Origin of the sequence: Prosthecobacter algae (assembly GCF_039542385.1) — a bacterium.
Taxonomy (GTDB): domain Bacteria; phylum Verrucomicrobiota; class Verrucomicrobiia; order Verrucomicrobiales; family Verrucomicrobiaceae; genus Prosthecobacter; species Prosthecobacter algae.
This window is the reverse complement of sequence record NZ_BAABIA010000015.1, coordinates 1-48,698: the sequence shown is the minus strand read 5'-3', so window position 1 is coordinate 48,698 and position 48,698 is coordinate 1. Positions and strand designations below refer to the sequence as shown.

Here is a 48,698-nt window from a genome sequence, read left to right as displayed (position 1 = left end):
GGGGGGGGGGGGGGGGGGGGGGGGGGGGGGGGGGGGGGGGGGGGGGGCGGCCGAGGGTGTCTTGGCGGAGGCTGGGAAGGGCGTGGTCGGCCATGAGGGTTTGGAAGCGGGTGAGGCTTTCTTGGGAGCGAGGGGTGCCGGTGCGTTCGTGGGCGATGTTTTCGCGGCTGGCCATGGCGAGGAGGGCTTGCTCGGCCGGGGTGATGTCGGTGGGGGCGGGGGACTCGGCGGCGGGGAGGCCTTTTCCGAGGTGCCAGCCGCGCATGCGGCAGTAGAGGGTGGCTGCGCGCATTTGGGTGGGGCGGACTTCGCGGGTGCCGTTCATGACCTGCCAAAGCCAGACGAGCATTTCATGCCGGGTTTCGGGCATGAGCAGGAGGGATGGGCAATGGTGGTCGTGGAGTTCGGCGATGCGGGGGAGGCAGCCCCTTAGGTGAGTGATGCGGGCCTGGATGGCGGGGTTTTGGAGGAGTTTGCGGGAGCGTTGTTTGATGTTTTTGACGCTGTATCCGGCGTGGATGTAGGCGGAAGCGACGTCGTGGCCGGAGGCGCGGAGGGAAGCGAAAGTTTCGTGGCGAGGATCGGGGAGAGTGTGCATGGAAGGGTTCCAGGTTTGAATGATTTATCTATAATATAATGTTTTGCGATGGGTGGCAACTTGCGAGATTGGGGCTTGGTGGGGGGAGGGACACGTTGTGCGACGTTCGAGTGTTGAATGGCGACAGAGATGTGTGAATGTCGAAGGCCAAACGGCGTTCATCTGGACTGCCGCCTTCGCCCACGGAAGAGTCGGACGCGGCGCAGCGCGTCCCTACCCCTACTGATCGAAGAAGGCGAATGGGGCTTTGCGTTGCTGCGTGTGATCATTTTCCCGGTTTAGCGACGTTCTTTCCAACCGCTAAAGGCTTGCATTTCAGAGTTCTTAGGGCTTTCAGTAGCGCTCAATTGGCGCTGTTTCTCCGGTAACTATGTCTATACCCTTTCCCAATTCGAACAAGAACCTGCCCGAGGCCGTTGGAAAGCCCAAAGAAGCTTTTAAAACGACTCGTTGGAGCATGGTCATCAGGGCTTCCGATTTGGGAAATGAGGCGGCGATGAAGGATATGGAGCACCTGTGCCGTGCCTGCTGGTATCCGATCTACGCGTTTGTGCGGCGGCAGAATTACTCCCCTGAAGATGCCGAAGATTTGGCTCAGGGGTTCTTCGCGCATGTTCTGGAAAATAATGTCCTGTCCCATGCGGATCCTGAAAGAGGGCGTTTTCGCTCTTTCTTGCTCGGTGCGCTACGGCATTTTGTGAGCAATGAGGCGCGGAAACAGAGAACCGAAAAGAGAGGTGGGAAGGTTACTTTTGTTCCTTTTGAAATTGAGGAAGGAGAGGAACGCTTCGAACGTGAAATCGCCCATCCGGATTCCCCAGAGAAACTTTTTCAGCGCAACTGGGCCGAGAACCTCCTTCATCGTGCCGTGAAGGCCTTGGAAGAAGATTATGCTAGTTGTGGCAAGGAAAAGCTCTTCAAGGCGATGCAGCCTTACCTGGCGAGCAGTGCCAATCCCAATTCTTATGAAGAGCTGGCCCGAGAACTGGGCATGAGCACTGGCACTGTGGCAGTGTCTGTCTTTCGCATGAGGAAACGTTACGGGGAGCTCCTTCGTGCTGAGATCGCACAGACGGTGGAAGATCCCATGGACATCGAGCAAGAGATTCGTTTGCTGCTGGAGGCAGTGGCTTCTTAACTCTACTGAGTCCGGTTGGCGAAGGGGGGCGGTCAGTGCTGTTGCTCGTGAAATTCCTTCACCCAACGCAACACCTCAGCCATGGGTTCAATGAGGTTTGCGGGCACAAAGCGGTCCATGTCTACCTTTTCATACAAGGCGCGTGCTAAGGGAATGTGCTGCATGATGGGGATGCCTTCTTGCTTCGCCACCTCCACCATCCGTCGCGCCACGTCGTCCTCACCTTTGGCCAGAACTTTGGGCATTTGATTGTCCTCTTCCTGATAATAGATGGCGATGGCGAGGTGGGTGGGATTTGTCACCACGACGCTGGACTTGCGGGTGCGCTCCATGGTGTCGTTCATCACCATTTCCTGATGGAGCTGCTTGCGCTTGCCTTTGATCTCGGGGTTGCCCTCGCTCTCCTTATACTCGCGCTTCACTTCATCCTTGCTCATCTTCAGTTGTTTCGTGTGCTGAAACTTCTGGAAGAAGTAGTCTGCGGCGGCGATCACTATGTAAGCCAGGGTGATGTTCACCGCCAGCGTGCTGAGCATGGGTTTGAGAGACTGCATCACCCCTTCTTTGCCTGCATAAGGAATGCGGGTGAGGGGATCAAGGGCATCCCTTGTGACAAGGTAAATGAGGACGGCGATGATGATGACTTTGAGCGCGGACTTGCCAAATTCGACGAGGTTTTTCATCGAAAACATCTGCTTGGCCTTATCCAGAGGATTGATCTTTTTTAGCTCTGGTTTGATCGGCTCAAACACGAGCATAAAACCAACTTGGGAAAAATTCACCGCTATCCCCACAATCATGACTACTGCCAGCAAGGGGGCGGAGAGAAGGAGGATCTTAATGACAACGGCATAGAGCACTTCATCAACCACCTCTCGAAAAGGCTGGGTGTAAAATTCCGTGGGCAGCGTCATCAGCGCCTTGCATTCCTCGACATAAGGAAACCATAAAGCGGAGATGGTGACAAAGCACGCGATCGTCAAGGCGGCTGCGTTGACATCCTGACTCTTCGCGACCTGCCCTTTCTGGCGTGCGTCACGCAGCTTCTTTGGTGTGGGTTGCTCAGTCTTCTCGCTCATGACTCATTTAAAGAACCCCTGGTAAAAAAAGTTCCACTTCTCTGGCGTCATGATCTGGCCTTTGAAAAAGTTCAGCAGGAAGACGAGGTAGAAAATAATGAGCAGGGAGGCGATGCCGCTTTTCACTGGCATGGCCAAAAAGAAGACGTTCAATTGTGGGCTGAAGCGGTTCATCAAACCAAGGCCAAATTCGGCAATGAACATGGCGATGATGATGGGTGCCGAGTAGGTGACGATGAGTCCCATGATGCCGTCGAGGAGATTTAGACTGGCCATGGCAAAGGTGGGCTGGAACTGGGGGAAGTAGGAGAAGACCGGCCAAGTCAGGTAGCTGTCATAGACGATCGTGAGAAAGGCGGAGAAGCCGCCACCGAGGAAGAAGAGCACGCCGAGCACCTTGGTAAACAAGACGCCAAAGAGAGAACTGCTGCCGCCTGACATGGGATCAAACATTTCCGCCATGGAACTGCCACGCTGGTTATCGATGAAAAAGCCGGTGCCCTCAGCAATCCAAAAAACCAGGCCAGTGCCGAAACCGATCAACATGCCGATGGCGATTTCTTTGATCAGCACGCCCAGGAGGAACAAAGGCCAGAAGCTATTTTCAGGCACGGTGATTCCTGATTGGAGGGTTATGGGGATGGCCATCAGGCTCAGCGAGATGATCACGACCTGGCGCGCCATGCCTTGGATGAACTGATCGCCAAAAAAAGGAGAAATGAGCAAGGCCGACATCATGCGCGGCACTGTAAAGGCCACGATGAGAAAGATCGTTCGCACATCCTGGTCATTCATCATCGCCGGAGAGTCGGAAAGGTGTCAAAGATATGCAGCGTGAACTTGAACATCTCCGCGCCTGTCCAGCCGGCTGTGAGAAGCAATACGACGGTGACAACGATCAGTTTGACCGCGAAGCCGAGCGTCTGTTCTTGCACTTGCGTCAGGGCCTGGATCAAGCTGACCAACACGCCCACCACGGTGGCCACGATGATGGGTGGCATGGACAGAATCAGCACCAGAATGAGGGCCTGATTGGTCGTTTCGAGAAGAAAGTTTTGGTTCATTCGATGAAAAAGGCAATGGATTACCCGCCCCCGCCTGCGGCCGGGATGACATAGGTGAGAACGAGCCCGTGAATCAGGCGTGCCCAGCCATCAATGAGCACAAAGAGCAGGAGCTTGAAGGGCAGGGAAATGGTCATCGGGGACACCATCATCATGCCCATGGCCAAAAGGATGTTGGACACGATGAGATCAATCGCAATGAAGGGTAGGTAGAGAAGGAACCCGATTTGAAAAGCTGCGGTGAGCTCACTGACTGTGAACGCGGGGATGAGGACAAAGAAACTGTTGTCAGAGATCTCAATCTTCGATTGATTACCCCACACACGGCGTGCTGTATCGAGGAAAAACTTCTTCTCATGTGAGGACGTGTGCCTGTCTAAGAACTGACGAATGGGCGTGCTGCCCTTCTCTAAGACCACGCGCAGCTTGGCGGCATTGAAGTCTTTAAAATCTTCGTTTTCCACGGAGGCAAAAGTCGCCTGGCCCACCGGGGCCATGATGTAAATGGTGAGAATAACAGCGATGCCATTGAGCACCATGTTGGGTGGGATTTGCTGGATCCCCAAGGCATTGCGCACCAGGCTGAGCACAACCACCAGCTTTACATACGAGGTCGCCATGATCGCAAAGAACGGGGCCATCGAGAGCACCGCCGTCAACAAGATCAGCGTGAGAGGATCGGGGATTTGAAAAGAGGTCATGATGCAGAAAATTCCGTGACCCGCACTCCGAGGTGATCTCCCACCTCAATAAGTTCGCCTCGGCCAATTGTTTTGCCATTGGCACAGATGAGCAGCCCATCGCCTGAGGAGATGGGCAGTTCAAAGGTGAAGCCCGGAGCCAAGTGGCGCAGCTCGCCGACGGTGAGGGTGGTCTGGCCGACCACGAAGGTCAGTTCGATTTCAAGATCATTGACGGATACGGACGCGGCGTCTCCCATAGTGGTGGCGGGTTTGGAGGTCAGGTGTTTGAGGGTAAAAGTGCTGGCCTCTAAGTGGCCTTTGCCCAAGGCTCTGCGGGCGGCATTCAGAGTGCACTCGCGCTGGCTCTGGTAGCTCTTCAAGTCGGCCAGCAGCACATCGTGCAACTCCAGCGCCTGCAAGTCGGCCAAGCTCACATGCATGGTTCCTGCGATGAGATCTATCGGCACAGGAATAACTGCATCATCTGCGCTTGGGGAGACCGGTGCACGCTCCATCAAGCTGGCGAGATGGGCCAATGCGGCATCATCTCCGGCGATGCTGCCATGCATCCAGTGCGATTCATGACCGCGATGGATGCTCCATTGAATGATCTCCGCCGATGACTGGCGGAAACTGAAGGGCTCCATGCTGAGAATGCTGACATCAATCCCGGCTTTAGTGAGTGCGGTGAAGATTTCTCCGAAGGATGACTCAATAAGACCGCAGGCCAGTTCACCAGGAAGGTCATGGAGATCTATGCCGGCAAGCTCAGGGGATACCCAGGCGAGTTCTGGCAGGCGGTTGATTTCCACCTGCAAAGCATGACCGCCCATGCGGATCTGGAGGCTCCAGCTCCCACGTGGGCGCTGGAGAAGATTCGAGAAAACAAACTGCGTAGGTTGCGCGTTCCAGGTGAAGTTTAACGGGCGGTTTTTTCCCGCAATGCGATTGGCCAGCCGAATGAATTCTGAGCGTGATCTGGACATGGGCAGGGGATGGAGGGGGTGGCTCACTCTGGTATGGGGTGAGTTATTGAGGAGCATCCTGTCCGGTCATGTCCCAGGGGGTGTGGCGATTGCGGGAGCGCCCGTCTTCCGGCTGACCGCCCTGCTGCTGCACGTTGACAAGGACAGCATCCGTCAGGTTTAGCCGCTCATTGAGACGTTGTGTGAGAAGCGGAGAGGCCTCATTGAGGACACGCGCCCAATAGCCGGAGGTGGTATCAAAATCGACGCGCAGTTGCCCGCCTTGTTCACGCCAGACACGCACCTCGGTTCCGGGCATGACGGACTCTGCGAGCTGAATACGGACTTCCTGGGTCTGTCCATGGAGGGGATCCGTGACGAGTACGCGGTCTGCCATTTCTGTAATCAGCGCACTGAACTTCTCTACACGCTCGAGATGCTCAGGTTGGCTGACGGAGGTTACGGCATGGGCGGTAGATGCTGATGACTGAGTGCCAAGAGATTGCAAAATCACCTGACCCAAGTTGGGCGTTTCTTGTTCTGGCATTTCAAGGGTAGGTGGGAAATCAGCGGAATCTTCAAAAGGACTTTCTTGGACAGCACCAGCCTGGGATGGCAGGGCTTCAATAAGTGCCCGAATCTGTGCGAGGGTTTCTTGCTGATCGTTCAAGTCTCCTTTATTCTGAGCCAGTGCATCGCGCACTTGGATCAATAGAGGCAGAGAAGTAACTGGTAGTGTTTCTTCACTGAGCAAAGATTGCACGATTTCCAACACGCGTGTGGAGCCGCTGTCTTTAGCTTCAACCGGAGTAGTGATGGGTTGAAAAGCGGATGAAGCTTGAGTGGGGTGGCCTAGGAGGGCACGCAGCGCCTCAATGAGTCCGGGGTCTGGGAATGTGGAATCTGAGGAAGCGGTGGATTTTGTGGTAATGGTGACCTCTGAATCTTTCCCCGAAGAGCTGAGGGGAGCAGATGAGGGGGAATCAGTGAAAGGTGATTTTTGTGAGGAAATGAAATGAGCCGCCAGCTCATGAGTTTCGGAGATTGTCCCCGCCTCATCGCCTGAAAGCTGCAATGCATCTTTCTCCACTGATTCGTTTTGCGGCGCAGTGATCAATGAACGCAGGGCTTTTAAGGCAACTGGATTCGAGGTGCCAAAAGCGGGAGGCAAGCTGTGATCCTCAGCTATTTGGCGAGAGGAGCTGACGTGAGTGGATTCAATTGAGTTCATATCGAGTGTTCTCCGGGTGCATGCCAAGGTCGCTGTTTTGAGGGCTGATAAAGTCCTCGAGTTCGAGGTCTGCTTGGCGCTCGGCTTCGTGGTTTTGCTCCACCTGCCATGCGGCACGGTGTTCAATGAGCTTTTCGAGATCTTGGGTGGCTTTTTTGTAGGCCAGCTTGGCGTTATCAAGTTCTTCTTTGGCGCGGTCGAGCTCGCCTTGAGCCTTGTGAACTTGATCCATGAAATCCAGCTCCCGTTCACGCATGGCTGAGATCTCCAGGCGCAGGTCTGTGATGTCACCGAGTTTGACAGGCTTGCGCATGATGGACTGAATGAGCCGCTCCTCCTCGGCGATCCGCCATTGGGTAAAGTCTGCCAGGGCCTTTTGCTTGGCCTCCAAGTTTTCCTCCGCCTCCACCACGGCACGGCGCGCACGGGTGACGGCCTTGCTGGCTTTGTCCTCGCGATGCTCGCGGACAAAGACCATGTCTTGGAGTGGGTAGCGCAGCATGGGTTTATCTTGCGAGTTGGATCATGGCCTGTTGAGTCTGATCGAAGCTGCTCGGCTCGTTCATGCCTTGTTTGAGGAAGGTGTTGATGGCATCCATCTTGGTGATGGCTTCATCGGCGGCCGTGTCGCTGCCTTTCTTGTATTCACCGATGCGGACGAGCAGCTCCACTTCCTGATACTTGGCCATGAGGCTGCGGATTTTGCCTGCGGCGCGCTGATGGTCTGAAGTGTTGATGGCGGTGAAAAGTCGGCTGACGCTGGCCAGCACATCAATGGCGGGGTAATGATTGGCCGAGCCCAATTTGCGACTCAAAACGATGTGACCATCCAGGATGGAGCGTGTTTCATCGGCCACGGGCTCAGTCATGTCATCGCCTTCGACCAGGACGGTGTAGAGGGCTGTGATGCTGCCTTTGTCTGAGCAGCCTGCGCGTTCCATCATTCGGGGTAGCGTGGCAAATACGGAGGGCGGGAAACCACGGCGGGTGGGCGGTTCACCTGCTGCGAGACCGATCTCACGCAGGGCACGCGCAAAGCGGGTGACGGAGTCCATCAGCAAGAGGACTTTTTTGCCTTGATCGCGAAAGTATTCGGCGATCGCTGTGGCCACGTAAGCACATTTCAAACGCTCCATGGAAGGGCGGTCCGAGGTGGCGATGACGGTCACGGCTCTTTTCACCCCTTCTTCCCCAAGATCACGCTCCAGGAATTCACGCACCTCACGTCCGCGTTCGCCAATGAGCGCGAGCACCACGATGTCTGCTGAAGTGTTGCGGATGATCTGGCTCAGCAGCGTGCTTTTTCCGCCTCCGGCAGCGGCAAAGATGCCCATGCGCTGGCCTTCGCCACAGGTGAGCAGTCCATCGAGCGCCCGCACGCCGAGGCTGATCGGGTGGGTGATCAACTGCCGGGTCATGGCATTTGGGGGATCGGCTGTGACGGCGTAATGGGCTTCGATCTTAAAGGGACCTTTTCCATCGGAGGGATGGCCGAGACCGTCCAAAACACGGCCGAGCATTTCTTTGCCCACGGGTACTTGGTGGACCTCCCCGGTGGGGATGACCTCTGTGGTGGAGGAGATTCCCATGAGCTCCCCCAGGGGGGTGATCAGAGCGAGATTCTTGGAAAAGCCCACCACTTCTCCCAAGATGCCTTCATCTTCCCAGGGGTTTTTCAGGCGACATAGTTCACCGATTTTTGCGCCTGGTGCATAAGCTTTTAAGATCGTGCCGGTGACCTGTGTCACGCGACCGCGCAAGCTCAGGGGCTGCACGGAATCCATGCCGTGCTGCAAGCGCGCGGTGAGTGAATTGAAGTCAAAGGTCGGCAAGTTCATGAAGTCATTTCATCGAACGAATGAGGGCCTTCTCGATGGCCTTGAGCTGGGTCTCGAGCGTGGCATCCACGACTCCGATCTCGGTTTCCAAAATGCAGCCATTCTCAGCAAGGCGCTGATCCGGCTGCACATCGAGAAAGTGAATCTTCGGAAAGGTCTGCATGATGGTGCTGATGCGGTTTTTGATCCAATCGGCCTGACCGGGGGAGACCCGGATGGTGATCTGGCTCTCATTGCGGGTGCTTTCCAGGGCGCGTCGGACGAGCCGCTCCACGACATCCCGCTGATCCATTTCACCAATGACCTGACGCACAGCACGCATGACGAGATCCACCATGACGTCTTCGACCTTGGAAAAATAAACCGCACTCTGCCCCATGCATTCGACGATGTGTTCGGCGATTTTTGTTTTTCCTTCTTCCTGGCCTTTGAGGAAACCCTCCTCGCGCTTTTTTTCGGCATCGGTCTCCGCTTGCTGGCGGATGAGCGCCGCTTCATGGCGTGCGGCTTCGAGGATGCGCTGCCCCTCTAGGATGAAACTGTGCTCATCCCTTTTCAAGATCTTGGAGGCAGGTGCCACCTTGACGCCACTGTTCTCTAAGCAAAGCATTTGGATTCTCCTGCGGTTAAAACTTCACGGCTGATCTGACGGACCCGGTTCCAAGCGCGGTCACGCAATTCGGGGGGCACGCGCCAGGTCACTTTTTCTGCTATTTGGAGCGGAAATTTGAGCGCCAGTCGCTCGCATACAGCGTCGCTTTCATGGCTGCAGGAACTGGCCAGGACATTCCAGCCAATGTCCATCACATGGTCAATGAGTGAAGTTTCCGAATCGGGCAGGATCGCCTCATTTTCTGGTACGATGAGCCGGGCACGCCGCAGGGCAAACGCGTGTGCATCTTCGCCAATGGATGCCTTGATTTCCTGGATCTGCTGACGTCCGATAACGGAGGTGATGCGAGGCCAGCAAAGTGCGGCTCCGATGTAGCGGGCCAGGCGGGTCAGAGTCTCGGGGCTTAACAGAGCGATCCGTAGACGCGGTTCCTGAAAGTCCAAAAATGGATCGCAGGCATTCAAATGAAGTGCACGGGTGAGCCAGGACGCGAGGTGGTGATGACCGTGACTGCCAGTCGCGAGGACGCGGATCACGGCCGCCTCAGGGAAGCGGGCAATGACTTCAGGATGCAACCAGAATTGAGGGCGATAATTGAAGTCAAAGATGACCCGAAACAAGTCCGGGTTGGTCTTTGCCTGGCTCGCATACCAGCCGCCGTGCGTGCTCATGAAGGAAGGGTAGGGGTGGATGAAGGCTCAGGGGGTGGCTTTTTTGCGGAGCAGGCCTAACAATAGAGATGCAAACAGGAAGCCTGCGCCGGCGCTGCCTGCGGGGATGGCCCAAAATGGAAGCTTGGTTTGCCATTCCTGGAGGGGATTTGCGGCCTGCGTTTTCGGTGGCGGCGGGATAGCATCAGCGGGACTCATGATGAGCTCCACATTTTCAAAAGTGAGGCCCTCCACCGACTTGGTGACGAGGTTTTTCAAATCTGGAGTGATGCTTTCGACATCATATCCTGCGCGATATTTGATGAAGACTGAGGCTGAGGCGGGCAGGGTGCTGTCACTCAGCGGATCATTGTTGGGAAGGGCAATGTGGACTTTCGCCGCGACGACGCCATCCACCTTCATGAGGGTGTCTGAGAGCTCCTGACAAAGAGCATCAATGAAGCGGATGCGCTCCTCCGTGGGTGAGCTGACCAGACCGCTTTTTTGGAAAACGTCCCCCATCTTCATGAGCTTTTGACGTGGCAGGCCGAGGGCTTGCAGCGTTTGCATTGCCAGCGGGAAGTCCTCAGCCGGCACCTGCAGAATCCACATGCCTTCTTTGCCCGCCAGTTTCACGCAGTCGATTTTCTGCTCCAGCAGGTGCGCCATGATTTCATTGGCCTCTTCCTCTCGGAGTTCACTGAACAGCGGAACCTTGCTACAGCCTGCAAGAAGGAGGGTCAGGAGCAGGGGTAGCAGCCAACGGAGTTTAGAGAGGAGGGATCGCACGGGTAAGAAAAGAAGGGCGTTAGAATATTTAGGGACACACCGCAGCCTCAGCCGCCTTTGCTGAGTTCCTTGATGGTGTTGGTGCCGGCCTTCGAGGCATTGTCCACGCCCATGACGGACATGGTCCAGCGGGCCACCTCGACCTGGAGTGACATGAGCTCGCCGAAATTGTTGCCGAGTTGCAGAGGGTCGTTTGCGGAGATGTGCTCAAGCTTGGTGGTGATATTACTGAGCGAGTCGTTGTAGCCCGAATTGAATTTGGCGACGCCCTCCAGGATGGAGTCTCCCAGAGTGCGAAAGCCGCTTTCTTCGATCTTGCCGGGGGGAGGCGTTAGACCGACCTGGACGTTTTCACCCGTGGGCTGCACACCCGCGACGAGTGTGCGGAGACGATCCAGATCTGCTGAGGATGAAGCCGCGAGAGTGACGGGTAACGATTGGGTGAGTGCCGCTGGGGCAGAAGCAGCGGACAGGACAACAGGAGTCATAGAAGTTTTAAATGGGGTTTAAGCTGGTCTGGTGTCATGGCCAGGACGTTGCGTGCCATGAGGGCAGCATCAGCGTCCGTGGTCTGTGTGGCGACATCATGGAGAAGTGCGCGGCCCTCGTCTTCGTCCCCGTGCAAACGCAATGCCACACCGAGGTGGGCACGTGCCAAGGCACTGTCGGGATTCAGATCGAGGGCCCCCTCTCGCAGTGTCTTTACCGCGACTTCGTAATGGCCCGACAGCAAAGCTACAACAGCAGCTCCGATAACGGGTAGTTCACTCTCAGGACGCACAGCACCCACACCGTCAAAGATGGCAATGGCCTCCTGATGAAGGCCGTTCCATGCGGCAGCATAACCCGCACGCATGAGCAGACGCACCAGCTCTGAATCAATGTGAACCATGGCTTGAAGTGTTTGGCTGGACGGGGATTAGCGCAGGTTGGAGACGGCGTTTTTGGAGGGCTCCTGAATCGCCTTGACCAGGTTGGAGACAGCGGTAGCTGCATTGGTGACCTGGTTCACACGCATCTGAAGGAGCACGACTGAACCGGGATCGGAAAAGTCGGTGGTGCTGGCATCCGTGATGACCTGAGTGGTTTCGGTGTTGAGGGTATTGGCCATTCCCGTGATGGTGGTCCAGATTTGGGAATTGCTGCCAAAGAGAGGTGGATCGAAGTCGGTGACTGGCATTGAGGTAGTGTGTTGGATGTTGCGTTGGCGGTTTAGTTTTCGTGGGCCTTCTCCGGCTGGAGCTTTTGAAGCTTCACGAAAAATTCGAGGACGCGTCCAGTGGTCTGGAGGCTGTTGGAAAGTCGGCTCAGATCGTCAAACTCACCGCGTGAGAGCCCGGCATCCTGGTAGGATTTGATCTGGCCTTGCCAGGCGTCAAGATAGGTGGTGACATCCGCGTAAAAGCTGCCCTCGGAATCGGCAGAAAGGATTTCAACGAAATCGGGGGTGTCGATTCGGGCCTTCAAAGCAGGATCTGTGAGCGGATCTGAGGACATGGTTAGGGAGCGGCAAAAGAATTGGATTTCATCACCACATCCCCCTGACGGAGGGTACGTGATTCGCCTTTTTCGATGATCGTGACACTATCGGCCTCGATCTTGGCGACGGTGCCGCCGTAGGGCAGCCGGGCACCGATGAAATAGACGCCGCCCGTGCTGAGACGGACATAACTGAGCCCGCCTTCATCTGCACGAATGGCCGATATGGCAGATTCGGGTGTATCAATGGTGTCGGTGCTGATGAGGTAGTCTGTAACGGGATCTGGCAAAGGAGGTGATGTCTGTGCTGAGACGGGATTCGGGGATGGTGCGGGTGGGGACGGCTGTGGACTGGCTGCCGGAGCTGTGGGCGTGTTTGGAGCAGCGCTCGCGTAGCGGGGCGCCGAGACGTCAACGATGCGTGGCACCGCTGGTGATGGGGCCTCGATCTCAACACTGTCCTCAATTTCGCTGACGCCGGGCACTTCCGTGAGGAGGAGCTGCTTCATTCTCATCCACGGATCTGCAGATGGGAGTTTGCCGGCGATTTTCAGTTTGCCTTCGCTGAGGCTGGAAACTGTCAGTGGCAGATTTTGAGATTCGATGAGTGTGCGAGCACTTGAGGCGATCTTTTCCAGGCTGTAAATTTTAGTGCGCATGCCTGGAACCGTGGCACGAAGAGCTGCCTGGAGTTCCCGCTGCTTGCTTTCGCTGTCAACGTAACCTGTCGCGGTCAGACGTCCGGCTGCTTCGTCAATCTTGATGGAGCCAAGCAGTCCCAGCTCTTCCACGACTGATTGAGCGCGCACCAGAGGCCTGTCGGCCACATCTGAGTTGCTGTCGCCTGTGGCATCCTTGCTGGTGAAGTCATTGAAAATAATGGCCCAAACCAGCAAGACAACGATACCTGCGACAATGCCAAGCACTGGCCCGAGCTTGGAAGATCGCTGCGGAGCTGGTGGCAAGACTGTATTGCCATCGGCGACGATGGGCTTGAGTCCTGATGATGGAGGCCCGCTGTCCGTTGGTTCGGGTGTTCCTTCTGCCGCGACAGGGGGCTCAGTTTCCTTTTCCACTTCGGGAATATCCGCCGCGGAAAGTAGCGGCCAGGCACCCTCTGCAGGACCCAAGACGAGATGAGAACCGCCGATCGTCAAGAAGGCGAAGTCCGGCACCTTTTGACTGGCTTCACGCACGCGCTTGCCATTGATGAAAACCCGTCCCCCCAGGGCTGCTGCGACCATGCCGGAGGCCGATAAATCCAATTCTACGTGCTGGGGTGCAACAAGCACATCATGAAGAACGACGTCACACTCTCCATCGCTACCGATCAGGGTTTTGCCGGCTAATAGGCCGATCTCCGCGCCCTGATGCGGACCCGCGATCACCTTCAGAAGCCATTGTTGAGATGCAGCGCTCATGGCCGAGACGGGTAAAAGGGTTTCGGGCGTTTTTCGTTGCCAGAAGGGCTAGCTTCCGGCATGGGCGCTGCCTTTGGAACATCGTTAAGGGGTGGCAACAAGGCGTTAGGCCGCTTGCCGTCGTCGACGCTATCATCTTGCGAATGGGCCGTGCTTGCAGCTAGACGACGCGCCAGATCTTCGACCTTGTCGCGTGAAAGATGGTCGTCCGAGAGATGGCTTGGCAAGGCAAGTTCATTGCCCGCCGTATCGCTGTAATCGGCGGGATTGGTTGCTTCGGTACGCAAATCAACAATTCGCGGTGTGATGAAGAAAAAGCGCTGGGTTCGCTCATGATTGCGCTCGTTGCGGGAGAACAGCTTACCCAGGCCAGGCACCTTGGCGAGCAAGGGTACCTGGCGGGTGTTGCGCACGCGGCGCTCCACGGAGTAACCTCCCAAAAGGAGCGTCTTGTTTTCTGGCACCATGGCCTGGGTATTGATGGCGCTTTCGCGAGTGGAGGGGATTTCATCCACCCGGGTGTCTGAGAAACTGCCATCCGTGATATCAATCTGAAGGCGGAAATCATTGCGCGGGCCCTCCTTCACGATTGTGGGAGTCACGCGTAATTGAACGCCGGTTGTTACATCAAAGAGATCCACTTGGAGATTGCCTTCTACCCTCACATAAACCTTCTCGTCGGTGCGGATTACAGCCTGGGTGTTTTCCATGGTTAAAACTGAAGGGCTGGATACGATTTGCCCTGCGCCCACTTGCTCAACTGCGCGCAAACGCGTGAGCAGTTCATAACCACCCGCACTGATCAGGGCGGTGGCATTCAAGCCTGCACCGCGCGCCAGATTGGCATTGTCAAAGAAACTCGCCTGCTGGCCCTGCGTGTTGATGCCATCAAAAATCCCCCGGTCTGCATCGAAGCCCAGGCGACCGTTGTCATTGCCGTTTTTTCCGAGCCCAAGCAGCTCGATGCCGACATTGCGCAAGTTGTCGGAGTCTATGTCCACAATGGCCGCTGTGATCTCGATGGCTTTGGTGGAGACATCCAGCATCTTGATCAGCTCTTCATAAAGCGGCATACGAGCGGCGACATCGCGCACCAAAACCGCATTCAAGCGGACATCGGCCACGATCATCGGCGCACGCGGATCATTGCGGTCGTCCTCGGCCGTTCTTGGGCTGCGGTTGCCTGTGGCCTGTTGCTGAGAGCCCGTGGGATCGTAAGGATTAAAGGGCCTTGGCGGTGTGGCCGCATCAGGATTGCCGACCGCCGCCAAACCCTTGCCGCGAAGGCCGGGCCGCGTGACTCGGTTCATCGTTTCTTCCACGCCGGTGGAAAGCAGGCTGCCCACGGGTTGATTGGTCATTAGGTTCTGCAAACTTGTGACGACGCCGGGGATGATGCGGCTGGCGCTGCCTGTATTGACCGTCGAGTCACCCGCACTCGCATAATTCAACCGGAAGGTGCGCACGGTGATCTGCTCGTTGATCCTCTGATTCTCCTGGCTGTCGAGATCACGGGCCAAAGCCTCCGTCGCCTGAATGAACTGTGGCCCGCCGACAAGAAGCATCACACCCTGGCGATGCCCCATTTTCACCTGTACCTCACGCCCCTTGGGGCCACTGGCATAGCCGACGCTGAAGAGCACTTCATTCAGAGATTCTGGCGTCAAGTAAGGCAGGGTCAGCGGGCGTGAGAGAACCTCATCCGCACTTTCAATGATCATGCGCACACCGTCATAGAACCACACAAGTTCATTCGACTCGCAAATCAGATCAAAGAAGCGCTGAGTTTCGACCTCTTTGAATTGGCCGCTGGTCACGCCTTTGACACTGTCGCTGATGCTGATTGGCAGGTTTTGGGAGGTGGCGAGGTCCTTGAGAAGATCTCGCACGGACATCTGCTGGACGTTGAAACTGACCCGCTTGGTGCGCCATGGAATGCGGTCGTACTCTTGGGCACATAGACTGCCTGACAGCAGGAGTAGAAAGGCCAGAAAATGGCAGATGATAGGGATTAGGGAGGAGTTCATCATCTCAAGGGTGAGCCAGCCAGTTTTTCCAAAACTCAAGTTCGTTCAGCAAAGCTTCCGCCGTCTGGAAGAAGGCAGGGATGGAGACATCTGGGCCGTCTAAAGAGTGCCAGAGGATCAACTCATCCGTCGCTGGCTCGATGCTGAGGACCTCCTCGCGGCCGAGCTTTCCAAAGCGCACGGCTTGCAGAGTCAGGCAACTGGTGAGCAGGGCTTGAAGGGAAATCTGGCGTAGAGCAGCGATTTCATCGGCTCTGCCGATGACGCCGACCAAGTTCACTCGGCCATTGTTGAGAAGGCTGAAACGCAGTTCCTGCTCCTCGACTTGGATGACAAAGACGCCCTGTTCATTTGGGAACGGAGTCGCAATGCCTAGCTCCTCACAAAGTTGAGCCATGGGCTCGCGAAGGGTGTCGTATGATGGCGATGTCGTATTCATCACGAAGGCGTCAGGCGGCGATCCGGCCCAGAGGTTGGATGGTGATTTCTTCGGTGAGCTCCTGGTGGCTCAGGACCGGCAGCTCATAGAATTCCTGTTCGATGAGCTTCCGGGTGTAGCGCCGTACATCCAGCGAAGTCAGCAGGACGGGGCGTTGATTGCTTTCCATAATGTCCCCAACTTCTTTGCGCACTGAGGCGAGAAGGGCCTTCACCGTCATTGGCTCTAAAGCGAGATAAGCACCGGCAGAGGTCTGCCGGACGGCCTTGCGGATCTTTTCCTCCAGGCCTGGCTCGAGCAGATACACAGCCAAGATGTTTTGCCCCCGGCTGAATTTGTAACTGATGTAACGTTTCAAACTCGCACGGACATATTCTGTCAGCAGAACTGCCTCTTTCTCCTTTTGGCCCCATTCGATGAGGGCCTGCAGGATGGTGCGAAGGTTGCGGATGGAGACCTCTTCCTGCACGAGACGCTGAAAGACTTCGGTGATTTTTTGTACGGGCAGGACACGTTGCACTTCCCTCACCACTTCGGGGAACTGGGCATCCATTTGTTCCAGCAGGTACTTGGTCTCCTGAAGGCCGACGAAGTCCCCCGCATAACGTTTTAAAATGATGCTGAGGTGATAGGTGAGGACCTGGGTGGGTGCGAGGTAGGGGACCTTGGCTTTCTCCAGATCTTTGACACTGTCCAGCGGCACCCAGAGGGGCAAAAGGCCGCGGAGGAAAGGTTTCTCTTCTGTGAATGGGATGCCCAACATGCGCAGGGAGTCTGCCCTTTCACGGGCCAGCACACAGTTTACCTGGAACTGTCCTTCAGCGATGGGCACCTCATGCAACAAGATCTTGTATTGGCCAGCAGGGAGCGATTCATTGAAACGTAAATGGATGCCAGGGAAAGGCACTCCGAGATCGTGATACAGGGCTTTGCGGACCCGGATCAGCTCCTCGTTCATGGCGTTGGCATCGACGACCTCCTGGCTCGCTGCGGAAACATCCATGAGCAGGGGGACCGTGACGGAAAAATCATCGCCATCATCCCGCTTCTGTTTCAGTGCGGGTTTGGCTCCGCTTGCGGCAGCAGCGGGCAGGTTGCGCTTGTCATGATTGACCGCAGCGGGTGCGTGTTGGGTCTGAAAATTGGCGTAACCGATGACCCCTGCGATGAGGCCCAATATCATGAACGGGATCTTGGGAAAACCTGGGATGAGAGCGAAGGCAAAGAGAAAGCCTGCGGCGATCATCAATGCTTTGGGCTGGGACAGCAGTTGCCGCCCCACATCCCCACCGAGCGCACCACCTTCCTCTTCATTACCTACGCGGGTCACGATCATGCCGGCCGTGATGGAGATCAAGAGCGCGGGAATCTGGGATACAAGGCCGTCGCCAATGGTGAGGATGGAATAGGTGGTGACGGCCTTGCCGAGTTCCCAGCCCTTTTGCAGGGTGCCGATGGCAATGCCAGCCGTTATGTTGATCGCGGTGATGATCAGGCCGGCGATGGCATCGCCTTTCACGAACTTCATGGCACCATCCATGGAGCCATGCAACTGGCTCTCTTTCTCGATCATGCTGCGGCGCTTTTTGGCCTCTTCCTGAGTGATGTTGCCGGCCCGCAAATCGGCATCAATACTCATTTGTTTGCCTGGCATCGCATCCAGTGTGAAGCGTGCCGCCACCTCGGCGACGCGCTCGGCCCCTTTCGTGATGACCACAAATTGAACGATGGTGATGATGAGGAAGATCACCACCCCGACGATGAAATTTCCCCCCACGACGAAGTTGCCAAAGGTAAAGACAATCTCGCCCGCATGCGCCTCCAGCAAGATGAGCCGGGTGGTGGTGATGTTCAGCGAAAGCCGGAACAATGTGGTCACCAGCAGCATGGCGGGAAACGTCGAAAACTCCAAGATGTGCGGCACATACATGGACAGCATGAGCAGAAGCATGGAGATCGAAAGATTCACCGCCAGCAGCACATCCAACAGCCAAGGAGGCACCGGCATGATCATCATTGAGAGGATCAGCACCACCACGACAGCCATGATGATGTCGTAGTATTTTGTCCCTTTCGAAAGGACGTTTTGAACAGAGGAGAGCATGGAGGCCATGAGAGTTGGGCAGGTCAGTGTCTTTCGTGGTTAAGGAGGCTGGCCAGGAAATCCCGTGCCGCTTCTTCCTGGCCCTGCTGCCAGAGGGCTTTGGCAAATATCAAACCCACTGGCACCCGCAGAGGGGCTTCACATTGTTTATAAGCACGCGTCGCCACACGTGCGGCGGTGACGGGTGATCCTGCCAGTAACTCCGCAAGAGCCAAGCAGCGCTGTACCTCAGCATCGTCTGGGAACGCACGATAAACGAGGCGCAGCAGCACGCGAGCTTGATCAGGTTTTCGCTGCTCCAAGTGCAGATACGACATGGTCATCATCCAGTCGCGCTGCCGCGTGCCAAGAGCTAAAAAGACAGGCAAGGATTCCTCCTTTTCAGAGAAGTGGCTGCTGTTGATTTCGGGAGAGGTATTCATGATGTCAGCCCTTCAGCAAGGCATAGCGATACTGTTCTCCCAAATCATGAACTGCCCTGAGGTGGTCAAGCAGGTGGATAGCTTCGTGCAACTCCTGAATCACCGCTGGGTCTGTCTGCGTATCGGATTCCATGCGCAGTGCCTGCATGACTTCATCCCGCAAAGGGTGAAACACACTTGGATGCAAGACGCTCTGATCGCGCACCCGGGGCCGCAAAGCATCCAGCACGACTTTTTCAAAAGTCTCTGCCTCTAGCATGGCCTCTAACTGCTGCTCCACCGCGGCATTGATCGGCTGAAGATGCGAATCATCTGGAAGCAAAGGTGCTGGAGATTCGTCCCCGATTTCGATAGAGGTGAGACCAATGCGCGGCTGAAAGGCTTCTGGGAGGAGCTGCATCATTTGGGCCGTGTAAATGTGCTGCTTTGATCTTGCAGTCCGGTGAGCCAGTCGAGTGCCTGGTGCACGTTTGGGAGTGTGAACTGATAAGCATCCATGCGGATCGCAAAGAGCAGTTCCCCCTCCCGTGCCAGACCTGCCCGTGCGGGGAAGGGGGCTGGATTGCGATAGTGGCAGAGCTCTAGCAGACGGGCACATGCGGCTGAATCAGGAGGCTCAATGCGCCTCATCAGGCTCAGGGAAACACTCTCCCGGCTCTCACCGATCAGCTCAATGGCCAGCACTCCAAGTCGCTCCATGTCAAGAACCAGGGTGCCGTCTTCCCGCAGAACCAAATCACTCATTCCAATGGAGCGACCAAATTCTGCCACTGTGTCGGATATCAGGGTCACGAGTTCACCTCCTCGCGTGAGATTTCCGTATCCATGGCTTGCTGCAGGGCATCGAGCATTTTTTCGCGTGTGTCAGCGGCGGGATACAGCTTTAAGGGAATCTGCCGCACTTGTTCACGGAGTTGGGTGAGGAAGTAGATGCGCATCTCCGAAGATTTGATGCCGAGTTTGTTGGTGATTTGAATGAAGGCATTGGGGTCTATCCACCGTTGCGTGGTCATCTCCAGCAACTCACGCATAAGGTCATGGGCTGTGTATTCATTGGCCATGCGTGAAGGAAAATGATGAGGCGGTTGGAGAAGGGCGTACTTTGTCCACCAGCTCGGCCAGCACCCGATAGAGGTTTCCCATTTGCTGGACGTAATTGATGTTGTTCACCGCCGTTTCGAGATGGGCGGACTCAATGGAGGGGCCCATGCCATGGGCATCCAGGTCACTGCCCGCCGCCTGTATCAAAAAGTCCAAGGCCTGGGTGAAGCGGCTCTCCCCATAGCGCCCCATAATGGCTTGATACATGTCTGAAACAGTCGGGCGACCGAGCACGGCGTAGCGGTAGAGATCCCGCAATTTCTCCAGTTGTTCGAGACCTTGCTTGGAAAAGCTAAGCACATCAGAGGCGATGTTGATGCCTGCGCGGATGGCGGGTCCGGCCTCTTTGAGCAGCGTTTCCTTTACTGAACTGACCTTGCCTAGAAGTGCGTCATGCCCGCCTTCGTTCTTCAATGACTCTTCAGCAAAAGCAATGGCTGCATACTGCTCGGACACATCGCTAAACTCGCGCTTCAGCATGTCGCGGATGTCCTGCTCGCTGGCCTTTTCTCCCTTCTGCTTCAGTGCATCAAGAAACTCATGCAACTTGCGGGGCGTCTGCGAATCGCCCATCATGTTGACGTATTTGTCTGCCAGCTCGGTGGCATTCAGGCGCAGGGATTCTTTGGAGCCAGCCTTGCGTTCAGAGAGTTTTTTCTCAACCTTTTCCGAGGCAGCAAAGGTCATCTCTTCAGCAGCATTGGCCAGCGAGGTGGAGGCATCTTGCTGAGTGACCGTCTGGCCTTTGATGCTGCCTTCCTGGCGCTGCGCCTGGGCGAGGCTGTCTGCCAGTCCTTCTTTGCTTGAGTAGGAGCTGACAAGTGCGCGCACATCCGGGCCGATGGCACTCATGGTGTCACCTCCCGGCTCTTAACATACAGATGTTGCGCGGCATCCAAAAACACGATCATCACTGCCTTTCTTAACCTTTCCTGGATCGCGGATTACACGGTCAGAAAGTATTTCATGAGAGACATTAAATGTTGGCTCTCTGAAGGATTTGGTTCTGGCTGGAAAGAAAGTCTTGATAGAGCTTTAGAACCATATCGGAGAGTGACTTGGCAATGTTGGCCAGCTCCTCCGTGATGGATTCTGCCTCCTGCAAAAGTTTCTGCGTCGCCTCAAATTTCTTTTGGGTCACGCCTGCAAGATCGGCTTCGAGTTTTAACACTGCAGCATCCTCCTTCATCTTAGCGGAGGCGAGACCTGCGCCGCCGGAGACGATCTGGCCGAAAGCCTGGCCCACTCCGCTGCCTAGTTGCGCACCCATGAGGCCAGCCCCAGACTTCGCGCCGTAGGCGCCACCCCCTATGGTGCTGGCAATGGATAGCGCCCCAGAGATGATGCTGCCGATGGCCTCTGCGCGCGCAGCCTCAATTTCCTTTATGGTTGAAGCGTAGTTCTTCTCCGCCGCGATCTGCATCTGCTTTGCTTGGTCCAGCACGTTGTCGTATTGAGCCATCACCAGGTGATGTTTTGCTTCACCGGCGAGTTGACGAAGTTCCTGCGCAGCAATGAGCATCTTCCCCAGGAATTCGGCAAAATCCGGGTAGGTGCTGCTGTTGATCATGTCAAAGAGTTGCGTCTCCGCCTTCTTCGCCTGCTCTTCAATGCCTGTGAACATCTGGGTCAGCGACGCCGCATTTTCCTGAATGAAGGACTTGCCGCCCTTGATCATGCTGGCTGCGATATCTCCGACCTGCTGATTGAGCAACAACACGGCAGCCGTTGTGGTCATTCCCTTGAGCGCATTCAGATCTAGGTTTTTGAGCTGCTGTAACACTTCATTGAGCGCGATGTCTTCCGGGCCGATGAGGGGGAAATTCAGCGTGATGGCCTGGGGGGATGTGCCGTGGATATTCTCGGTGCCCGAGGTAATGCTGACCGTCAGGGTTTTGTTTGTGGAACCGGTTGGCTGGGACTGATTCGGGTCCGTGACCTGTGACGGTGTGGTGGTCGGTGTGGAAATGCTGAAGGAGACGTTCATAGGGCTGGTAGAAAATTGAGTGTTATGAAACGACAAGGAATCAGGCGGCCTGGAAGCGCATCAAGTCCTTCATCGAACTGGCAGTTTCGTCAGCCGCATTGAAGATGGAGGAGATCGTTTCCATGGAGGACTCCAGCATGTTTTGAAGGTCCTCCTGAAGTTGCTCGATGGTCTTTCGCAGCAATTCGATCATGGCCTGGATGGCTTTGGCCTGTGCTTCGGCCTCATCTGCTTTGCGCCGTGCTTCTGCAGCGTCCTCACGGATGTCCGCGACGATGACTCCAGCCACGCCCTGGGTGATTTGGTTAGAGCCTTGAATGATGGAAGCGGTAATGGCCTGCCGTGCAGCAAGATCCAGGAAGGGCCGCAGGGCCTGAAACAAGGATTCCTTCATGATAGCGCCTGCGGCTTCCAGGGCCGCTTTTTTGGCAGCTTCTTTGACTCCCGCCGAGGCACCTTCTTTGGCGGCAGCTTTAGCGGCGGCCTCTGCGAACTCCAACGCAACTTCGGACGGCAGCCTCTTGATGAGTTGCTCGGTTCCTTCTTTGAGCGCCTGCTTGCCTGCCTCTTCGATGCCTTCTTTGGTCAGTTCCAGGGCAAGTTTCTGGGTGCCTTTGCTGGCGATTTCCTGGAATAGTTCTCCACCGATTTTTGGCAACTGTTGCATGATCTCCTTGGTGGACAGTTGGATGCCTTTCTCAGCCAGCTTCCCTGCGGCCATGGTGGCACCTTGACGGATGCCACTGACCATCGCGCCGAGGCCGCCGACCATTGCCGCACCCATGGCGACATAACCCAGAATTTCGGTGGCCTTGGTCATGCCTTGAATGGCCTTGTCATTGAGAAATCCGCCACCACCGGCGGCTTTGACGACTGAATCTACCGCCATGACTAGATTGATGACGGCTGAAGCCGCGAGCGCTGCCGTCGCCGCAAATAAACCTGCTGCTGCCGCAACGTTCCCTGTGAGTGCATAACCAATGGCCGCAATGGCGGTAAAGACTGCGGAAATGATGTCAAAGATCGCTTTGAAGAAGTTGGCGATGGCTTGGAAAATATTTACTTTCTTATCAGCCTCCCGCTTCTTCTCAGCTTCCTTCTCGATATTCTTCATCTGGTCCTTCATCTTGTCGAGTTGCTCACGATTCTCGCGGTTCAGCTCGTTCAGGCGGCCTTCGATTTCGTTCTTGGAGACGGCCGTCATCAGCTCATTCAGCGCATCTTGCAGTAGGCCGATGCGGAGAGTCAAATCGGCGGCGCTCATGTTGAGCTTCGGAGCGGACAGTTGCATCACGCCGTCCTTGGGGGGCAGCATCCCTGTCGAATCAACCGTGCTAAGCAGGGTCAGAGCTTTGGTGAGGGACTCGGTGGCTGTCTTTTTGACTTCCTTCAGCGTGGTGTGGAGGGAGCCCGGGTCGAAGCCGGCGATGGTGGACGGATTGGTCGTGATGTTCATGGCTTGGCTTCGGCGTTTTCGCTTTTGGAGAGCAGTTCGAGAAGGTTCTCCGCCTGCTCCACGATCCCGGCATGCTCTGGTTTCTTCCGGGAGACAAAAATGCAGGCGTGGAGGGCCCCTTCAGCATCGGCAACCTTGCCTGCCGCTAGGAAGCATTTGGCCATCATCAGCGGTGGCAGCGGATCTTCCATGTCCAGCATGGCCAAGTAACCATAAGCCTTGATGGCCAGATCATACTTCTTCTGCAATTCTCGGCTGGCGGCGAGGCCGGTCCAGTAGCGACGCTCGAAGTGATTGAGCACGCTCAGAAGTTGGAAAATCCGCTCGGCCTCATCATACTTGCCCGCGTTGTATTGATTGTAGCCCACCATGTAGATGACCTCCATGCTCTGTGGCGTGAGGTTGGTGAAATCCTGGTAAGTGCGGCCATTGGCCCCGAACTTTTCAAAGAAGTTTTTCCAGTCTTCGGGGGAATCAAATGGCAGGCCACCTGCTGCGGACTTGGCGGTTTCGTTGGGCATGGTCATGGTAGGAAAAGGGGGGCTTTTATGTTTGAAATCAGGCCACATTGCGGATTTGGCTTTTCACGAGGCCATCCATTTTTTCTTGAATCTTGCTCAACACTTCATAGGCCTGGTTGAAGCGGTTCAGTGTAGTTTGATAGTCCAGCATCGCGTCCTGCGACTGGGTGGATTTGCGGTCAATGTAGGCCTTGAGGCTGCTGCGGCTGCTGCCCCATTCGGAGTAGTTTTGCTGGTCGTCATTGCCGTTGTTTTCGTAGAGCATGCTTCCCTTTTTCGCGTTGGTGGCTTCAAAGAAATCCATGTTCTGTGTTTCGAAGCTCAGGTCTGGATTCACTGTCTTGCCATCGGCTGATTGGGCGCGTGTTTTACCCGCCTGGGCTTCTAGATCAGCATAGGCAGAGTTGGCCTTGGCTAGGTCGTCGCGTATTTCGGAGGTGACGGCTTCTTTCATGTTGAGCTGCCCCCGCAAGATCCGGATACGCGCCTCCGTGAAGTAATAAAGATACATGCTCGGAGACAGGTTGACGGTGTTGTACTCGAAGCCGTAGGCGTTATTGACCAGAGGTTGCAGATTCTGATCAACCTCGATGTAGATTGAGTTGGTGTTTCCATTCCCTGTTGTCGACACTTTAGCGTCCACGGCCTGACCGTTGAGGGTGCCTGCAACGGTGATCTTGTTGATATCTGAAACAGGCGCACCTTTGGCGATGAGGAAGTAACGGAAAATGGGATTGCCATTCGCATCCACTTGGCCCGTCTTCTGGGTCGCCACCCGGTCATAGACAACGTTGGGGCTGTTGGCGGTTGGCAGCGTGCGCTCTGAGATGGAAGTGACAACGTTGACCGTTTCAGACGGATTGTTTTTCATCTTGTTCCCCTCGGCGAAGACGGCGTCGATCCAGGCCGAGTAGGCGTCATACACGATGTGTCCGCCCTCCCCGGCACCCGCTTTGAGCACGGCCTTGTGCTGTTCAGGTGTCGTCATATTGCTGAAGTTATTGCCATCCCAGATAGTACCCAGAGATGTTGTTTGTGGCCCGTTCCTCAGCAAGTCCTGGCCGCCTCCAGAGTAAGTGGCCTCGCTATAAAAGAAGCCTGCCGGCACCGTGATGGCTCGGTACTCAGAACGTTTGAGCATGATGGCCAGCACCTCTTCCATGAATTCGCGCTTCAGATATTCCTTGTCGTAGGGGAAGTCTTCGTTGCCGACCTTGGCTCCATCCGTGATGACGTTCTGGAAGTTGGCGATGCGTTGATCGAGCGCGAGAATCTCATTCTTGATCGCATCATTGGCGTTGTTGCGGAAGTAGTCCAGGTGCCCTTGGTTGCCATTGGTCGTCCCAGTTGCATACAGGTCGGCGAGGGTTTGTGTTTTGAAGTTGATGGCTGCCATGATTCGAAACGGTGCGGATTAAATACGGTAGCGATTACCGACGGCGCGGGTGCCCACTGCGACAGGGGATGGTTTGCTTTTAAAGGGATCCAGCTCGTCGATGCGGCGGTCGATCTGGCTGAGCTCTCCAATGAGTCGGCTAAAGATAATGCGGTGTCTTTCCGGCACCCGGTCGCTGAGCAGCGCCTGCTCTCCAGCTCCTGGCACCAGGCCGTTTTCATGATAAAATCTGTCCATGCGCTCCATGGCTGCCTTGCCTTGCGCCAGCAGCGCATCCACCTGCGCCAGATGCGCCTGGATTCGTTCGGTTTCGGTCAGTGCTGGTGGGGCTTGGCTCATGTCTGGAAGGGATTCACACCATCATGCCGGACTGCACGGCCCGGGAGACGAGGTTGCTCTGGCTTGCGGGGGTATTCTCTTCTGTGCTTCCCCACTCCATCCCCCAGTCTTTGCGGAGATCCTTCATTCGGTCATCAAAGTGCGCTTGCTGCTCATCGGAGAGATCATCGCCCTTCACCACCTCCCGCACGAGATCATCGGTCTCAATGAGCATAACAAACTTTTGCACTATTTCCTGTGATTGAGTAAAGAGCGAGCTCGCCTGGCTGAGCTGCCGCTGCTGTGTTTGCAGCGCCTTACTCAGGTTTTCCTCAATGATCTTCATCAGCTCGGGATCAGTCTGGAAATTACCCGTGATGGTGCCGAGCGCTTGTGATCCGCTTGGCTGGAAAACAGCGCCTGTTCCCGCACTCACTATGGAGGATGCCGGACTGTTATTGCCCACAAGGCCATAGGTGCCAAGCACCGAGAGGAGGCTCTGCAAACCGAGACCGATCTCCGGGGCCGTCGGTATCTGGGAGCCTGATGTGCCCGTGCTTTGCCCAGCGCCCGCAGAGCCCAGGGCTGCAAGTCCCTGAAGCACGAGCATCAATTGCTGGGAGGAGCGTGAGAGGTCCCGCGATGTACCTGGCGCTGTGCTCTGACCAGTGATTGTATCCGCTGTGCCTATCTGAGCCTTTCCGGATACAATGTCAGCCAACTGTGGCATCAAGCTCGGAAGCTGAGAGGCTGATTTCCCTGTCAACGACTCCAGCAACTGTTGTGCTGAAATTGGCAATGAAGGGAGAGTGCTGGACGGAGTCTGAGTCGGCTGTGGCGGAAGGCTGAGAGGACTTTCTGTCGCCCGATCCACTTGCTCAAGAATGGCACCAAGCTGCTCTAAGCTTCTCAGAAATTCGAGCAGTGAAGTCGCTGGTATTTGCGGGGAATTGGTCTCCAGCCCTTGCGGTGAGATGGTATTTTCTGTGTCCGTGGGAATGGGCTGACCCGTGGGTGCATTAACCGATGAGCCGGGTGTCTGAAGCAGATCTGTAAGGCTCTTTTGATTCGCAGGAGAAAAGACACCTAGCTGAGCCAGCGTGGTCAACAGTGCTTCCAGCCCTAGCGATAGATTCTGCGGGTTCACGCTCATAGGCGTGGCGGGATCCAGGGACGTCAGTTGAGTGAGCAAGCCTGCCAAAGCATTGTCTTCAGGTGCAGTAACTGACTCTGACTTCATCGTTGGAGTCAGGGAAATATCGGATAAGCTTTGTGAACCTTCGTTGACTGGTGTGGAACCTGTTTGAATCATTTCCTGATTCGTTCCTCCAGTCTCCAGCCCTGTGGTTGTGACTCCTGGTGGCTGCGGCGTCGGGGGCAGTTCGAGAATGTTCAAGTTGCCTCCTCCGAGAATACCTGAAAGCAGACGCCCGGCCCGGCGCAGACTATCCCCTAAAGGATCGTTGTTGGGTGTATTGGCAGGCTGCTCAGTGGTGGTGGGCGTCCCTGTTTCAGTCTGAGTGCCAGGTGAAAGTGATGACGAGGTCGGGGGTAAGGCCGGGACTAGGCCACCGCTCTGCGTTAAGGCGCTGAGCTGTCCCAGGACATTGCTGGCGCTGGTTTCAATGTTTCCTTGTAGCGGATCAATGAGCGTATTGCCTTGCAGCAGTTGCAGGGCGGCCACCAGACGTCTCTCAATGGCCTGCAACTCGCTTTTGGCGGCGGCATTATCCACCCCGCGCTCCTCAGTGCTTTTATCGGTTTGTTTGCGCAGTAACTCAATAATTTCATTGAGCTCATTAAGAGCCTGATTCGCCGCAGCGATCCTGGCCAGCGCTTGTTCGTAAGCTTCCTGTATCTGACGGATGTAGCTCTCGGTTTGAATCGCCACATCCATCAGCTCAATGTTGTTGAGCTTGCCATCGCCGTCGTAATCATAATCCGAAATTTCCATCTCGGTGATGAAAGCTTGGAAGTCGGATGAGATGGCCACATCGGTCGGGTCGAGTCGCAGCTCATTGCTTAGGGGTGAAGTCGCAATGATTTCGCGGCCACCGGCATCTCCCAAAAAGTTACCGTTGTTCCTCCACCTGCCCGCATTTCCATCCAGCTCAAGGATGTAACCATCGTTGGTGCTGCGGTCCGCATCACGGCCATTGAGCGTGGAGTAAGAACTCACGCTTGGCCAGGCATTGCCATTGAGATTGCCTATCGTGAAGGCATGCACTCCGCGGCTGATGAGCAAATCCCCAGGTGAACCGGGATTGACTGTGATCTTTGTCTGATTGGGCAATACAAAGGTGGAAGTATGGTCGAACTTCCAGCCCGCTCCTCCCTTGAGATTGTCCACGCTGCCATTGGGATGCACCAGGATGCCTTCACCTGCAGCATCCGTCAGGGTCCAGTAACCTGAATTGCCCCAGGTGGAAAGAGAGTAGCCACCGCTTAAATCATGCACCGTCGGCGTCTGGCTGCGGATTTGCACAATCGGTGCATAGTTGACAAAACTCAAGACGCTGCTGGCATGGTCAATCACCTTCTGCGCCTCTCTCATGACTTCATAAGTGGCATTGTAGCGGCTTGTTGGAACAGGGTTCATTCCGGAAAGCTGACCGAGAAGGTTGCTGGCATTGTTCCGGGCAGTGGTCGCATTGTTCAGCGCATTGGTGGCATGAAACTTAGCTGCGTTGGGATCAGCCTGATTCACCAGATAAGCCGCTGCCAGTTCCAGTTCATCCGCAGTTTGCTTCACGCTGTTTGCATAGCCCCTTTCAGGATTGGCGGAACCTGTGCCATTGACTGCATTTTGGGCCGTGGATTGAAGGTTCTGTGCCGTGGTGCGATACGGCCACCCCTGCGTTCTCATGCCATTGACTACTGCTGTGGTGTGCTGAGACTGGAGCCCCCCCGAAGCGGCAGTGAAGGGATCTTTTAATGCTTCGATGTTGGCTTCCTCAATCTTCAGAGAAGCTTCCTTCAAGCTCCGAATGGCCTGGGCATAGATGCCTGTCTCGGATAAAGTCTGCTCCAGACCCCGAAGGCCGCTGAGAGCTGATTGTGTGATCAGATCCTGATGCTGTGTAAAAATGCTGGAATAGGCCAATGAGCCATCCAGGGCGCCGGCACGCGCCGCGACACTGAGTTGATCAATTTTGAGGATTTCCATGGCTTCGTGGCTGCCCCTTTTTCAAACAGGACCGAAAGGGCTCATGAGTGAGTCCGCGAAAAACGGCGCTGGATTACAAGAAAGTTGCCAATGCGGGTGAATGGCCTGAGGAATCGCTCCGTCATCATGGCCCGCTTTTTTAAAGACTGCTTTACCCAATGGCTGGAGGCCCAGGGCTCCCCACCGGAGATTTATCAGCCAGGGGGCTTTTTTGGCTGCCCGCCCATGGGCTGGCAGCACACCCAACGTGGCACCGCCATCGTCTATGTGGTCCGAAAGGAGGAACCCGAGACGCTGCACATCATCATGTTCGAGCGGGAGCAAAATCGCAAAGGGCTCGGCAGTCCCTTTGCCACTCTGATCCGCTTCCTCCGCCTCATCCAGCGCAGCGATTCAGGCATTACCCATGTCACCGGTCGCATCAACGCCATCGAAGGCCGGCCTGCTGACAGCCTCGAAACTGAGCGCATGAAACCCTTCTACACGGCGCATCTCGGTGGTCATTACTTCACAGATGAGCAGGGCATCGAATGGGTGCGCGGCTCGGTGGCCGTGGCGCTTGAGACTCTGGCTAGCACACGTGAAAGAAGAAGCTGAAAATGGTCAACCGGTCGTCAATCCGAGATTGACCGCTGCTTGTTTCATATCGAAATCCAGTCGCGTGCCGCTGAATTTATCCTCCGGATTTTGGCCTGGATAAAAGGTTGTTTTTGTCGGCATCTCCCCAGACTGCTTGTATGACCGGTTGGTGTAAGTCAGAAAGTCATCTTGTTTTGCCGACCACATGAAGGCTTGAGTTTGTTCCCAGTTTTGGGTCATGAAGGTGTCGCCATTGGGCATGATGACGAAGACTTTTTCATCTTTCTCGGAGAACTGTGTATTGTCCTGCTCGGTACCGTGTTTGACCAAGTCGCCGCCTGTGTATCCATTCTCACCTTTTACGGAGTCATTGAGCTTGGTGCGAATTTCCCCCTGCCATTTGGTCAGACGGCCGAGCTCGGGATCCACTTTCTGACGGTCCTCCTGGCCGAGCAGTTTGCTACGCCCGTTATTGATGGTGGTTCTGATGATTTCACGGCTTTTGGACTTCAGTTGATCTTTGAGTTCCGTGACAGAATCCCCACTGGCCGTCCTGAGCTGCTCTTTCAATTCGCTGCGTTCTTTCATCAACAGGGCGAGTACGGGATCTCTGTCCAACGTTTTGCCTGCAAGTTTTCCATCGCCCATTTTCGGCAGCATGGCGAACATGTCGTAGTCGGCAGTCAGCGGGACCGGAGCATCTTCCTTTTTGGTCTTCCCTCCCATGACCTCCAGTTCCTTCCATTCTTTCACGGTCTCTCCCACCACTGGCTGCTTCCCCTCCAAATTCTTGTAGGAGACTTTGAAGCCTCCTTGATCTGGCTCCAATTTGAATACGTAGTTTTCATTTTTGCCACCGTTGAGAAAGTAGCGTTGACCATTTTCGGGGCTCTTTGACAATGGCTCGCCCATGTCATTGCAGGGGATGATGAGCTTGTTTTCGGTCAGGTAGTTCAATCGGTTATTGCTCAAAGTCAGTTGTGAGGAGCCGACCCGGTCCCCGTCATGCTCAAGGGAGTGCTGGTTGTCCTCAATGCCTTTGGTGATCGCTTTGGAGTCGTCGTGTTTTTTGCTCAGGTTCTGATCGCGTGCAATATAGCCGGACATGGGACCCCAGTCTGAAGACTTGCCATGCACATTGAGCCCCTTTGCGGCAGTGCCCTCTTCAAGAAGGCCCGTACTCATCTGATTCACCGGGCGGAACATCAGGATGGTATTTGTGTCCTTGGCCACTTGCTTAAACTTTTCCACATGCGAGCCCACGAGGCCGGAATCCTTGATCGCCTGCGCACCGGTGATCATGCCGCTGGACTTTAGCTTGTCGAGATGCCCGCAGAAAGCGGATGAGACGGGGACCAATGTCGCCCGCTGCGGCCCCGTGTTCTCTACCGTGACTTGCTGCGGACGTGGGCCGATGTCTTCGATGATCAACCTTTGCTGCGGAGCTAGTGAGATGTCCTGAATAACCGGATGTTCGGTGACCTGTCCGCCCATGGTGTGAAAATCACTGAATTCCAGGGTGTCCTTGGGCTTTGGAGGCACCCCCAGGGCATCGTCTTCAAACCCATCGTTGGATTCCAGGTCAATCTCTGACAGGCCCTCCAAAATGCTGTCCAGGGTGTTGGACATGCCTCGATTCAAGTGCTGGTCCACTCCGCTGCGGCGTTCGGGTGGTTCTTGAAGTTCGACCTGGCGTGAGGTCAGAGCCTTGTGCAGAGCAATAAAAGGCTGAGCTATGATGTCGCCCATCTGCTTGAGCGCCTGACCTGCGCTGACCACCATGCCTTTCAAAGTGGTAGCGATGTTATGACCAATGTTTTGCAGGGTTTGGTTCGCGACAGCAAGCCTGCCTTGGAGTGCCTGGAGATTCATCTTGGGAAGAGTGTCGTGGAAGGATTAGACGCGGAGCATGGAGGAGAAGGAAAGGTCAGTGGGGGTATCACTCCTCGACTTGGTGGCTTCAGCATTGGCGAGGCGCTGTTGCCAGAGTTTGGCGCTCTGCACCAAAGTCATCAGATGCTCAGATAACGACTCCAGATTCATGGGTTCAGTGATCAGAGAGGTGTGTAACAGAATGCTGGTTTCCGTCGCATCCAGAGACAGCACCGCCCCGCCGCTTGCCCGGCCCAGGTAGTTTCCCCGCAGCAGATGCACAAACTGGGCTTTGCGATTTCCGGCAGCGATAGAACCTACCAGCGTATGCAAGTGCAAGAGATCCGTGCGCTCAATGTCGGGCTCTAAAGTCACATGGGTGTCCTGATCAAACAGGAGGCCACAAGAGCCATCGGGCTCGATTGGCACTTCGGTCAGGCCCAGGTAGGTTATCAGGTGGGCAATGGCATTGCGAGCACTGTATGTGGCCATAAGCGGAGTGAATGAGTGAAGGATTAACCGAACAGTATGTCCTGATTTCTGCTAAAGGTAAGGTCGCCGCTTACCAACTGGTCTTCCCATCCATCGAGATAGTTCACGAACCGTTCAACCTCTTGGATGAAGCCCGTGAGGCCAACCGTCTCCATGTGGAGTCGACGCTCAAACAAAACTTCTCCCGCGGGGCTCAGAGAGAAATAACCCCCCCCGGTTTGCGAACCCAGAACGTTTGCTCGCAAGAGAGCTCCCAGGGATGCCGCATCTTCGAGATCGAGAAGCGAGACAACAGAACTCAAGTGCAGCGTTTGACCGTCGGGCAAAAGTTCAAAGTCCACTTCCAACCGTCCATCAAAGACCAAGCGGCAGGTGCCTTGTTCACTGAGCGCGAGTCCAGGTAAACCCAGCAAAAGTCCGGCTTCAAGAAGTGCGTCAGAGAGGTTCATGAGTGGGTTGTCATTCAGTTCATCCGCCTTGATGATCTGGCAATTACACAAAAGGCGATCTGCGGAGGTTCGTTGGCGTTTCGTGCACCTAACAGGGGCAAGTCATCGGCCGTTCCGAACGGTCTGGGGTTGGCTCTGATGCTACTTGTTGATGTCGATGAGTTTCATCTTGGTGCCAAGCATACCAAGCATGTGGGAGCGGTCGATGCTGCCTGGAGAGAATTTGCCCAGGTTTCGGCTTCCCTCACCCAGTCCGCCGAGCAAAGTTTTGGCTTTTTGTGAGAAGGTTTCGAGCTTCTCGCTCACTTGGTTCTTCTCTTGGGACGGGCTGACATCGGAATGTTTAGTCGGTATTGAGTAGGCCTGCCTGAAGTTAAATTGGCCAACCTTGACCAAAAGTTCGTTCTTAAATTGTTGCTTCTCGAAACGAATCTTTTTCTCGGTGAGATTGGGATCGTTGCGGGTGAGTTCCAACTGCATCTTGATCTCATTTTTTCGAGTCTCTATTTTCTCCAGCCCACCCTCAAAACCATTTTTCCGTATATTCCGTTCCTCTTTTTCGAGCCCCTTGAGTTCGGCCTTTAAGCTTTTGATGTCGTTTTTGGAGGGTACACTCTGGTCTTGATTGCGTAGCAAAAACTCCTCCGATGACATGAAGATGGGGGTTTGTCCCTCCCCCTTGCCAACCAACTTCACATCCACTTGCGAAAGGTCCACTCCCTGGTGTTCGAAGTGTTTTAGCGTCTGGGCTACCATGTTGTTATTTGGCTGGTAGTGACCAGAAGAGTCCGACACCTGGTGCAATTCGCCCTGCTTAATGACTAGTTCTCCTGCGCCTGCCACGGAGCCGCCCTTCACGAGGCTGGAGTGATTGACGAAATCCAGCGAGGTTTGGTCCCAGTCTTCGCCAGCGTTGTCGCTGATTTGTTTGGCCGCCCATGGGTCCACACTGCGCACGGTCCCCTTGTCTGAGACTGCAAAGATGTGCTTGCCCCTGCCTGCTGCAAGTTGTGTGCCGATCCCAGTCGGGCCGCTTTCTACAGTTTCAGTGCGCTCATCATTCTTATTAGAGACGATCTTTTCTTTGGCCGTGGTGTCTATCTCTACGCCCTCGTTGTTCACCAGCTTGCCGTCCTTGAAGAAGATTTCATGCTTGCCCATTTCTTCAGTATCCATGTAGCGGGTACGCAGAATATCGAGCTTCGGTGTCTCATTGCCCATCTCGTTTTGAAGCATCTTCTCCCAATTTTCAGGTGCGCCACGAAACTCGACGATCTCTTCCTCATTCTTATAATAGTCGGGCAGTTGTTTGGTTTCCAGCTTAGTGCTGGGGTCTAGCTTGGCTTTCTGCCCCAGCTTTTGTTCTAGCTTTTCAAAGACTTGCTCCTTTGTGGATTGCTGTTTCATCTGCGTTGGCATCAGCAGTCCAGAGGAATCGAAGTATTTGGCGTTGGAAAAAAGGCGCTCACCGCCGCTATTGCCGAGTTGTGACGTTTTTTCCTGGTTGTCGGTGCCTTGGGTTAAATTTGTGGAAGAGGTCTGACTGGGAACTAAGTTCAATTTCATACGATGAAAGGCAGAATGTTGATGAACTGTTTCGGTGGGAAAGGAGAAGGGTCAAAGGCTAGACGCGAATGGCTGCAGGCATCATTTCTCGATATTCGGATGAACTGGACGCGTCGTCCTCAAAGCCGACAGTAATGAGTTCACGCCAGACGAGGGCTTTCTGTGCAAATTCGGTTAGGAGACTTTGCAGGTTGTTCAAGTCCAGTGTGCTGGCGTTCGCCTCAAAGGTCATCGAAATGCTCCCATTGCTAGCGTCGAGCCCCATTTTCAAACAGCCAGTTTGCAACCAAATGAAGTTGTAATGCAAAAGAAAAGCGTACGTGGCAGCGAGTTTGTCTGGGGGCGGAGAGCCCAGTTCGACACTGAGCACAAGCTTTTCTTGATCCTCCAAATAATCTAGGTCGATGCCCAGGTTTTCATCTAGCAGCACATGCCAGGAGTCAGCCTCCAATTGCTGCACGATCATGACCTCCTCTGTCGCGGGTCCGATTTCTGCCAGTAGTTGCTTGAGATTGTCGATAGTGTTCATGGGTTGTGGAAGCAAAGTGACTTTTGCGGGCAGTCGTCAGCCGCCTGTTTCATCCATAACCGTTCTGCGGTCTGACATTACGCCTGCGAATTTTTTTATCGGTAGTTGGTAATCCGCATAGAGCTGACGGGTGATAGCAGAGAAGACTTGGCACCCTCGCCCGGTATGCCCGCCCTCCCATGCTTTTGATCCATGTCCCTCTCAGAAATACTTGCCTCCCTCCCTCCTGAACTCGGGCTTCAAGATCTCGCTAGCGATGCCAATGGCATCTGCGAACTGGCCGTAGATGACCGGTTAAAGATTCTCATCGAAGAGGAGCCTCAAACACTGAGCCTGCACCTTTACAGCGTCGTGGCTTCGGTGGCAGAGATGGATGCTGTTCCGGCGTTTGCCACGGTGCTTGAGGCGCAACTCTTTGGGCGGGAGATCGGCGAAGGCATGGCCTTTGGGTTGGATCAAGCGACAAGCGAAATCGTGCTTTGGCGCAAGATGTACAGCGGGAATCTGGAGCCCGATACGTTTGCCGAAGCGCTCACAGAATTCATCAATTGGGCTGAGCATTGGCAGACTAGGCTGGGCACAGAAGGGATGAGCCACAGCGATCTCAATCTGGAGTCAACAGCCAATGAATTCTTCATCCGCGCCTAACATTTTTTGGCCGGATGCCATTATCAAATCTATCCACACATGAATACTTTTGGAATTCTGGACCGGCAGTCCACAGTTCAGCTTCATCCTGTCAATGTCGAGCGCCAGCCTCAGCAAGGCCAGAAAGATCCCTCAATCGCGAATAGACAGTCGCGTGTGGCGCAGACCGCGATACTGACCCAGACAAAGAATGCAAAAGCCCTCACTGAGCGAAAGGTCACAGCAGGCAACTTGCTCAGCAAAAATGGACTCAAGACAGCACTCGGAAAAGCTTCCGGTTATGCGGGCCTCAAAGACAAGATGATGCGGTTAGCCTTTAAGCTAACCCACCCCAGCAGGAATGCGGATGCAGGCTTTGGAAGTCTGCACAAAAGCGCTCTGCGTCTGGCGGAGCAGTACCAAAAACTGGTGGCGAAAAACGCGCCTGCCTCTGAGAGGCTCAGCACCCTAAAATGCCTCGAGACCACCTTGCAAGTCATGCAGGAAAAGCATGTGGGGAAGAGTATTCTCAGGGGGCTGAAAACGGAAGAGGCCAGACAGGGGCCGATCCATGACATGCTTCAATTCGTGGGTCATGAGATCAGATGCCAGCCAGAGGTCCATCGGGCCAAGGCTTATGAGTTGATGCACCAGTATCAGGACCTGGTCCAGGCAGGTGGAAAGTCGGATAGCAACGGCATCCAAATGAAGCGGGAGCTGTTGGCGAAAGTGGAGGATCACCTCCTCACCGCACGGGAAGGCGGGGTGACCAAAAGCAATGACATGAAGTTGCTGGAGCTTGTGCAGAATGAAATAGGGCGGCTGAAGGAGCATGCACCGTTGGAAAGCGAGCTTTCGAAAGCTTTCACCGCCATTGCTAAAAACAAGGACAGCAAGCCCGAGGCTGAATTTGTCCTGTTTCGCGACAAGGAGGGGAACTTGCAAAAGCTCAAGCACGTCAATACCCGGCAAGTGGATCACGTGGCGGAGATGAGCACGCGCTTTAAAAGTCAAAACGAACAGGCTAGGCAGCAGCGCCTGCAAGTCATGGATGATCGTGAAGACCTGAACTCCTGGGCTAAGATTGATCAAATGATGGTCAACCATGGCATTGAAAATTTTGATCGCAGCCAGCTAAAATCGGTCGGGAATCAAATGCGTGTGTCTGATGGTCTGGCCGTGGCTCGGGAAGAATTTATTCTGGCTTCGGAGCATGACTCCGTCTCGGGCACGCTCGTCGAGATCCCCGAAAAGCTCCCTCTGCTGACAGATCAGGGGATGCCCGAGATGGAGCTGGACGCGAAACTAACTCAAAGCATTGCAGATTTGCTGGTTCGTAATGAAGCAACCGGTGATGTGGCCCAGGAATTGGGAGAATCAATCGCAGAGGAACTCCGCAAGCTGGATGCCCAGACGCAGTTAAGCTATGCCACCAGCGACGGCAAAATATTCAAGAGCGAGCTCCTTAGCAAGCTAGCGGCCCAATCCCCGCAACTCATGTCCGAAGGTGTGCCGGATCCGGAATCATACGGCTTCAAATTCAGTTATGACAGTGCCTCGCCAGAGATGCAGCAGTTCCTTGATCAAGTCTTTGCGCAAACGGTCTCGCGCCTTGGGGATCGTCAGATCGACTCGAATACGTTAGTCATCGGAGGTGAGCGCTATGAGCGGAAGAAGGAGCTGGGCGAGGGAAGCTTTGGCGTCGTTTCTCTTTATGAAAGTGCCTCTGGCCGGCAGATCGCGGTCAAAGAGTCTTTGAGCCAAGATCCAAACATACATGGCTACAATAAGAAGGCCGCCCAAGATCTCGCATGCCGGGAGGTGCGTGCGCACTATCAGGCGATGGGGGATGGCCATCCGAATGTGATCAATCTTGTGGGTGCCGTTCGCAACTCTGATGGTGACCTGCTCGTCGCCATGGAACTGGCGCCGAATGGAGATGTTCATCAAGCATCCCAGAAGATCGAGACGGCGCTGAAGGACGGTGCAATCAGCCAGAAAGCAGCCACCGTGTTGCGCCTGACTTTACTGCAAGATATGTTCAAAGGCATGCAGCACATGCAGGAAACGCGGGGCATGATGCACCTGGATGTGAAGCCGCTGAACTACTTCATTGGCCAGGATGGGACGGCGATGCTGGGCGACTTTGGCACATCAAAAAACAGCTCCACCGTCTGGGTTCAGGATATAGGCGTGGACAATCCACGTTGGCTGGCACCAGAGGTGGCGATTGACCGGGCAGATGCGGACACCGCCCGGAAGCAACTGCGCAATGAGCTGGAGATGAAAAGTGAGAAACTCATCAAGCAGGAATGGGAGACGATGCTCATTGATTTTGAAGAACGAGACGTTCCCGATTCTGCGCGATTGATTCAATGGCAGAAGCTAAACAAGGCCCACGAGATGAACATTGATAAAATCATCAATGCCATCAACTACGAGGTTACCCACAAGTCAGACACCTGGGCCCTCGGCATCACGGCCTATGAGATGTTTGTGAAGGAGTTACCCTTTGTCAGCTCGAAAGACCGGTTCGCTTTTCAAATGGAAAACCGTATCCGCGACTTCGGGCGCACCTCCGAAAACCGAATGCGCTCAACCGCTGAAGGCACGGAGGGGTTGACCTCCTTGGACCGTCTGCTGAACCAGATGCTGAAACCTGATCCGAAAGACCGCATCAGCCTGAGCGATGCACTTCAATCCAGTGTGTTTCATGAACCAGGTGTAGGCAGTGTGGAGGCTCGCGAATTAATCAAGGCCATTACAAATAAGAAACCAGACCCTACAATGATCAAGCAGCTCTCGGTAAACCTCGGTATATAAGCTGCCTGATGGGGGCGAAATTTACATCATCTGTGTCAGTGGCCGCCCGTTCATCGTGGTTGCCCATGGCTCTGGCGCTCCTGCTGGCCATGAGTACTTGGTGGCTTTGGCCGGAGGCATCTACGCTCTGGCGCAAGTTAATCGCAGTGGCCTTGAGCGAGAGCCTGGGTTTCCAGATAGCAACGGCCATGAGAGCTGCAAATCACAGCCGTGTAGCCGCTTACAAAGCTTGGCTGGAATGCGGTTCATTTCTCCTGGTGATGGCCGCCTTTCTCCACCTACCCGCCATGGAGGGTTGGTTGCTCCTTATGAGCGGTTGGGCATGGCGCTATTTGGTGGGGAATCTCTGGAGGTAAAAAGTGGCCGATTTCACGGGATAGCGGCCCATGCGTGGAGCATCCCAGCACAATATTTGGCAAGAACTGTAATCCTGATCTCGCGATTGCGGAATAACCTGTGGGCGCAGCGTGTCTGTGCCTTCAGCGCACCGCTGGAAACTTATAATATTAAGCATCAACTACTTCCCATGGATAGCAATGCCCTCTCAATCATGATCCAGGAGCTGGGCGAACACCTCGGTCTGTCAGGACTTGAGCTTGATGAAACCGCAGCCTGCTACCTGAGATTCGATGATCTTCTGCTCTGCCTCGAAGTTGATACGGCTCAGGAAAAAATGATGATTTATGCCCCGGTGGCAGAGCTTCCAGAGACGGATCGTGAAGACCTCCTGCTCTCGCTTCTCAAGGCAAACCTGTTCTGGGGGGAAACCGATGGCGCGACGCTGGCGGTTTCGTTGGCGACCAACAAGATCATCCTTCAAGGGGCACTGCCGCTGGCCAGCCTCACCTCTGCGGCACTCAGCAATCACTTGGAATCCTTCGTCAACCAGGCTGAAAGCTGGTCTGTGCGACTGGCAAGTTCTGAGTCGGATGACCGCAGCAGCGGGATTCTCGAGGTTCGACAGTTCGTCTGACACGATTTTGCCGCAAATCCTGCCTCCCTTTAATTATGAGCATTAGCATCAGCCAATTCCGGGCCATTTCACTTCAGGGTGAAGGCAAGCTGGCCGTGACCCCAAGAAACGAGCTGCAAACCAAAGGCACCGGATGGGGGCGAGTGGTCGAATGGGTTCGGGGAAAAACAGTGGATGGCAGGGAATCCAAAGCGGTCGAAAATAAACAAGTCAAAGAAGCATTCATCTCAGCTATCAAGCAAGAGTATGGCGACGTGATGGCGGAGCGGGCCACCCATGAACTTGGCAAACACAGCAGTCTAAAAGCCCGTACTGTCCAGGCCGTGCTCAAAAATGCCGAGGCGAACAAGACAGATTTCTTCAAGCTGCACAATGTGCGCTCATTGGAGAAGCAGGTTCAGGCACTGGTCTTGAAGCACGGCGGATTGGAAGCCATCTACAACATGGGGCAAACCGAGGCCAGTTTGACCAGGACCTATGGGGTCGAGCGGCCGGCGTATGATCCCAAGGTGGTTGGAAAGTTCATGGATGAAATGCTCTCCAAGCTTCCCGAACATAAGCTGCGCGATCCGAAATATCCGGTCTCGCTGGGCGATATTCAGCAGCATATGGGAAGGGCTGTCATTAAGAACATGTGGCAGAAAGGGGAAGCGGGCTTTGGTCCTGAGCAGATCAAGCAGGTTCTGGAGATCAAGGATCCTAGGACGAGAGTACAGGTGGGATCCAACCTGATGGCCATCGCATCCCTCGCCAGCCATGAAGTGCCTTCTTCCAGAGAGAAGATCACCCAGGCCACGATCAAATTCTTCCAGACGGTCTGCCTCAATCTGGACCAGCCGCTGGCCCGGGAGATCGCCATCAACGGAGCTTCCAACGGGCTACTTGCGCTCGACTTGGAGGGTGTGGCCGAGGCCTATGAGGAATCCGTCGGAGTGGGCAGCAAGCCTGCGGACAACATCAAGTTTTTCTGTGCGGCTGAGAAGTGCTATAAGCTCAGGGGTGAAGAAGAAGGTGGACGGAATGTGCTCAGTTCGATCACCAAGAGCCTGGAAAATTTTGTCCGGGAACAGTCGCCAATTGTGGACAACAATCAGCCTTTGAAACACCCGCCGGATGTGGGCAAAGACCGGGAACGGCTGGCTTCCATTCGCAACAATGCACACAAGCAGGAAATGGGTGGTGAAAACAGCATCTCCGGGCAGGTGGGTTCTTTCATTAAGGACCTCTACAAGCAGTCGCTGGAGGAGTTCGGAGTTAATTTGGAAAGCCAGACCTTCATTTTGTATGGATCAGGCAGCCGGGATGAGATGTTTCCGTTTTCCGACCTGGAATTTGCTGTGCTTACCGACAAGGACAGCAAAGAAACGGATCCGAACTTGATCAAGGCACTGGAATACTTTGAGATGCGGATCACCGCCCTCGGAGAGACGCCCATGGGCTTAGAACAGGACATTCCTATTCGAGAAGGCTTCTGCTTCGACCCCGGCGGCAATGCCCCATCCTCGATCCGGAGTGTCGGGACATTCGTTGGGACTGCGATCGAAGTTGCGAGGCAGATTGATCCGAAGAGCTTGATCATGGCAGAGGTGTTTTCATCAGCCAAATGCCTCATCGGCGGCAAAGACCGCTGCCAAAAATACAACGAGAACGTAAACAGCATTTTTGCAGAAAAGATCACCCCGAGGGGACCGACCAAAGGTCAGGAATATGCAATCAACAACCTCAATGATCATTTGCAGAAGATGGAGAAGCAGGGCAACCCGATCACGAAGAGGGACTTGTCCAATCTCAAGAGCATCAATGCCAAGGAGTTGTCTCGATTCCCGGTGTTCCTAGCATCCTCCCTATGCAAGTATCATGGCGTGTCAGCGGAAGTAACCAATACCCTGGATAGACTGAAGGTGCTGTTCGATAAAGGGGTTCTCAACGAGGGTGAATTGAAAGCGCTGGAAGCTGCTTTCAACGGATTTGGAAAGCTGCGGCTTTTGGCCGAAGTTCATCACCAGGGCCAGGAACACACCATTTATAAAGACCAAGTCAATGAAGCGCTTTCCCTGAACGGCAAAGAATGGCAGTCCATGCTTGAAGTGTTGGAACCCCTGCGTGGCATTTATGAAAAAGTCGTCCAATTTGTGGGGAATCCATCCGCCGTCTTTAAAGCTTCTTCATGATGCATTAATCACATGAATGACCGCCGGGATAAACATTGAAGCGGCGCTGGAACTGCATCGCTCGGGACGCGTGCAGGAGGCCTGCACCATTTATGCCATTCTGCTGCAAGCGGAACCTGGGAGTGCCGTTGCCTTGCAAGGGCTGGCAACTGCCCATGCCCAGCGCGGAGACTTTGTCGTCGCCGTCGAATTGTTTGACCGCGCGTTAAAACTAAAGCCAGACTATGCGGAGGCGCATGCAAATCGCGGCAATGTCTTGCGCTGCCTGGCGCGCTTTGAGGAGGCCCTGGAGTGTTATCATCGGGCCACTGAACTGAAGCCCGTCTTCGCCGAAGCCTATAATAGCCGAGGTGTGGTGCTACGAGATTTGAAGCGGCTGGAAGAAGCCTTGGCGAATCACGAACGGGCCATCGAGATCAAGCCCGACTATGCCAATGCCTGGATGAACCGTGGCATTGTGCTGCGCGAAATGGGCCGTTATCAAGAAGCGCTTTCCAGTTATGAACAGGTGATTGAAATGCGTCCAGAAGATGCGCAGACGTTTAACTACCAAGGCATGGTGCTCTATCGCCTCGAACGTTATGAAGAGGCCCTGGCGAGCTATCGGCAGGCCATCAGGCTAAGGCCAGACTATGCAGAAGCCCACTATCATCACAGCCTCGCACTGCGTGAAACACTCCGTGTGACGGAGGCTGTCGAAAGTTGTGACCGGGCGATTCAGGTCCGGCCCAGCTATGCAGAGGCATGGTGGAACCGGGCGGAGTTGCTGATCCTGGCTGGTGACTATCCACGCGGCTGGCGGACTTTTTCCTGGCGTTGGCGATCTGCTGAATATGGGAAGGTGCTTCGTCAGTTTGTTCAGCCTCTGTGGGACGGCACTGAGGATATTGCCGGCAAGACTTTGCTCGTGACTCTTGACGGCGGTTTTGGCGACACCCTCCAGTTTTGCCGCTATGTGTCGCTGGTTGTTCAAAGAGGCGCAGACGTTATTTTGGAGGTGCAGGCTGGGCTGCTCACACTGATGCAAGGCAGTTTTGATAATGTTTGTATCATCACAAACGGGCAGAGATTGCCCGCCTTTGATTGTAGCTGCCCGCTGATGAATCTGCCGGGTGCCTTTGCTCTAGCAATGAAGGATATCCCTGCTCGCCTTCCTTATCTCCAGGCCCCGCGAAAGCAGGTGGAGACGTGGGTACGACGGCTGGGCACTAGGACCAGGCCCCGCATCGGCCTTGTGTGGTCTGGCAGCACGGAGCATTCAAATGACCGGCAGCGCAGCATGACCCTGGCCACCATGGCGGCACTCCTAGACTGTGATGCAGAGTTTCATTGCCTGCAAAAGCAGGTTCGCGATGTGGATCGTCAAGCCATCGTTGATTTGCCGATTCATACCTGGGAGGAAGAGCTGTCCAATTTTTCAGAGACTGCAGGTCTAATAATGGCGTTAGATCTCGTCATCAGTGTGGATACCTCAGTCGCACATTTGGCGGGTGCATTGGGAAGACCTGTCTGGGTTATGCTGCCCCATGTCCCAGACATGCGCTGGTTATTGGAGCGCGATGACTCTCCTTGGTATCCAGAGATCATGCGTCTTTTCCGTCAGCCCTCACGCGGAGCGTGGCCGAGGGTCATTGCCCGTGTTAGTGAGGAATTGAACCGGTTTATCCAATCCCAGAGCCCCCCGGGAGCAGAAATTTCTTCACCGCCAATTCCACCTGCGATGGCAGCCAATTTTTAGATGGGCTTTATTCATCACCCAAAGAATCCTGATTCAGCAGCCCTGCTTTTGATTTACCTTCACACGATTCATGATCTTACATGCCAGAAGCCTTGCCCCATTCCAAGCCTGTAACTGAAATGCGCTGTGCTGTTTGTGACGCACGGATTTCGCCTTCTGGCACCTGTTCACAGTGTCTTCTCCGCTTGGCAATAGGGGGGAGCGGCCCTGATGACGACATGTTGCTGAATGCTCTGCGCTGGCAGGGGGTTGGCGACTACGAAGTCATCGAGGAAATTGACCGCGGTGGAATGGGCGTCGTGTATCGCGCCCGGCAGCGAAGCCTGGAACGTGAAGTCGCGCTCAAGATGATCCTGGCCGGCGAATTGGCCGACAGGAAGGCTCTCCGCATGTTTCGGACGGAAGCCCAGGCGGCTGCGAACCTGCACCATCCCAACATCGTCCCCGTGTATGAGATCGGTGAGCATGAAATGCAAAACTACTTTACCATGCGGTACATCCCAGGTGGGCTTACCGTGGCTGATTGGGCCGTATCTCACCGCGGAGATTCGCGTGCCATTGCCGCCGTGGTAGCCAAGATCTCCCGCGCAGTGGCACATGCACATGAGCGCGGAGTGCTCCATTGCGACCTCAAGCCATCAAATGTTTTATGGGATCCCAGGGGAGAACCCATGGTCACGGATTTTGGACTTGCCCGGTTGTTGGACCGTTCAGAACCAGCAGCTACTTACACGGCCGCAATTGCGGGTAGCCCGTGCTACATGGCCCCGGAACAGTTCGAAGGGAAGACGGGCAGTGTCACCACAGCCACTGATATCTATGGGACGGGTGCGCTCTTGTATGAGATGCTTTCGGGGAAGCCCCCCTTCGATGGCGGATCGACTTTAGAGATCATGCGAAAGGTTGCTCAGGAATCGCCGCGCGTGCCTGTATCCATTCCGAAGGATCTTGAGGTCATCTGCATGAAGTGCCTGGAAAAGAGGCCTGAGGACCGGTATTCCAGCGCGGCAGCATTAGCAGATGATCTTGAGCGTTTCGTTCGCGGCGAACCGGTTTCCGCCGTACCTCTGAGCTGGACTCAGACCTTATGGCGCTGGGCTTTGAGGAAGCCGCGTTCCGCTGCTTTATTGACGGTGTGCACCATTTCCATTCTGTTTGGCATGACGGGAATCATCATGCAGTGGTTGACGACTCAGCGTGCGAATCGTGTACAAGCCGAAGCTCTCGAACGTGTTCGCTGGCAGGAGATTGAGCGTTGGCAGGAAGAGGGGAAAGTGTCCAAGGCGCTTTCTTACCTTGCTAACTTGGTGCGGCAAAAGCCCGGCCATTGGCAGGCTGCCATGTATGCCATGTCCATTGTGGACCAAACCTCCATTGCTGTGCCCGCCGGTCTTGATATCACCCCTCCGGCCAGATCCACGGCCTCCGCACGATTGGCTTTCGATGGCCGATGGATCTTCACGGCCGGCAGTGATGCCTGTGTGCGGCAATGGGAGTCCAGCAGCGGAAAAGAAGTCCGTCAGTTTCAGATGAAAAGTTTGGTCACAGATCTCGCAACAGGGAGCTTGACCCCCCTGGCCCTGGCCACGCAGAATAATGAAATTGCCGTTTTGTCGAAGCTCGATGGAGAGCTTGTCACTTTACCTCGGACCGTCTCCATGCCCGCAAAGAAACTGGGCTTCTCTGCCAGTGGTCGTCTGCTGGTGGCCATGTCAGCATCAAAATTTGAGGTCTGGTCAGTGGAATCCTTATCGGCTTCGGCTGCCCCTCAAATCCTGAATCTGGAAGAGGAAACGAAGGGGATGATGATTTCTGCAGATGGATCGTACTTGCTCGGTTGGGGCAAAACGAAGGCTTGCATCTGGGAAACGGCTACCTCTGAAAAGCTCTTGAGCCTCCAAGCGAATGAGGTGTTTTACAATGCTGCCCTATCGGCGGATGGACAGACGGCTGCCATTATTGATGGTTTGCACCATGTGAGAATATGGAACATCTCCCAAAGGACTGAAGAGAACGTCGTGGAGAGCCCTCTTTCTTCCTTTGATCATGTCTGCCTGAGCACCGACGGCAGCCGTTTAACGATGGCAGGTAACGGGAATGAACTCTGGTTTTATGATACTAAAACGGGCTTGCCTGTGAATGTCGCCACAAGGCACCATTACAATGTCCGCAAACTGGTGACGGATATCCAGGGGAAGTATGTGTATAGCTATGGTAACGATAACTCCATGTGTGTGTCTGACGCCGCCACCGGGGAGTCCGTGATTGATTCGGTCCAACTTGGACACGTTCAGGATGAAGCTGACATTCATCCGTCAAATGACGGGCGCACCATTTTGGTCCACGGCCGGGTCAATAAGCCTTTCCATGAAACCATCAGCCTTTGGCAGGGGACTGCCCGGGTGCAGCCGGTCCGCCATCGGGTCGACGGGCAGCGGGATTTTCATTTCAGCCGTATGAGTCCTGACGGCCGTTTCGGTTGTCTAGGGCTGTATCCGGGAAACCGGTGCCATGTCTATGATCTCAGCAGCGGACAGGTCCTGCTGGACAAAAAGGCCCATGGCAATGTGTATGTCACCCTTTTCTCTCCGGACGCAAGCAAGTGCTATGCGCTGACGGCGAATGGCTGGCTCCACGGCTGGTCGATGGCCACCGGAGAAGAGCTTTGGCCGCCTAACAATCAGCCTGGCAAAATACGTCCTGCCGTGATCACCCAAGATGGCACGCGAATCATTGCAGGTCACAACGATGGACATATACGCATTTACGATACGACGACCGGAAAAGTCATTCAGGTATTGGACCATCCTGGCGAAGTCAAAACACTGAGGCTGGCTCCCAATGGCCGGGAGATTTTGCTTTCAGGATCCACAAATCAACTGGCTCATACCTGGGACCTACGCACAGGCCAAAAGCTGCAAACTTTTGAAGGCCATCAACACACGATCATCGCCTCCGGCTGGAGTCCAGGGGGACGGTATGTGGCGACTGCATCCTATGACCGCACCGCTCGCATTTGGGATGTGATCACCGGCAAGCCAGTTGGATCCCCCATGCAGCATCAGGCCTGGCTTTCCCATCTGGAGTTCAGCCCTGACGGGCGTGTCCTCGCCACCGCATGCCGGGATGGCACTGCCCGATTCTGGGACGCCAAAACAGCCAAGCCCGCCTCCCAGTGGATGGAACAAGGGTCCACTTGTGAAACTGTCCGCTTTACCAAGGATGGTTCGGCGCTGCTGATTCGCGATCACGCTGGCTTTCGATTTTGGGATACTGAACGCGCAGAACCCATCTCCGTTCATTATCAGGAGCCGGTTTCGGGTGGTCTCGGCATGGATAGCGAAAGCCACCGGTCCATCATGAGGGAGGATGGTTCTGGGGTCTATCTTGCCAGCAGTATGAATTACGGTGCCTTATGGGATATTCCCCAGCCAAGGGGAAGCGTACCATCGTGGTTCCCAGATTTTATTGAAGCTCTCGCGGGACTGCGTTTCAGCAATCCAGAAGAAGCAAGCCAGGTCCGCGCTGAATGGTTGCCACTGAAAGCGAAGCTCCTTCAGAGCAAGGATCAAGGGGTGTTCAGCGTTTGGGCACGAAAGAGACTCTCAAGCAATCCTGACCGATAAGATTTTTCGACTTAAGTTGTCATCTCTTTAGAAAAAGCCAGATGCAAGAGCTGGCCGCTGAGCTGGACACAGAATGACGACGTCTTCGGTATGGGCATCGGCTGGCAGTGGTGGGTGATTGATCCGCCGGTGGCCGAGTGGCCAGACACTGACGACCCGTTAACTGGCTGTACCAGTTCCAAGGCACAGAGGAAAATAAACCGCTTGGGGGCAGGCCGCTATTGGCGGGAGATACGATTATGAAACAGCGGCTGGGCCAGGGGCAATGATGGGAGCGAGCTACAACGCCCATGAATGCTCCAACCGCCAACCCTCCAGTCTGCCTCATCGACCTGCCCCGCCCTTTTACCCCATGAAACGATTCATCCCATCTGCCTTTGCCACGCTTGCCATGCCATTTTTGGCGATGGCGCAGTCCGCCGCTCCGGCTCCAGACGAAGACAAGCAGCGGGTCCCGGAAGCCCCCGTCCCGGTTCCTAAAACTGTCGTGCCGGAAGCACCCCCTGTGGTGACGCCGGAGCGTGCGCCTGCTGCGGTGCCTGCCGTTCCTGGTCGGCGTGAAAAACCTGCTGCCCCTGGACAAGCTCGCCCCGAGCGCTCGGGGCCTCCTGGGGCTAACCGTCGCGGCCCTTCCGAAACTGAACGTCCTGGCGCTCCTGAACGCCGCAGGGCACCCAAAGCGAAAGGTCAAACGGGCGAGCCAGAAGCTCCGGCCCCGGCTCCTGGCGGCACTGCACCGGAAGGGAATCCATCTGGCAAGCTCGACCGCAAGGCACCGGCTCCAGGCAGGGAAAGGCCTTCGACTCGCCCGGCTGAAACCCCTGATACACCACCGACCACTCGCGAGATGCCGCCAGCCACTAGCGACACCCCACCGGCCCGCCCTGGGACCCGTCCCGTGCCTGGGAAAAGACCTACCGCTCCGCAGGACAAAGGTGTTGATCCCACGGTACCCCCAACGCCAGCCCCTGGTGCCCCGATGCCTGGCGAGACGCCTACTCCCGCTATCCCTGGTGAACCTAAATCCACAGAGCGGCCCGGACAGCCCGAGCGGCCTGGACAGCCAGAACGGCCTGGACAGCCAGAACGGCCTGGACAGCCAGAGCGGCCTGGACAGCCAGGGCGACCTGGACAGCCAGAACGGCCTGGAATGCCTGGGCAAGCAGAGGGGCGCGAACGACCTGGACAAGCTGAGGGTCGCGAGCGGCCTGAACGCCCTGCCGCGCAGAAGCCCCCGACGCAGGAGACTGCCGAAGTGCTTGCCGATGAGCCCAAGCGTGACCGCAAGGCCGATGCCGCCCAGGCGCGGAAGATCGAAACCCCTGAAGATGCCAAGCGCCTGCTCCTGAACATCCTCGGTGGCGGTGCTGCCCGAGCAGACTCCGATGATCGTCGTGGTCCCAATGATCGTTCTGATCCAAGGCGTCGCCGGGACGGCTCCAGGCCCAGCTACCGCCCCTCCTTTGAGGAAGTGGGCCGGACCCAGCAGGACCGTGATCGCGCGGTCAGTATTATCGTGGACAGGTTCCAGGGCCGCGCCCCGCAGGCGGCACCTTCCGGCAGCGGTTATCGCGAACGCCGAATCTTCGAAACCACTGAGACCCAGCGGCGCACCCAGTTTTACGACGGTAACCGTCGGGTGATCCGCTACTCTTCCATGCAGGAGATCCCGCCGATCATCGTCGCCTCCCAGGAGCTTAACCGGGTCCAGCTCCTCCCCCACGCGCAAAGCACCTACCGCGTCATGCCCCAGGCAGCCCAGCAGGAGCGTTACCAGAACGACATCCCCGCTTCCTACACCACCGGCGATGCCTATGCGGTCTCCTACAGCGTGGACCCGGATTCGGCCATCAGCACGGATGCCATCCTCTTTCGCCAAGGCTCCACGGACTTCGCCGATGCCTATTCCTATGACCTGGTCATCGACATGGCCAACGCCATGAAAGCGCCGGCCCTTGCCAATGACACCTTCGTCATCGAAGGCCATGCCTCCGCCGAAGGTGACTATGGGCAGAATCTCCAGCTTTCCCAAGAACGCGCTGAGCGGATCTCCCGAGAGCTGGTTTATCATGGCGTCAGTGCCGAGCGTCTCATGCCTGTGGGCTATGGTGAAGCCGAAGCCTCTTCTCCGGCCGATGCCAACGAAGCGTCTCGCAGTCTGGACCGCCGGGTCGTCGTCTTCCGCATGCGCTGAAGCATCCTTCCATTCCGCCAACGGATGTCCCGGACAGGCCCACCCAGAAAGGGGCTTGTGTGGGCAGGCGAGGGGCTGTCGCTGTCGGTGGTGAGGCTGCCGGATGGCATGCGGCTTTATCTGGCTAATACACATCTGCACGCCCGCTACGGGCCGGAGATGTATCACGCCACGCAGCTCGCCCTGGCGGGTCAGCTTCTGCCTTGGGTGCAGCGCGTGAAGGCCACGGGATGGCTGGCGCTGTGGATGAGGGATTGGAACAGCCGTGTCACGACGGATGTCATGATGCCTCTGCAAGAGGCCGTTTCCTGGCAACTGCTCAACACGGAGAATTCTCGGATGGATCATCTGTTTGGCAGCGGCCTGGGTTGGGATTGGGAGGTGATTTCCCAAGGGAAGTTAAATGGGCATCTGGCGGATGCGCCGGAGGCGCCGTGGAGTGATCATGAGGCGTGCTGGGTGGATGTGGAGTTGCGGCGGGGGCTTAACGGGAGTGGGCCGTGAGGTGTCGGCGGCGGGGGCGAGTGATGGCAGGGAAGGGACGGGGGAGTTTGGCGCTGGGCAGGGCAGTGAC

General features: G+C 55.5%; 46 protein-coding genes. 10 read left to right on the top strand and 36 right to left on the bottom strand.

The genetic code is table 11. The features are described 5' to 3' along the window. The coding region (locus tag ABEB25_RS23810; protein ID WP_486360840.1) for a terminase small subunit at positions 1-598 on the bottom strand (598 nt) is incomplete at its 3' end. Positions 599-968: 370 nt separating this feature from the next. Here ABEB25_RS23810 and ABEB25_RS23805 point away from each other — a divergent pair. Continuing rightward, on the top strand, positions 969-1,736 hold the full coding sequence (locus tag ABEB25_RS23805; protein ID WP_345738964.1) for an RNA polymerase sigma factor: 768 nt from the start codon (positions 969-971) through the stop codon (positions 1,734-1,736). Between the two features lie 32 nt (positions 1,737-1,768). Here ABEB25_RS23805 and sctU read toward each other — a convergent pair whose 3' ends face one another. The 30 genes from sctU to ABEB25_RS23655 all read right to left on the bottom strand — a co-directional run bounded on the left by sctU (position 1,769) and on the right by ABEB25_RS23655 (position 28,485). Then, the gene (gene sctU / locus ABEB25_RS23800) at positions 1,769-2,815 is read right to left on the bottom strand and encodes a type III secretion system export apparatus subunit SctU (protein ID WP_345738963.1); all 1,047 of its coding nucleotides are present in this window, start codon (positions 2,813-2,815) and stop codon (positions 1,769-1,771) included. 3 nt (positions 2,816-2,818) lie between these two features. After that, a complete protein-coding gene (sctT, locus tag ABEB25_RS23795) occupies positions 2,819-3,595 on the bottom strand; it encodes a type III secretion system export apparatus subunit SctT (RefSeq protein ID WP_345738962.1) in 777 nt (258 codons plus the stop codon). A 14-nt stretch (positions 3,596-3,609) separates the two neighbouring features. Further along, positions 3,610-3,879 (bottom strand): type III secretion system export apparatus subunit SctS, encoded by a 270-nt coding sequence (gene sctS / locus ABEB25_RS23790; protein ID WP_345738961.1) that lies wholly within the window; start codon positions 3,877-3,879, stop codon positions 3,610-3,612. A gap of 20 nt (positions 3,880-3,899) precedes the next feature. After that, positions 3,900-4,580, bottom strand: coding sequence for a type III secretion system export apparatus subunit SctR (sctR, locus tag ABEB25_RS23785; RefSeq protein WP_345738960.1), 681 nt, complete (start codon positions 4,578-4,580; stop codon positions 3,900-3,902). Then, positions 4,577-5,548, bottom strand: coding sequence for a type III secretion system cytoplasmic ring protein SctQ (gene sctQ, locus ABEB25_RS23780; RefSeq protein ID WP_345738959.1), 972 nt, complete (start codon positions 5,546-5,548; stop codon positions 4,577-4,579). Before sctQ ends, sctR begins: the two co-directional genes overlap by 4 nt. Positions 5,549-5,591: 43 nt before the next feature. Continuing rightward, entirely contained in the window at positions 5,592-6,758 is a 1,167-nt protein-coding gene (locus ABEB25_RS23775; protein ID WP_345738958.1) for a hypothetical protein, read from the bottom strand. Next, the gene (gene sctO, locus ABEB25_RS23770) at positions 6,745-7,260 is read right to left on the bottom strand and encodes a type III secretion system stalk subunit SctO (RefSeq protein ID WP_345738957.1); all 516 of its coding nucleotides are present in this window, start codon (positions 7,258-7,260) and stop codon (positions 6,745-6,747) included. Before sctO ends, ABEB25_RS23775 begins: the two co-directional genes overlap by 14 nt. Positions 7,261-7,264: 4 nt before the next feature. Continuing rightward, positions 7,265-8,596: a type III secretion system ATPase SctN gene (sctN, locus tag ABEB25_RS23765; protein WP_345738956.1), complete on the bottom strand. Its 1,332-nt coding sequence runs from the start codon at positions 8,594-8,596 to the stop codon at positions 7,265-7,267. A 4-nt stretch (positions 8,597-8,600) separates the two neighbouring features. Continuing rightward, positions 8,601-9,206 (bottom strand): HrpE/YscL family type III secretion apparatus protein, encoded by a 606-nt coding sequence (locus tag ABEB25_RS23760; protein WP_345738955.1) that lies wholly within the window; start codon positions 9,204-9,206, stop codon positions 8,601-8,603. Further along, the gene (locus ABEB25_RS23755; protein ID WP_345738954.1) at positions 9,194-9,880 is read right to left on the bottom strand and encodes a SctK family type III secretion system sorting platform protein; all 687 of its coding nucleotides are present in this window, start codon (positions 9,878-9,880) and stop codon (positions 9,194-9,196) included. The genes ABEB25_RS23760 and ABEB25_RS23755 overlap by 13 nt, the downstream gene beginning before the upstream one ends. A 27-nt stretch (positions 9,881-9,907) precedes the next feature. Then, positions 9,908-10,648, bottom strand: a complete 741-nt coding sequence (gene sctJ / locus ABEB25_RS23750; RefSeq protein WP_345738953.1) for a type III secretion system inner membrane ring lipoprotein SctJ — start codon at positions 10,646-10,648, stop codon at positions 9,908-9,910. Positions 10,649-10,695: 47 nt separating this feature from the next. Beyond that, positions 10,696-11,136, bottom strand: coding sequence for a hypothetical protein (locus ABEB25_RS23745; protein WP_345738952.1), 441 nt, complete (start codon positions 11,134-11,136; stop codon positions 10,696-10,698). After that, positions 11,133-11,540: a hypothetical protein gene (locus tag ABEB25_RS23740; protein WP_345738951.1), complete on the bottom strand. Its 408-nt coding sequence runs from the start codon at positions 11,538-11,540 to the stop codon at positions 11,133-11,135. The genes ABEB25_RS23745 and ABEB25_RS23740 overlap by 4 nt, the downstream gene beginning before the upstream one ends. A 27-nt stretch (positions 11,541-11,567) precedes the next feature. Further along, complete coding sequence (locus tag ABEB25_RS23735) at positions 11,568-11,828, bottom strand: hypothetical protein (protein ID WP_345738950.1); 261 nt, start codon at positions 11,826-11,828, stop codon at positions 11,568-11,570. Between the two features lie 32 nt (positions 11,829-11,860). Next, complete coding sequence (locus tag ABEB25_RS23730) at positions 11,861-12,145, bottom strand: hypothetical protein (RefSeq protein ID WP_345738949.1); 285 nt, start codon at positions 12,143-12,145, stop codon at positions 11,861-11,863. Between the two features lie 2 nt (positions 12,146-12,147). Then, positions 12,148-13,548, bottom strand: coding sequence for an FHA domain-containing protein (locus tag ABEB25_RS23725; RefSeq protein WP_345738948.1), 1,401 nt, complete (start codon positions 13,546-13,548; stop codon positions 12,148-12,150). Next, positions 13,545-15,575: a type III secretion system outer membrane ring subunit SctC gene (gene sctC / locus ABEB25_RS23720; RefSeq protein ID WP_345738947.1), complete on the bottom strand. Its 2,031-nt coding sequence runs from the start codon at positions 15,573-15,575 to the stop codon at positions 13,545-13,547. Before sctC ends, ABEB25_RS23725 begins: the two co-directional genes overlap by 4 nt. A 4-nt stretch (positions 15,576-15,579) precedes the next feature. Next, positions 15,580-15,972, bottom strand: a complete 393-nt coding sequence (locus ABEB25_RS23715) for a type III secretion system chaperone (protein WP_345738946.1) — start codon at positions 15,970-15,972, stop codon at positions 15,580-15,582. Between the two features lie 52 nt (positions 15,973-16,024). Further along, on the bottom strand, positions 16,025-18,127 hold the full coding sequence (gene sctV / locus ABEB25_RS23710; RefSeq protein ID WP_345738945.1) for a type III secretion system export apparatus subunit SctV: 2,103 nt from the start codon (positions 18,125-18,127) through the stop codon (positions 16,025-16,027). A gap of 14 nt (positions 18,128-18,141) precedes the next feature. After that, positions 18,142-18,540, bottom strand: coding sequence for a type III secretion apparatus assembly chaperone SctY (gene sctY / locus ABEB25_RS23705; RefSeq protein ID WP_345738944.1), 399 nt, complete (start codon positions 18,538-18,540; stop codon positions 18,142-18,144). A gap of 4 nt (positions 18,541-18,544) precedes the next feature. After that, positions 18,545-18,943 carry a type III secretion apparatus assembly protein SctX gene (gene sctX, locus ABEB25_RS23700; protein ID WP_345738943.1) on the bottom strand — a complete coding sequence of 133 codons (399 nt, stop codon included), beginning with the start codon at positions 18,941-18,943 and terminating at the stop codon, positions 18,545-18,547. Further along, the gene (locus ABEB25_RS23695; RefSeq protein WP_345738942.1) at positions 18,940-19,332 is read right to left on the bottom strand and encodes a CesT family type III secretion system chaperone; all 393 of its coding nucleotides are present in this window, start codon (positions 19,330-19,332) and stop codon (positions 18,940-18,942) included. The genes sctX and ABEB25_RS23695 overlap by 4 nt, the downstream gene beginning before the upstream one ends. Then, the gene (locus ABEB25_RS23690; protein WP_345738941.1) at positions 19,329-19,601 is read right to left on the bottom strand and encodes a TyeA family type III secretion system gatekeeper subunit; all 273 of its coding nucleotides are present in this window, start codon (positions 19,599-19,601) and stop codon (positions 19,329-19,331) included. The genes ABEB25_RS23695 and ABEB25_RS23690 overlap by 4 nt, the downstream gene beginning before the upstream one ends. Next, positions 19,591-20,493: a type III secretion system gatekeeper subunit SctW gene (sctW, locus tag ABEB25_RS23685; protein WP_345738940.1), complete on the bottom strand. Its 903-nt coding sequence runs from the start codon at positions 20,491-20,493 to the stop codon at positions 19,591-19,593. Before sctW ends, ABEB25_RS23690 begins: the two co-directional genes overlap by 11 nt. A 124-nt stretch (positions 20,494-20,617) precedes the next feature. Further along, complete coding sequence (locus ABEB25_RS23680) at positions 20,618-21,628, bottom strand: hypothetical protein (RefSeq protein WP_345738939.1); 1,011 nt, start codon at positions 21,626-21,628, stop codon at positions 20,618-20,620. Between the two features lie 40 nt (positions 21,629-21,668). Further along, positions 21,669-23,084 (bottom strand): type III secretion system translocon subunit SseC family protein, encoded by a 1,416-nt coding sequence (gene sctE / locus ABEB25_RS23675; protein WP_345738938.1) that lies wholly within the window; start codon positions 23,082-23,084, stop codon positions 21,669-21,671. Further along, positions 23,081-23,611, bottom strand: a complete 531-nt coding sequence (locus ABEB25_RS23670; protein WP_345738937.1) for a SycD/LcrH family type III secretion system chaperone — start codon at positions 23,609-23,611, stop codon at positions 23,081-23,083. The genes sctE and ABEB25_RS23670 overlap by 4 nt, the downstream gene beginning before the upstream one ends. Before the next feature lie 31 nt (positions 23,612-23,642). Continuing rightward, a complete protein-coding gene (locus ABEB25_RS23665; RefSeq protein WP_345738936.1) occupies positions 23,643-25,001 on the bottom strand; it encodes a hypothetical protein in 1,359 nt (452 codons plus the stop codon). An 18-nt stretch (positions 25,002-25,019) separates the two neighbouring features. Beyond that, positions 25,020-25,340, bottom strand: coding sequence for a hypothetical protein (locus ABEB25_RS23660; protein WP_345738935.1), 321 nt, complete (start codon positions 25,338-25,340; stop codon positions 25,020-25,022). A 13-nt stretch (positions 25,341-25,353) separates the two neighbouring features. Next, on the bottom strand, positions 25,354-28,485 hold the full coding sequence (locus ABEB25_RS23655) for a hypothetical protein (protein WP_345738934.1): 3,132 nt from the start codon (positions 28,483-28,485) through the stop codon (positions 25,354-25,356). A gap of 126 nt (positions 28,486-28,611) precedes the next feature. On the opposite strand from ABEB25_RS23655, the gene ABEB25_RS23650 reads away from it, so the two are divergent. Then, positions 28,612-29,082: a hypothetical protein gene (locus ABEB25_RS23650; RefSeq protein WP_345738933.1), complete on the top strand. Its 471-nt coding sequence runs from the start codon at positions 28,612-28,614 to the stop codon at positions 29,080-29,082. A 6-nt stretch (positions 29,083-29,088) separates the two neighbouring features. Here the strand turns inward: ABEB25_RS23650 and ABEB25_RS23645 are convergent, their stop codons facing one another. The 5 genes from ABEB25_RS23645 to ABEB25_RS23625 form a co-directional block, all read right to left on the bottom strand. Continuing rightward, complete coding sequence (locus ABEB25_RS23645; protein ID WP_345738932.1) at positions 29,089-30,558, bottom strand: anthrax toxin-like adenylyl cyclase domain-containing protein; 1,470 nt, start codon at positions 30,556-30,558, stop codon at positions 29,089-29,091. A gap of 402 nt (positions 30,559-30,960) precedes the next feature. Further along, a complete protein-coding gene (locus ABEB25_RS23640; RefSeq protein WP_345738931.1) occupies positions 30,961-31,428 on the bottom strand; it encodes a type III secretion system chaperone in 468 nt (155 codons plus the stop codon). Positions 31,429-31,451: 23 nt separating this feature from the next. Further along, a complete protein-coding gene (locus ABEB25_RS23635) occupies positions 31,452-31,877 on the bottom strand; it encodes a type III secretion system chaperone (protein WP_345738930.1) in 426 nt (141 codons plus the stop codon). Between the two features lie 141 nt (positions 31,878-32,018). Beyond that, positions 32,019-33,443 carry a hypothetical protein gene (locus tag ABEB25_RS23630; protein WP_345738929.1) on the bottom strand — a complete coding sequence of 475 codons (1,425 nt, stop codon included), beginning with the start codon at positions 33,441-33,443 and terminating at the stop codon, positions 32,019-32,021. Between the two features lie 58 nt (positions 33,444-33,501). Next, positions 33,502-33,972, bottom strand: coding sequence for a type III secretion system chaperone (locus tag ABEB25_RS23625; RefSeq protein WP_345738928.1), 471 nt, complete (start codon positions 33,970-33,972; stop codon positions 33,502-33,504). A gap of 192 nt (positions 33,973-34,164) precedes the next feature. Here ABEB25_RS23625 and ABEB25_RS23620 point away from each other — a divergent pair, with 192 nt between their 5' ends. The 8 genes from ABEB25_RS23620 to ABEB25_RS23585 all read left to right on the top strand — a co-directional run bounded on the left by ABEB25_RS23620 (position 34,165) and on the right by ABEB25_RS23585 (position 48,628). Then, complete coding sequence (locus ABEB25_RS23620; RefSeq protein WP_345738927.1) at positions 34,165-34,620, top strand: type III secretion system chaperone; 456 nt, start codon at positions 34,165-34,167, stop codon at positions 34,618-34,620. 6 nt (positions 34,621-34,626) lie between these two features. Further along, entirely contained in the window at positions 34,627-37,422 is a 2,796-nt protein-coding gene (locus tag ABEB25_RS23615) for a protein kinase domain-containing protein (RefSeq protein ID WP_345738926.1), read from the top strand. Positions 37,423-37,660: 238 nt separating this feature from the next. Continuing rightward, complete coding sequence (locus tag ABEB25_RS23610) at positions 37,661-38,395, top strand: type III secretion system chaperone (RefSeq protein ID WP_345738925.1); 735 nt, start codon at positions 37,661-37,663, stop codon at positions 38,393-38,395. 35 nt (positions 38,396-38,430) lie between these two features. Next, entirely contained in the window at positions 38,431-40,566 is a 2,136-nt protein-coding gene (locus tag ABEB25_RS23605) for a putative nucleotidyltransferase substrate binding domain-containing protein (RefSeq protein WP_345738924.1), read from the top strand. A 16-nt stretch (positions 40,567-40,582) separates the two neighbouring features. After that, complete coding sequence (locus ABEB25_RS23600) at positions 40,583-42,304, top strand: tetratricopeptide repeat protein (RefSeq protein ID WP_345738923.1); 1,722 nt, start codon at positions 40,583-40,585, stop codon at positions 42,302-42,304. Positions 42,305-42,522: 218 nt separating this feature from the next. Continuing rightward, on the top strand, positions 42,523-45,930 hold the full coding sequence (locus tag ABEB25_RS23595) for a protein kinase domain-containing protein (RefSeq protein WP_345738922.1): 3,408 nt from the start codon (positions 42,523-42,525) through the stop codon (positions 45,928-45,930). A gap of 352 nt (positions 45,931-46,282) precedes the next feature. Then, positions 46,283-48,124 (top strand): OmpA family protein, encoded by a 1,842-nt coding sequence (locus ABEB25_RS23590; RefSeq protein WP_345738921.1) that lies wholly within the window; start codon positions 46,283-46,285, stop codon positions 48,122-48,124. 24 nt (positions 48,125-48,148) lie between these two features. Further along, entirely contained in the window at positions 48,149-48,628 is a 480-nt protein-coding gene (locus tag ABEB25_RS23585; RefSeq protein ID WP_345738920.1) for a hypothetical protein, read from the top strand. The last annotated feature ends 70 nt before the right edge of the window (positions 48,629-48,698 follow it).

Excerpts from the sequence above, each read along its gene's own strand:
- ABEB25_RS23805 (WP_345738964.1), top strand. The coding sequence starts at position 969 with ATGTCTATACCCTTTCCCAATTCGAACAAGAACCTGCCCGAGGCCGTT.
- sctU (WP_345738963.1), bottom strand. The coding sequence starts at position 2,815 with ATGAGCGAGAAGACTGAGCAACCCACACCAAAGAAGCTGCGTGACGCA.
- sctS (WP_345738961.1), bottom strand. The coding sequence starts at position 3,879 with ATGAACCAAAACTTTCTTCTCGAAACGACCAATCAGGCCCTCATTCTG.
- sctR (WP_345738960.1), bottom strand. The coding sequence starts at position 4,580 with ATGACCTCTTTTCAAATCCCCGATCCTCTCACGCTGATCTTGTTGACG.
- sctQ (WP_345738959.1), bottom strand. The coding sequence starts at position 5,548 with ATGTCCAGATCACGCTCAGAATTCATTCGGCTGGCCAATCGCATTGCG.
- ABEB25_RS23775 (WP_345738958.1), bottom strand. The coding sequence starts at position 6,758 with ATGAACTCAATTGAATCCACTCACGTCAGCTCCTCTCGCCAAATAGCT.
- sctO (WP_345738957.1), bottom strand. The coding sequence starts at position 7,260 with ATGCTGCGCTACCCACTCCAAGACATGGTCTTTGTCCGCGAGCATCGC.
- sctN (WP_345738956.1), bottom strand. The coding sequence starts at position 8,596 with ATGAACTTGCCGACCTTTGACTTCAATTCACTCACCGCGCGCTTGCAG.
- ABEB25_RS23760 (WP_345738955.1), bottom strand. The coding sequence starts at position 9,206 with ATGCTTTGCTTAGAGAACAGTGGCGTCAAGGTGGCACCTGCCTCCAAG.
- ABEB25_RS23755 (WP_345738954.1), bottom strand. The coding sequence starts at position 9,880 with ATGAGCACGCACGGCGGCTGGTATGCGAGCCAGGCAAAGACCAACCCG.
- ABEB25_RS23745 (WP_345738952.1), bottom strand. The coding sequence starts at position 11,136 with ATGACTCCTGTTGTCCTGTCCGCTGCTTCTGCCCCAGCGGCACTCACC.
- ABEB25_RS23740 (WP_345738951.1), bottom strand. The coding sequence starts at position 11,540 with ATGGTTCACATTGATTCAGAGCTGGTGCGTCTGCTCATGCGTGCGGGT.
- ABEB25_RS23735 (WP_345738950.1), bottom strand. The coding sequence starts at position 11,828 with ATGCCAGTCACCGACTTCGATCCACCTCTCTTTGGCAGCAATTCCCAA.
- ABEB25_RS23730 (WP_345738949.1), bottom strand. The coding sequence starts at position 12,145 with ATGTCCTCAGATCCGCTCACAGATCCTGCTTTGAAGGCCCGAATCGAC.
- ABEB25_RS23725 (WP_345738948.1), bottom strand. The coding sequence starts at position 13,548 with ATGAGCGCTGCATCTCAACAATGGCTTCTGAAGGTGATCGCGGGTCCG.
- sctC (WP_345738947.1), bottom strand. The coding sequence starts at position 15,575 with ATGAACTCCTCCCTAATCCCTATCATCTGCCATTTTCTGGCCTTTCTA.
- ABEB25_RS23715 (WP_345738946.1), bottom strand. The coding sequence starts at position 15,972 with ATGGCTCAACTTTGTGAGGAGCTAGGCATTGCGACTCCGTTCCCAAAT.
- sctV (WP_345738945.1), bottom strand. The coding sequence starts at position 18,127 with ATGGCCTCCATGCTCTCCTCTGTTCAAAACGTCCTTTCGAAAGGGACA.
- sctY (WP_345738944.1), bottom strand. The coding sequence starts at position 18,540 with ATGAATACCTCTCCCGAAATCAACAGCAGCCACTTCTCTGAAAAGGAG.
- sctX (WP_345738943.1), bottom strand. The coding sequence starts at position 18,943 with ATGATGCAGCTCCTCCCAGAAGCCTTTCAGCCGCGCATTGGTCTCACC.
- ABEB25_RS23690 (WP_345738941.1), bottom strand. The coding sequence starts at position 19,601 with ATGGCCAATGAATACACAGCCCATGACCTTATGCGTGAGTTGCTGGAG.
- sctW (WP_345738940.1), bottom strand. The coding sequence starts at position 20,493 with ATGAGTGCCATCGGCCCGGATGTGCGCGCACTTGTCAGCTCCTACTCA.
- ABEB25_RS23680 (WP_345738939.1), bottom strand. The coding sequence starts at position 21,628 with ATGAACGTCTCCTTCAGCATTTCCACACCGACCACCACACCGTCACAG.
- sctE (WP_345738938.1), bottom strand. The coding sequence starts at position 23,084 with ATGAACATCACGACCAATCCGTCCACCATCGCCGGCTTCGACCCGGGC.
- ABEB25_RS23670 (WP_345738937.1), bottom strand. The coding sequence starts at position 23,611 with ATGACCATGCCCAACGAAACCGCCAAGTCCGCAGCAGGTGGCCTGCCA.
- ABEB25_RS23665 (WP_345738936.1), bottom strand. The coding sequence starts at position 25,001 with ATGGCAGCCATCAACTTCAAAACACAAACCCTCGCCGACCTGTATGCA.
- ABEB25_RS23660 (WP_345738935.1), bottom strand. The coding sequence starts at position 25,340 with ATGAGCCAAGCCCCACCAGCACTGACCGAAACCGAACGAATCCAGGCG.
- ABEB25_RS23655 (WP_345738934.1), bottom strand. The coding sequence starts at position 28,485 with ATGGAAATCCTCAAAATTGATCAACTCAGTGTCGCGGCGCGTGCCGGC.
- ABEB25_RS23650 (WP_345738933.1), top strand. The coding sequence starts at position 28,612 with ATGGCCCGCTTTTTTAAAGACTGCTTTACCCAATGGCTGGAGGCCCAG.
- ABEB25_RS23645 (WP_345738932.1), bottom strand. The coding sequence starts at position 30,558 with ATGGGCGGACAGGTCACCGAACATCCGGTTATTCAGGACATCTCACTA.
- ABEB25_RS23640 (WP_345738931.1), bottom strand. The coding sequence starts at position 31,428 with ATGGCCACATACAGTGCTCGCAATGCCATTGCCCACCTGATAACCTAC.
- ABEB25_RS23635 (WP_345738930.1), bottom strand. The coding sequence starts at position 31,877 with ATGAACCTCTCTGACGCACTTCTTGAAGCCGGACTTTTGCTGGGTTTA.
- ABEB25_RS23630 (WP_345738929.1), bottom strand. The coding sequence starts at position 33,443 with ATGAAATTGAACTTAGTTCCCAGTCAGACCTCTTCCACAAATTTAACC.
- ABEB25_RS23625 (WP_345738928.1), bottom strand. The coding sequence starts at position 33,972 with ATGAACACTATCGACAATCTCAAGCAACTACTGGCAGAAATCGGACCC.
- ABEB25_RS23620 (WP_345738927.1), top strand. The coding sequence starts at position 34,165 with ATGTCCCTCTCAGAAATACTTGCCTCCCTCCCTCCTGAACTCGGGCTT.
- ABEB25_RS23610 (WP_345738925.1), top strand. The coding sequence starts at position 37,661 with ATGCGGTTCATTTCTCCTGGTGATGGCCGCCTTTCTCCACCTACCCGC.
- ABEB25_RS23605 (WP_345738924.1), top strand. The coding sequence starts at position 38,431 with ATGAGCATTAGCATCAGCCAATTCCGGGCCATTTCACTTCAGGGTGAA.
- ABEB25_RS23600 (WP_345738923.1), top strand. The coding sequence starts at position 40,583 with ATGACCGCCGGGATAAACATTGAAGCGGCGCTGGAACTGCATCGCTCG.
- ABEB25_RS23595 (WP_345738922.1), top strand. The coding sequence starts at position 42,523 with ATGTTGCTGAATGCTCTGCGCTGGCAGGGGGTTGGCGACTACGAAGTC.
- ABEB25_RS23590 (WP_345738921.1), top strand. The coding sequence starts at position 46,283 with ATGAAACGATTCATCCCATCTGCCTTTGCCACGCTTGCCATGCCATTT.
- ABEB25_RS23585 (WP_345738920.1), top strand. The coding sequence starts at position 48,149 with ATGTCCCGGACAGGCCCACCCAGAAAGGGGCTTGTGTGGGCAGGCGAG.